This is a genomic window from Pseudomonas sp. 2, assembly GCF_056627435.1.
The window spans coordinates 57672-112332 of sequence record NZ_JBWXNG010000023.1; the positions used below are offsets into that span (position 1 = coordinate 57672).

General features: G+C 61.4%; 57 protein-coding genes (2 of these 57 only partly in view). 28 read left to right on the forward strand and 29 right to left on the reverse strand.

The genetic code is table 11. The annotated features are described in order from the left end of the window. The 6 genes from AC1MEK_RS27660 to AC1MEK_RS27685 all read right to left on the reverse strand — a co-directional run. A protein-coding gene (locus tag AC1MEK_RS27660; RefSeq protein ID WP_480399431.1) for a non-ribosomal peptide synthetase crosses the window boundary here: on the reverse strand, positions 1-208 show its 5' portion. It extends 1844 nt beyond the left edge of the window; 208 of the gene's 2052 nt are visible here — the first part of the coding sequence; it begins with the start codon at positions 206-208; its stop codon lies off the left edge, out of view. 43 nt (positions 209-251) lie between these two features. Continuing rightward, on the reverse strand, positions 252-1034 hold the full coding sequence (locus AC1MEK_RS27665; protein ID WP_480399432.1) for an ABC-2 family transporter protein: 783 nt from the start codon (positions 1032-1034) through the stop codon (positions 252-254). After that, the gene (locus tag AC1MEK_RS27670; RefSeq protein WP_480399433.1) at positions 1034-1810 is read right to left on the reverse strand and encodes an ABC transporter permease; all 777 of its coding nucleotides are present in this window, start codon (positions 1808-1810) and stop codon (positions 1034-1036) included. Before AC1MEK_RS27670 ends, AC1MEK_RS27665 begins: the two co-directional genes overlap by 1 nt. Positions 1811-1821: 11 nt before the next feature. After that, a complete protein-coding gene (locus tag AC1MEK_RS27675; protein ID WP_480399434.1) occupies positions 1822-3000 on the reverse strand; it encodes an ABC transporter ATP-binding protein in 1179 nt (392 codons plus the stop codon). Positions 3001-3680: 680 nt separating this feature from the next. Further along, positions 3681-3935 carry a PBECR2 nuclease fold domain-containing protein gene (locus tag AC1MEK_RS27680; protein ID WP_480399435.1) on the reverse strand — a complete coding sequence of 85 codons (255 nt, stop codon included), beginning with the start codon at positions 3933-3935 and terminating at the stop codon, positions 3681-3683. 15 nt (positions 3936-3950) lie between these two features. Next, positions 3951-4214, reverse strand: a complete 264-nt coding sequence (locus tag AC1MEK_RS27685; protein ID WP_480399436.1) for an accessory factor UbiK family protein — start codon at positions 4212-4214, stop codon at positions 3951-3953. A 419-nt stretch (positions 4215-4633) separates the two neighbouring features. On the opposite strand from AC1MEK_RS27685, the gene glnK reads away from it, so the two are divergent. The 4 genes from glnK (at position 4634) to AC1MEK_RS27705 (ending at position 7456) form a co-directional block, all read left to right on the forward strand. Next, positions 4634-4972, forward strand: coding sequence for a P-II family nitrogen regulator (gene glnK / locus AC1MEK_RS27690; protein WP_002555808.1), 339 nt, complete (start codon positions 4634-4636; stop codon positions 4970-4972). Positions 4973-5005: 33 nt separating this feature from the next. Then, positions 5006-6343: an ammonium transporter gene (locus tag AC1MEK_RS27695; RefSeq protein WP_480399437.1), complete on the forward strand. Its 1338-nt coding sequence runs from the start codon at positions 5006-5008 to the stop codon at positions 6341-6343. Positions 6344-6595: 252 nt separating this feature from the next. After that, positions 6596-7027, forward strand: coding sequence for a secondary thiamine-phosphate synthase enzyme YjbQ (locus tag AC1MEK_RS27700; RefSeq protein WP_480399438.1), 432 nt, complete (start codon positions 6596-6598; stop codon positions 7025-7027). Positions 7028-7120: 93 nt separating this feature from the next. Then, on the forward strand, positions 7121-7456 hold the full coding sequence (locus AC1MEK_RS27705) for a transcriptional regulator SutA (RefSeq protein WP_480399439.1): 336 nt from the start codon (positions 7121-7123) through the stop codon (positions 7454-7456). Between the two features lie 326 nt (positions 7457-7782). Here AC1MEK_RS27705 and AC1MEK_RS27710 read toward each other — a convergent pair whose 3' ends face one another. Genes AC1MEK_RS27710 through lptM form a run of 6 tightly spaced genes read right to left on the reverse strand, consistent with a single transcriptional unit; the run spans position 7783 to position 12377 of the window. Next, a complete protein-coding gene (locus tag AC1MEK_RS27710; RefSeq protein WP_480399440.1) occupies positions 7783-8478 on the reverse strand; it encodes an HAD family hydrolase in 696 nt (231 codons plus the stop codon). Next, positions 8468-9373 (reverse strand): tyrosine recombinase XerC, encoded by a 906-nt coding sequence (gene xerC / locus AC1MEK_RS27715; RefSeq protein ID WP_480399441.1) that lies wholly within the window; start codon positions 9371-9373, stop codon positions 8468-8470. The genes AC1MEK_RS27710 and xerC overlap by 11 nt, the downstream gene beginning before the upstream one ends. 2 nt (positions 9374-9375) lie before the next feature. Continuing rightward, a complete protein-coding gene (locus AC1MEK_RS27720) occupies positions 9376-10113 on the reverse strand; it encodes a DUF484 family protein (protein ID WP_480399442.1) in 738 nt (245 codons plus the stop codon). Between the two features lie 13 nt (positions 10114-10126). After that, positions 10127-10957, reverse strand: coding sequence for a diaminopimelate epimerase (gene dapF / locus AC1MEK_RS27725; protein ID WP_480399443.1), 831 nt, complete (start codon positions 10955-10957; stop codon positions 10127-10129). A 4-nt stretch (positions 10958-10961) separates the two neighbouring features. After that, a complete protein-coding gene (gene lysA / locus AC1MEK_RS27730) occupies positions 10962-12209 on the reverse strand; it encodes a diaminopimelate decarboxylase (RefSeq protein WP_480399444.1) in 1248 nt (415 codons plus the stop codon). A gap of 9 nt (positions 12210-12218) precedes the next feature. After that, positions 12219-12377, reverse strand: a complete 159-nt coding sequence (gene lptM, locus AC1MEK_RS27735) for an LPS translocon maturation chaperone LptM (RefSeq protein WP_480399445.1) — start codon at positions 12375-12377, stop codon at positions 12219-12221. 239 nt (positions 12378-12616) lie between these two features. Between lptM and cyaY the strand changes: the two genes are divergently transcribed. Both cyaY and AC1MEK_RS27745 read left to right on the forward strand, forming a co-directional pair. Continuing rightward, entirely contained in the window at positions 12617-12958 is a 342-nt protein-coding gene (cyaY, locus tag AC1MEK_RS27740; protein WP_480399446.1) for an iron donor protein CyaY, read from the forward strand. Positions 12959-12960: 2 nt separating this feature from the next. Then, positions 12961-13182: a DUF1289 domain-containing protein gene (locus tag AC1MEK_RS27745; protein ID WP_480399447.1), complete on the forward strand. Its 222-nt coding sequence runs from the start codon at positions 12961-12963 to the stop codon at positions 13180-13182. Between the two features lie 130 nt (positions 13183-13312). On the opposite strand, the gene AC1MEK_RS27750 is transcribed toward AC1MEK_RS27745, so the two are convergent. The 3 genes from AC1MEK_RS27750 to AC1MEK_RS27760 form a co-directional block, all read right to left on the reverse strand. Next, a complete protein-coding gene (locus tag AC1MEK_RS27750; protein WP_480399448.1) occupies positions 13313-16162 on the reverse strand; it encodes a class I adenylate cyclase in 2850 nt (949 codons plus the stop codon). Positions 16163-16365: 203 nt separating this feature from the next. After that, positions 16366-16614, reverse strand: coding sequence for a TIGR02647 family protein (locus tag AC1MEK_RS27755; RefSeq protein ID WP_480399449.1), 249 nt, complete (start codon positions 16612-16614; stop codon positions 16366-16368). 340 nt (positions 16615-16954) lie between these two features. Then, the gene (locus AC1MEK_RS27760) at positions 16955-17245 is read right to left on the reverse strand and encodes a hypothetical protein (RefSeq protein WP_480399450.1); all 291 of its coding nucleotides are present in this window, start codon (positions 17243-17245) and stop codon (positions 16955-16957) included. Between the two features lie 165 nt (positions 17246-17410). On the opposite strand from AC1MEK_RS27760, the gene AC1MEK_RS27765 reads away from it, so the two are divergent. Beyond that, positions 17411-18070, forward strand: a complete 660-nt coding sequence (locus AC1MEK_RS27765; RefSeq protein WP_480399451.1) for a glutathione S-transferase family protein — start codon at positions 17411-17413, stop codon at positions 18068-18070. 86 nt (positions 18071-18156) lie between these two features. Here the strand turns inward: AC1MEK_RS27765 and argH are convergent, their stop codons facing one another. Continuing rightward, complete coding sequence (gene argH / locus AC1MEK_RS27770) at positions 18157-19551, reverse strand: argininosuccinate lyase (protein WP_480399452.1); 1395 nt, start codon at positions 19549-19551, stop codon at positions 18157-18159. 143 nt (positions 19552-19694) lie between these two features. On the opposite strand from argH, the gene AC1MEK_RS27775 reads away from it, so the two are divergent. From AC1MEK_RS27775 to rsd, 8 genes are all read left to right on the forward strand, one after another. Then, positions 19695-20777 (forward strand): sensor histidine kinase, encoded by a 1083-nt coding sequence (locus AC1MEK_RS27775; protein ID WP_480399453.1) that lies wholly within the window; start codon positions 19695-19697, stop codon positions 20775-20777. Further along, positions 20774-21520: a LytR/AlgR family response regulator transcription factor gene (locus tag AC1MEK_RS27780; RefSeq protein WP_480399454.1), complete on the forward strand. Its 747-nt coding sequence runs from the start codon at positions 20774-20776 to the stop codon at positions 21518-21520. The genes AC1MEK_RS27775 and AC1MEK_RS27780 overlap by 4 nt, the downstream gene beginning before the upstream one ends. Before the next feature lie 254 nt (positions 21521-21774). Further along, on the forward strand, positions 21775-22716 hold the full coding sequence (gene hemC / locus AC1MEK_RS27785) for a hydroxymethylbilane synthase (RefSeq protein ID WP_480399455.1): 942 nt from the start codon (positions 21775-21777) through the stop codon (positions 22714-22716). Then, complete coding sequence (locus AC1MEK_RS27790) at positions 22713-23489, forward strand: uroporphyrinogen-III synthase (protein WP_480399456.1); 777 nt, start codon at positions 22713-22715, stop codon at positions 23487-23489. The genes hemC and AC1MEK_RS27790 overlap by 4 nt, the downstream gene beginning before the upstream one ends. Positions 23490-23540: 51 nt before the next feature. After that, a complete protein-coding gene (locus AC1MEK_RS27795) occupies positions 23541-24680 on the forward strand; it encodes a uroporphyrinogen-III C-methyltransferase (protein ID WP_480399457.1) in 1140 nt (379 codons plus the stop codon). After that, the gene (locus tag AC1MEK_RS27800) at positions 24677-25924 is read left to right on the forward strand and encodes a heme biosynthesis HemY N-terminal domain-containing protein (RefSeq protein WP_480399458.1); all 1248 of its coding nucleotides are present in this window, start codon (positions 24677-24679) and stop codon (positions 25922-25924) included. Before AC1MEK_RS27795 ends, AC1MEK_RS27800 begins: the two co-directional genes overlap by 4 nt. Positions 25925-26173: 249 nt before the next feature. Then, positions 26174-26701 (forward strand): disulfide bond formation protein B, encoded by a 528-nt coding sequence (locus tag AC1MEK_RS27805; protein ID WP_480399459.1) that lies wholly within the window; start codon positions 26174-26176, stop codon positions 26699-26701. A gap of 187 nt (positions 26702-26888) precedes the next feature. Further along, entirely contained in the window at positions 26889-27347 is a 459-nt protein-coding gene (gene rsd / locus AC1MEK_RS27810) for a sigma D regulator (protein WP_480399460.1), read from the forward strand. A 60-nt stretch (positions 27348-27407) separates the two neighbouring features. Here the strand turns inward: rsd and AC1MEK_RS27815 are convergent, their stop codons facing one another. Next, entirely contained in the window at positions 27408-28085 is a 678-nt protein-coding gene (locus AC1MEK_RS27815; protein WP_480399461.1) for an FKBP-type peptidyl-prolyl cis-trans isomerase, read from the reverse strand. A 180-nt stretch (positions 28086-28265) separates the two neighbouring features. Here AC1MEK_RS27815 and AC1MEK_RS27820 point away from each other — a divergent pair, with 180 nt between their 5' ends. After that, complete coding sequence (locus AC1MEK_RS27820) at positions 28266-29381, forward strand: AlgP family protein (protein WP_480399462.1); 1116 nt, start codon at positions 28266-28268, stop codon at positions 29379-29381. Here the strand turns inward: AC1MEK_RS27820 and AC1MEK_RS27825 are convergent. Continuing rightward, positions 29378-29845, reverse strand: a complete 468-nt coding sequence (locus AC1MEK_RS27825) for a TIGR02444 family protein (protein ID WP_480399494.1) — start codon at positions 29843-29845, stop codon at positions 29378-29380. The genes AC1MEK_RS27820 and AC1MEK_RS27825 overlap by 4 nt on opposite strands. A 46-nt stretch (positions 29846-29891) precedes the next feature. On the opposite strand from AC1MEK_RS27825, the gene AC1MEK_RS27830 reads away from it, so the two are divergent. The 3 genes from AC1MEK_RS27830 (at position 29892) to AC1MEK_RS27840 (ending at position 33158) form a co-directional block, all read left to right on the forward strand. Continuing rightward, a complete protein-coding gene (locus AC1MEK_RS27830) occupies positions 29892-31802 on the forward strand; it encodes an ATP-binding cassette domain-containing protein (RefSeq protein WP_480399463.1) in 1911 nt (636 codons plus the stop codon). A gap of 16 nt (positions 31803-31818) precedes the next feature. Beyond that, positions 31819-32421, forward strand: a complete 603-nt coding sequence (locus AC1MEK_RS27835; RefSeq protein WP_480399464.1) for a mechanosensitive ion channel domain-containing protein — start codon at positions 31819-31821, stop codon at positions 32419-32421. 110 nt (positions 32422-32531) lie between these two features. Continuing rightward, a complete protein-coding gene (locus AC1MEK_RS27840) occupies positions 32532-33158 on the forward strand; it encodes a LysE family transporter (protein ID WP_480399465.1) in 627 nt (208 codons plus the stop codon). 128 nt (positions 33159-33286) lie between these two features. On the opposite strand, the gene AC1MEK_RS27845 is transcribed toward AC1MEK_RS27840, so the two are convergent. The 4 genes from AC1MEK_RS27845 to AC1MEK_RS27860 are packed head-to-tail and all read right to left on the reverse strand — an operon-like array spanning position 33287 to position 36448. Then, positions 33287-34030, reverse strand: coding sequence for a penicillin-binding protein activator LpoB (locus tag AC1MEK_RS27845; protein WP_480399466.1), 744 nt, complete (start codon positions 34028-34030; stop codon positions 33287-33289). Positions 34031-34033: 3 nt separating this feature from the next. Beyond that, positions 34034-34624: a penicillin-binding protein activator LpoB gene (gene lpoB / locus AC1MEK_RS27850; RefSeq protein ID WP_480399467.1), complete on the reverse strand. Its 591-nt coding sequence runs from the start codon at positions 34622-34624 to the stop codon at positions 34034-34036. Positions 34625-34660: 36 nt separating this feature from the next. Beyond that, entirely contained in the window at positions 34661-35032 is a 372-nt protein-coding gene (locus AC1MEK_RS27855; protein WP_480399468.1) for a YcfL family putative periplasmic lipoprotein, read from the reverse strand. Between the two features lie 12 nt (positions 35033-35044). Then, the gene (locus AC1MEK_RS27860; protein ID WP_480399469.1) at positions 35045-36448 is read right to left on the reverse strand and encodes a COG3014 family protein; all 1404 of its coding nucleotides are present in this window, start codon (positions 36446-36448) and stop codon (positions 35045-35047) included. Between the two features lie 374 nt (positions 36449-36822). Here AC1MEK_RS27860 and AC1MEK_RS27865 point away from each other — a divergent pair, with 374 nt between their 5' ends. Beyond that, positions 36823-38697, forward strand: a complete 1875-nt coding sequence (locus AC1MEK_RS27865; RefSeq protein WP_480399495.1) for an FTR1 family protein — start codon at positions 36823-36825, stop codon at positions 38695-38697. A gap of 118 nt (positions 38698-38815) precedes the next feature. After that, positions 38816-39277 (forward strand): YaiI/YqxD family protein, encoded by a 462-nt coding sequence (locus tag AC1MEK_RS27870; protein WP_480399470.1) that lies wholly within the window; start codon positions 38816-38818, stop codon positions 39275-39277. Positions 39278-39421: 144 nt separating this feature from the next. Here the strand turns inward: AC1MEK_RS27870 and elbB are convergent, their stop codons facing one another. After that, positions 39422-40090, reverse strand: coding sequence for an isoprenoid biosynthesis glyoxalase ElbB (elbB, locus tag AC1MEK_RS27875; RefSeq protein ID WP_480399471.1), 669 nt, complete (start codon positions 40088-40090; stop codon positions 39422-39424). Between the two features lie 151 nt (positions 40091-40241). On the opposite strand from elbB, the gene AC1MEK_RS27880 reads away from it, so the two are divergent. Beyond that, entirely contained in the window at positions 40242-41480 is a 1239-nt protein-coding gene (locus AC1MEK_RS27880; RefSeq protein ID WP_480399472.1) for a sterol desaturase family protein, read from the forward strand. Here AC1MEK_RS27880 and AC1MEK_RS27885 read toward each other — a convergent pair. Next, positions 41458-42072, reverse strand: a complete 615-nt coding sequence (locus AC1MEK_RS27885) for a DedA family protein (RefSeq protein WP_480399473.1) — start codon at positions 42070-42072, stop codon at positions 41458-41460. The two genes, AC1MEK_RS27880 and AC1MEK_RS27885, sit on opposite strands and share 23 nt — an antisense overlap. A 339-nt stretch (positions 42073-42411) precedes the next feature. On the opposite strand from AC1MEK_RS27885, the gene ppk1 reads away from it, so the two are divergent. Further along, positions 42412-44634 carry a polyphosphate kinase 1 gene (gene ppk1 / locus AC1MEK_RS27890; protein WP_480399474.1) on the forward strand — a complete coding sequence of 741 codons (2223 nt, stop codon included), beginning with the start codon at positions 42412-42414 and terminating at the stop codon, positions 44632-44634. Here ppk1 and ppx read toward each other — a convergent pair. The 5 genes from ppx to AC1MEK_RS27915 all read right to left on the reverse strand — a co-directional run bounded on the left by ppx (position 44621) and on the right by AC1MEK_RS27915 (position 49086). Beyond that, the gene (gene ppx / locus AC1MEK_RS27895) at positions 44621-46123 is read right to left on the reverse strand and encodes an exopolyphosphatase (RefSeq protein WP_480399475.1); all 1503 of its coding nucleotides are present in this window, start codon (positions 46121-46123) and stop codon (positions 44621-44623) included. The two genes, ppk1 and ppx, sit on opposite strands and share 14 nt — an antisense overlap. 115 nt (positions 46124-46238) lie before the next feature. Then, the gene (locus tag AC1MEK_RS27900) at positions 46239-46973 is read right to left on the reverse strand and encodes an amino acid ABC transporter ATP-binding protein (protein ID WP_480399476.1); all 735 of its coding nucleotides are present in this window, start codon (positions 46971-46973) and stop codon (positions 46239-46241) included. Further along, on the reverse strand, positions 46960-47610 hold the full coding sequence (locus AC1MEK_RS27905; RefSeq protein ID WP_480399496.1) for an amino acid ABC transporter permease: 651 nt from the start codon (positions 47608-47610) through the stop codon (positions 46960-46962). Before AC1MEK_RS27905 ends, AC1MEK_RS27900 begins: the two co-directional genes overlap by 14 nt. After that, complete coding sequence (locus tag AC1MEK_RS27910) at positions 47607-48272, reverse strand: amino acid ABC transporter permease (RefSeq protein WP_480399477.1); 666 nt, start codon at positions 48270-48272, stop codon at positions 47607-47609. The genes AC1MEK_RS27905 and AC1MEK_RS27910 overlap by 4 nt, the downstream gene beginning before the upstream one ends. Positions 48273-48300: 28 nt before the next feature. Further along, positions 48301-49086 carry a transporter substrate-binding domain-containing protein gene (locus tag AC1MEK_RS27915; protein WP_480399478.1) on the reverse strand — a complete coding sequence of 262 codons (786 nt, stop codon included), beginning with the start codon at positions 49084-49086 and terminating at the stop codon, positions 48301-48303. Positions 49087-49353: 267 nt separating this feature from the next. Between AC1MEK_RS27915 and AC1MEK_RS27920 the strand changes: the two genes are divergently transcribed. From AC1MEK_RS27920 to ubiD, 5 genes are all read left to right on the forward strand, one after another. Then, the gene (locus tag AC1MEK_RS27920; protein ID WP_480399479.1) at positions 49354-50058 is read left to right on the forward strand and encodes a FadR/GntR family transcriptional regulator; all 705 of its coding nucleotides are present in this window, start codon (positions 49354-49356) and stop codon (positions 50056-50058) included. Between the two features lie 356 nt (positions 50059-50414). Beyond that, positions 50415-50744: a thioredoxin TrxA gene (trxA, locus tag AC1MEK_RS27925; RefSeq protein ID WP_480399480.1), complete on the forward strand. Its 330-nt coding sequence runs from the start codon at positions 50415-50417 to the stop codon at positions 50742-50744. 228 nt (positions 50745-50972) lie between these two features. After that, entirely contained in the window at positions 50973-52232 is a 1260-nt protein-coding gene (gene rho, locus AC1MEK_RS27930) for a transcription termination factor Rho (protein ID WP_480399481.1), read from the forward strand. 101 nt (positions 52233-52333) lie between these two features. Further along, positions 52334-54298, forward strand: coding sequence for an acyltransferase family protein (locus AC1MEK_RS27935; RefSeq protein WP_480399482.1), 1965 nt, complete (start codon positions 52334-52336; stop codon positions 54296-54298). Between the two features lie 73 nt (positions 54299-54371). Further along, positions 54372-54661, forward strand: partial view of a 4-hydroxy-3-polyprenylbenzoate decarboxylase gene (ubiD, locus tag AC1MEK_RS27940; RefSeq protein WP_480399483.1) — the 5' portion only. 1177 nt of this gene lie beyond the right edge of the window; 290 of the gene's 1467 nt are visible here — the first part of the coding sequence; the start codon lies at positions 54372-54374; its stop codon lies off the right edge, out of view.

Sequence of the window (54661 nt, forward strand, 5' to 3'; positions counted from 1 at the left end):
TCATCGAAACCAAAAATCCTAGCCCGCGTTCAAGGCCGATGGCGACAACGTTGCCGGGTTTGACCGATGCCGCGCTCAGCCTGCGGGCGAAGCCGTCGGATATCTCGTCAAGATCTTGATAGCTCAGGGCATTACAACCATCCGAAGCTGCAACGGCGCAAGGCGCGCGACGAACTTGGTCGGCGAACAAATCTAGAAAATTGTTCATATCATCCATACCTTATTGTCTAAAAGTTTGGTGCTTCCGAGTGTCAGCCGCCGTTTCGAAGGTATTTCTTGATTCCCCAATGCCAAAGCAATCGAGACAACAGCAAGAAGGCCAGAGTCGCCATTACAGCGCCCGCCAAAGACTGCCCCGTCGTCAACCCCATCGCTGATTGCGCGGGAACTTCCATTATGAAAAAGACAGGAACTACGGTCATGATCACGATCTGGATCGACTCGGGATATGCACCAGACGGGAATCGCCCAGTTGTCAGAAACATGAATAACAGGTGAGAAAGACTGCCGGTCTTCTTGGTCCAGAATGTCAAGCTCGCAATGCTGAACCAGATTGAGTAAACCAGTGTACAGGCCAAGACTATGAAGACTAAGAAAGCACCGAACGTCTGCAACGTCAGTCGGCCTTGCGCATAACTGCCACCCAGCATCAGTCCCAGTCCAAGCAAGACCCCGAAAATGTGCCATAGGCGAAACTGTCCAAAGGCCAGGATTATTTGAATATCAACTGGTTTGGACAAGTAAGTGTCAATGGCCTTACTGATAATGAGCTTGGAGGCCGCCTCGCAGTTGGGTAATACGACCATTTGTACAAAGGAGCGAATAAGAATAAATGTGCCATACAATACTATCGATTGCTGTTTGTTCCAGCCACCGATCGTCTCGACATTTCCGAAAAAAACCTCGATCACCACGTATACGGATATTCCCAGTAGTGCCGTATTCAGCAAACTGACAAAGACAGGGGTGCGATCTTTAATGTTTGCCTGCAATCTTGCTGTCAGAAGCGTTTTGACTGCGCTTAGTGTGTTCATTATCCGAACACCGAATAGCGTTTGATACCTCTGGCCCAGATGAAATGAGCTAGCAAACAAAGGACAACAATCAGCATGACTTGAAACAACAAGCCGTTCACCAGTTGTTCGCGTGTTAGTTCTCCCATGATGATCCGTATTGGGAAATTAACAATGTAAGGAAATGGGGACCATTCAAGTACCGACTGCATCCAGTTCGGATAAAGCGTCAAGGGTGCGAGGATTCCGCCGAATAATGTGAGCATGTAGGTTAGCACTAGGTCAAAGGCACTTGCCTGGTCAGACCAAAACGCCGCAAGGCCACCAATAAAATACAATAAGTAGTTAATGGTAAAGCCCAGTATTACTCCGAGCAGTGCGGGCAGTAGATGGCTTGGGTGAAAGTACTTACTCGCGTCGGAAAAAAGGAATACTCCAGCCACTAGAAAAAGTATCGGCATGGCTCTAACCATCGCCGAAGCCATTTCCCCCATGAAGTAATAGAGGGTAATATTGAACGGCTTCAGGAGAAAGCTGGCGATATTCCCCGAATGGATGTCGCTCTCTACTTCTTCAGTAGCTGTGCTGGAGACGATTTCGCCAACCAGAAACACCAAGGTAAAGTAAGCGGCAAACCTGGCAGGAGTGAACCCTTCCAGTGCGGCATTCTTTGCAATGCCCATCCAGATGACCATCATGAACAACGGCACCAAAGAGGCGAGAACCAATACAAACAACTCCGCACGATGCGCAGCCTTGCGACGAATCGCTGTGCGCGCAATGCCTGAAGCTTTCATGGCAAACCGGCTCACTCGACACACTCCCCGGGGGCACCCTTGACTTCTTGTCCGGCTTCGTCGTGAGAGGTCGTGAACAGCTTTAATAGAGCCTCTTCGATCGGTGGATCTCCGATGGAAATATCAATGACTGGCTGCTCGGCCAGAATCTGCGTACAGATGCCAACCACCTTGGCAGCCGGCACCAGTAACTCATGTACAAAATCTCCTGCAGAGCGCACCAAGCCGTACCGGCCAAGTGCAGAAGCCATAACACTTTCAGACAACTCCACCGTGATGATGCGATGATCCGACATACGTTTACGCAAAGACTCGAGGGTGTCATCGAAGGAGATCTTTCCATTGGAAACAACAATAACTCGCTTGCATAAGTATTCAATATCCTGCATGTAGTGGGACGTTAGCAAAACACTTACATTTCGTTCGCGGCTATAGTCTCGGATAAATGAGCGAACTGTTTTTTGCACCCCAACATCGAGTCCGATAGTCGGCTCGTCGAGAAACAAAATTTTGGGGTCATGAAGTAACGATGCGACAAGCTCACACTTCATTTTTTCGCCGAGCGACAAGGTTCTTACCGGCGCTTTAGCCAGCTTCGACACCTGAAGCAACTCATCCAGATGGCCATAAGTCTGTTTGAACTGTTCGTCGGGGATTTCGAATATCTTTTGATTCATTCGAAACGTCTCCATCGCTGGCAAATCCCAGATCAGCTGTTGACGTTGGCCCATGATGAGCGATATGGATTTAAGAAACTCTTTGGTGCGCTGCTGTGGTTTGTATCCGAGAACAGAGACTTTTCCATTAGTCGGATAAAGCAAGCCTGACAGTATCTTCAACGTAGTGCTTTTGCCTGCGCCATTAGGGCCGAGAAATCCTACGACCTCACCCTGTTTGACGGTAAATGAAATATCGTCAACAGCCGTTTTTTCCGAAATTTTAGGAGATATTAGGCTTTTCAGCCAGCCGAGCTGCCCATTCGATTGTTCTTTTATTTGATAGGTTTTAGATAGATTTTTTACATTTATACAGTCCATTGCGTGCACGGCCTCTGATAAGTGAATTATCCGTTGCGCATGTTGTGTCGGGTTCGAATTTATTATTGTGATGGTGGTTTTGATCGTCAAGAAAAAATATGGCGTGATGATCCTGAATACTAAATGCATTACCAAAATATTTGCGACTGGCATTGATGTCTTTTTAGAGGTGTGCCCCTTGATAACGTGGTTTTGAAAGCTGGATTCATTTCCTGAAGTTCAAGGCTGAAGTTGGCGTATTGCCTAGGGACGCTCTGCTTGAGGCGAGAGCCTCTACAACTGAATACATTACCTAAAGTTCACGACTCATATTTTTGTCATGTCTTGAGGAAAACTCCCTGGCGCGACAGGCTAAAAAAACTGAATCCATTACCTATAGTTCACCGCTGATTTTAAGGCTGTACCCCGGGGACGATTCCTCTCTCGCCGTCTTTGCAGCAAATCGGCGGGCGTCAGGCTTGGCAAATTTTGGCTAGGGGGCGACGTTAAAGGGCGGGACTTCGACGCCGACTTGCACTCGGCTTAAGAAAATAGCGTACGACGTGAACTGACTTTGTACCGCACCGCTTCCTGCTACATGCTCAAGGGCGGTCAAGGTGGAGGGGTAGCAGTGATTCTAGGGCCTTGCGCGGGCGATGGTGCCGATTGGCGGCGGGGGTGTACGTCGACTCCCACTTTGCTAGAGAATAGCAGCAGAGCGCGAAATCAGTGGCCTTGCAGGGCAATGACTGACGTAGGTACCCCAGCGATGCTGCAAGATCGGTGGTGGTGAGACCTCTCATCCCATTTCCTGAGGATGCCAATATCAGGATTCAGACAATGAAAGGGCAGCCTCACAGCTGCCCTTTTTCTTTGCTCTCGATTTCATAACGCTGGTAGAGCAATTCTCCCTGACGATGGCGGTTCATCGTCTTTGAGCGGCCATGCATGAAATTCCACAAAATGTGATCGCCCTGGATGTCCACGATCACCAGCATGTCGTTCCTGGCTTCATATGCATCGATGAACGCCAGACGGTGGCCGCCATTGGTGTAAGCGACTTTCCATACCTCCAGTGGGCCATCCAGGGTGTCTATCGCGTGGCGCATATAGCGCTCGCCTTCTTACTCCTTCGCCGCCCCCACTACCTGCGCCTCAAGCTCCGCCATCTTCGCCTCCAGCGCCTCTAGCCGTGCGCGGGTGCGGGCCAGGACGACCATCTGGCTGTCGAATTCTTCGCGGCTGACCAGGTCAAGCTTGCTGAAACCGCTCTGCATCAGGGCCTTGAACTGGGCTTCGAATTCGTTGCGCGGCAGTGGCGTCTCGCCGTTGAACAGTTTCGAGGCGTGGCCGCTCAGGGCGTCGAGGAAGGCTTTGGGCGCGAGCATGGTGGTTTTCCGTCAATCAGAGGGGCGCCAGTGTAGCACGCAGCGCCTGTGGTGCCTGGCTTGTGCCGTGCTGCACGGTTTTCGCGCATGGGGCCGTGCAGGCGCGCACTGTTGTTGTGCGCAAGGATTGGATGATGGCCATCTGAAACTCATCGACGTCCATCGAAGGCCGGTAATTCCTGGCTTTGCGCGATGTGGCAAGGTTTCTGCTTAGTGGCATATGACCCATGCACTGATGCAGTCGCTGTGACGAATGCAGTGCGGCAAGCGGAGCAGGGAAGTGTTTCGTCAGAAGCGGTTTTCTGGAGAGGGTCGGGTCTGTTTGGGGCCTTCGACGCGTTACAAAGCCAGACACTGCGCTTAGACTTGAGACGGGTTTGTTTTCCTGGGGCAAGTCCACCAATTCGGGAGAGAGTTTCATGAAGCTAGTCACTGCCATCATCAAGCCGTTCAAGTTGGACGACGTCCGCGAGTCGCTGTCCGAAATCGGCGTGCAGGGCATCACCGTTACTGAAGTCAAAGGCTTCGGTCGTCAGAAAGGCCACACCGAGCTGTACCGCGGTGCGGAATACGTAGTCGACTTCCTTCCCAAGGTGAAGATCGATGTTGCGATCGACGACAAGGATCTGGACCGCGTTATCGAAGCGATAACCAAGGCGGCCAACACCGGCAAGATCGGTGACGGCAAGATCTTCGTGGTCAATCTGGAACAGGCTATTCGCATCCGTACCGGCGAAACCGATACCGACGCAATCTAAGCCGCCAAACCCAACGCCCCAGGAGAAAACACAATGACTCTGCGTAAATTCGCAGGGCTAGGAGCCCTGTTGTCCCTCGTAACCCCTGGCCTGGCCATGGCGGCAGACGAAGTGGCAGCCCCAGTCCTCAACTCAGGCGACACTGCCTGGATGCTGACCTCGACCGCGCTGGTGCTGTTCATGACCATCCCGGGTCTGGCCCTGTTCTACGGCGGCATGGTTCGCTCCAAAAACGTTCTGTCGGTCATGATGCAGTGCTTTGCGATCACTGGCCTGATCAGCATCCTGTGGATGGTCTACGGCTACAGCCTGGCGTTCGATACCACCGGTATGGAAGCCAACGTTCTGAACTTCAACTCCTTCGTCGGCGGTCTGTCGAAGGCGTTCCTTTCGGGTATCACCCCGTCGAGCATTACCGGTGCCGCGGCGCTGTTCCCTGAAGCGGTGTTCGTCACCTTCCAGATGACGTTCGCCATCATCACTCCGGCCCTGATCGTCGGTGCCTTCGCAGAACGCATGAAGTTCTCTGCGATGCTGATCTTCATGGCCATCTGGTTCACCCTGGTCTATGCGCCAATCGCTCACATGGTCTGGAGCGGCGTGGGCGGCCTGATGTGGGACTGGGGCGTACTGGACTTCGCTGGCGGTACCGTCGTGCACATCAACGCCGGTGTGGCCGGTCTGGTGGCGTGCCTGGTGCTGGGCAAGCGCAAGGGCTTCCCGACCACCCCGATGGCCCCGCACAACCTGGGTTACACCCTGGTCGGCGCGGCGATGCTGTGGGTAGGCTGGTTTGGCTTCAACGCCGGTTCCGCTGCAGCGGCCAACGGCACCGCAGGCATGGCGATGCTGGTTACTCAGATCGCCACCGCTGCTGCGGCGCTGGGCTGGATGTTCGCCGAGTGGCTGACCCACGGTAAGCCAAGCGCACTGGGCATCGCATCGGGTGTGGTTGCCGGTCTGGTTGCCATCACCCCGGCTGCCGGCACTGTGGGCCCGATGGGCGCCCTGGTGATCGGCCTGGCGGCTGGCGTAGTCTGCTTCTTCTGCGCCACCAGCCTGAAACGCAAACTGGGCTACGACGACTCCCTGGATGCCTTCGGCGTTCACGGTATCGGCGGTATCCTCGGCGCGATCCTGACTGGCGTCTTCGCAGCCCCTTCGCTGGGCGGCTTCGGCACCGTCACCGACATCGCCGCACAAGTCTGGATTCAGTGCAAAGGCGTGGGCTTCACCATTATCTACACCGCGATCGTGACGTTCGTCATCCTCAAGGTGCTGGATGTGGTCATGGGCCTGCGTGTCACCGAGGAAGAAGAGTCGGTGGGCCTGGACCTTGCGCAGCACAACGAGCGTGGCTACAACTTGTAAGCGCCGCTTGCGTTGAAAAATGCCCGGGTGACCGGGCATTTTTTTGTCTGGCATTTGTCGATAGGCATTACCGGATATCAGCGGCGGGCGTGTCGGGTGCGATCGGCTTGAACTTGCCGGAGCAGAGCCTCTCTCAAGCGTGTCGAGGCTTGACGTGAACACGGGGTTTCGGCTTACAGAAAACGTCACTCATTACGCGCTTTGCTTTTTCATTCAGCGCGTTAGAATGCGCGCCGAAGGGCGGAGAACTGTATGTGGCAACAGACCGGAATCACCCTGCGGGCAAGGCCGCGCGGATTTCATCTGGTAACCGATGAAATCGTCGCTCAGCTGCCCTGGCTGCGAGATTGTCGAGTCGGGCTGTTGCATTTGTGGCTGCAGCATACCTCGGCGTCGTTGACCATCAACGAGAACGCCGACCCGGCAGTGCGGCGCGACTTCGAGCGTTTCTTCAACCGGCTGGTCCCACAAGGACAACAGGGGTTTGAACATGACGACGAAGGTCCTGACGACCTGCCCGCGCACTTCAAGGCCAGTTTGCTAGGCTGCCAGCTGACCCTTCCGGTATCGGATGGACGGTTGGCGCTGGGGACCTGGCAAGGTGTTTATTTAGGCGAGCATCGAGATGTCGGCGGTGCGCGCAAAGTCCTCGCCACCCTTCAGGGTGAGGGGCGAGACCGCTGATAGTCAGCGGTAGTTGAATTTTTTCTGGCTGTCTTAGAAATTAAGCGCAGCTAGGCTATAACTAATCTGCTTTCGCAAGTCATGAGGTAGAACATGAGCGACGATGACAACGACGATCTGATTGAAGACGGTCTGGACGATGAAGAGGACGGTGAGGAGCTTGCGGCTTCCGGTCCCGATGACGATGGCTCGGACGTAGCCGACGACAGCCCTGAGGCCTCTGCGACCCCGACCAAGGGCAAGGCCAAGGCTGCGGTCTCGGTCGACGAGCTGCCCAGCGTCGAAGCCAAGAACAAAGAGCGCGATGCGCTGGCTCGGGCGATGGAAGAATTCCTGTCCCGTGGCGGAAAGATTCAGGAAGTGGAGGCCAACGTGGTCGCCGATCCGCCCAAGAAGCCTGACAACAAGTACGGTAGCCGCCCTATCTGAGGGTGTCTGATACCTGCTGGAAAAAAGCCCGCTGTCGCTGCGGGCTTTTTTTGGCCTGGGGTTTGGCTTTATTAATGTTTGACTTGGAATGCTTACTCTGATGCCCTGCGGGCCTTTTCGCGAGCAAGCTCGCTCCCACATTTGTTGAAACGCGCCGTGGTCTGATAGGCCCCATCGCCTGCTTTTAGGCCCGCCCTGATATCGCGTCGGACGCACAAGGCGGACAAAGGCGACCTCTGGAATGCGGCACGTTGCAACAAATGTGGGAGCGAGCTTGCTCGCGAATAGGCCTGAAAGGCATCAAAGTAAGCGTCGCCTGTCAGGCACTACCCCCACCGCGCCAACACTTCAGGCAACTGCGTCAAATTCCCAATCTCGGCATCAGGTCTTCTGTCCGCTTCCCAAACCTTGCCGCCCGGGTTGTACCAGATCGCCCGCATTCCGGCCTGTTGGGCGCCGGCGATGTCGTCGCCGGGGTGGTCGCCGATGTGCACGGCCTCATGGGCCTGGGCCTTGCCGCGTTTGAGGGCTTCGACGAACGGCGCAGGGTCGGGTTTGCCGATGCCGATGTCTTCGGCGCACAGGGCAAAAGCGAAAAAGTCTGCTAGGCCGAGGCGGCGCACGTCCGCGTTGCCGTTGGTCACCACGCCCAAGGTGTAGGACTTGGTCAGGATCTCCAGCGTCGGCACCACTTCCGGGAAGATATCCAGCTGATGCCGCCCGTGCAGAAACACTTCGAAACTGCGATCCGCCAGGCCCTGCGCCTCGGCCTGTGGATAACCGGCATCTTCCAGCGCATGAAACAGCACGCGACGACGCAGTGCACTGATTCGGTGCTTGAGGCTCGGGTCGGCCTCGACCAGCCGTGAGCGAATTTCGTACAGGTGCTCCACCGGCACCGGGCCCAGTTTCGGGGCGTGTTCGCCCAGCCAGTCACGGAGCATGGCTTCTGCGCTGACGATGGCCGGTGCGGTTTCCCACAGGGTGTCGTCCAGGTCGAAGGTGATCAGCTTAATGCTCATGGTCTGAAGAGTCCTTGCGTTTGGCCCGTGGGTGGGCGCTGTCGTACACCGTTGCCAGGTGTTGAAAATCCAGATGGGTATAGATCTGCGTGGTGGTGATGTCGGCGTGGCCGAGCAGCTCCTGCACGGCGCGCAGGTCTTGCGACGATTCGAGCAAGTGACTGGCGAACGAGTGACGCAGCATGTGCGGATGCAGGTTCTGCCCCAACTCTCGCTCACCGGCGGCCTTGACCCGCAACTGGATCGAGCGTGGCCCCAGGCGTCGGCCCTGCTGGCTGACGAACACCGCATCGTCCTGCGGGTTGGCCAGGGCGCGCTGCTTGAGCCATTCCTCCAGCGCCTCGCGGGCCTTTTTGCCCACGGGCAGCACGCGCATTTTACTGCCCTTGCCGAGCACCTGGACCAGCCCGTCGGCCAGGTCGAGGTTTTCGCAATTCAATCCCGTGAGTTCGGACAGCCGCAGGCCAGAGGAATAGAACAGTTCGAGAATCGCCTGATCGCGGCGGGCAATGAAGTCGTCTTCGACGCCGCCTTCCAGCAGCTGCAGTGCGCGGTCGGTGTCTAGTGTGCGCGGCAGCCGCCGCTCGCCTTTGGGCGGTGACAGGCCATTGGCCGGGTCGTGATCGCACAGGCCCTCGCGATTGAGGTAGTGATAAAAGCCGCGCACCGCCGACAAAAGTCGGGCGATGCTGCGCGATGACTGGCCTTGAGAGTGCAGGCGCGCCACCAGCCCGCGCATGGACTGGGCGTCCAGCGCGGTCCAGCTGTTGATCTGCTGTTTTTCGCAGTAGCCCAGCACCGTGCTCAAGTCACGGCGATAGGCCTGCAGGGTGTGGCTCGACACTTGGCGCTCACTGCGCAGGTGCGTGCAGTAAGCGTCCAGCTGCCGCTCCATGGCTAGCGCACCGAACGCAGGGCGTTGGTGAAGCGCGGCAGCAGGCGGCTCAGCACGTCGGCGATGTAGCTCAGGAACAGCGTGCCGACCGAGCTCTTGTAGTGCTGTGGATCGCGGCTGCCGATGGCCAGCACGCCATGCGCGCCTTGATGGCTCAGGGAGACGATGGCCGTGGAGCCCACTTCCTTGCTCTGGTCGGCGCCGAACAGAAACTCCAGTTCGTGCTCACGCAAGGCGCCGCAGACCGTCTTACCGCCAGACATCAGCCCGCCAATGGCTTTCTGCGCTTCGGCGGCGCTGACCCAGCGGCCGACGGTCATGGGGTTATCGCTGAACAGAATCAGGCTGACGAAGGGCACCTGGAAGTCCTGACGCAGACTGTCTTCCACCGCAATCACGATCTCTTCCAGGCTGGTGGCGTCCATCAGGGCGAGAATCAGGCGGCGGGTTTTCTCGAACAGGCGATCGTTGTCACGGGCCACGTCCATCAGCTGCGACAGGCGATGGCGCATCTCGATATTGCGCTCGCGCAGCAGCTTGAGCTGGCGTTCCACCAGCGAGACGCTGTCGCCGCGCTGGTGGGGGATGCGCATGCTGGTGAGCAGCTCATCGTGATCGGCGAAGAAGTCCGGATGTTGCGCAAGCCATGCCGCGACAGCCTCGGCTTCAAGGGCGGGCGCTGCGATATCGGCAGGCGATTCGCTGGGCAGGTCGGTTGAAGTCTGAGGCTGGTCGGTCATTGCATGCTCTCACTCATAGACGTACTTGGCCTTCATAGACCCTGACAGCCGGGCCGGTCATCAACACGGGATGCCCTGGGCCAGCCCATTCGATGGACAGGCGCCCGCCAGGCAGATCGATCAGCAGCGGCGAGTCCATCCAGCCCTGGCTGATGGCTGCGACCGCTGCCGCGCAGGCGCCGGTGCCGCAGGCCTGGGTTTCCCCGGCGCCACGTTCCCAGACGCGCAACTGCGCGCGCTGGCGATCGACCACGTGCAGAAAGCCGACGTTGACCCGCGCCGGAAAGCGCGGATGGTGCTCGATCTTCGGCCCCAGTGCATGCACCGGCGCATTGTTGATGTCGAACACGCGCAGCACCGCGTGGGGGTTGCCCATGGATACCGCCGCCAATTCGACGCTTTCGCCTTCGACATCCAGCGTGTAGCTGGTGGCCTGCTGCGGCGCAACGAACGGAATGTCCGCCGGCACCAGGCGCGGCGCACCCATGTCGACGCTGATCTGGCCGTCGCTGCGGATGTCCAGCTCGATGATGCCGCTCTTGGTTTCGACGCGGATCTGCTTCTTGGCGGTCAGGCGCTTGTCCAGCACGAAGCGGGCAAAGCAGCGCGCGCCGTTGCCGCACTGCTCGACCTCGGAACCATCGGAGTTGAAGATCCGGTAGCGAAAGTCCACGTCCGGGTTGCTCGGCGCTTCGACCAGCAGCAGCTGATCGAAACCGATACCGGTGTGCCGATCGCCCCATTGCTTGGCGTGCTTGGGCAGGATATGCGCGTGCTGGCTCACGAGGTCCAGCACCATGAAGTCGTTGCCCAGGCCATGCATCTTGGTAAAACGCAGCAGCATGGGCTTACTCCGGCAGCAGGCTTTCGCCGGCAAACAGCTCAGTCAGGGTTTCGCGGCGACGGATCTCGAACGCCTGATCGCCATCGACCAGCACCTCGGCGGCACGCCCGCGGGTGTTGTAGTTCGAGCTCATGACGAAACCGTAGGCACCGGCCGAATGCACGGCCAGCAGATCGCCTTCGGCCAGCGCCAGTTCGCGATCCTTGGCCAGGAAGTCGCCGGTTTCGCAGATCGGGCCGACGATGTCGTAGGTGCGCGCCTCGCCGTCACGCGGCTTGACCGCCGTGACATTCATCCACGCCTGATACAGCGCCGGACGAATCAGGTCGTTCATGGCCGCGTCGACGATGGCGAAGTCTTTGTGCTCGGTGTGCTTGAGGTACTCGACCTGGGTCACCAGCACGCCAGCGTTGGCGACGATGAAACGGCCCGGTTCGAACATCAGGCCCAGGTCACGACCGGCCAGGCGCTCGCGCACGGCTTTGATGTAGTCGCCCGCCAGCGGCGGCTCTTCGTCGCGATAACGCACGCCCAGACCGCCACCCAGATCCAGGTGACGCAGCTGGATGCCGCAATCGCTCAGGCGGTCGACCAGGTCCAGCAGGCGATCCAGCGCATCGACGAAAGGTGCCAGCGTGGTCAGCTGCGAGCCGATGTGGCAATCGACGCCGATCACTTCCAGGTTCGGCAACTGAGCGGCGCGGATGTAGACGTCCTCGGCCTGCTCGATGGAAATGCCGAACTTGTTTTCTTTCAGGCCCGTGGAAATGTACGGGTGGGTGCCAGCGTCGACGTCCGGGTTAACACGCAGGGAGACCGGAGCGCGAACGCCCATCTCGGCGGCCACGACCTGCAGGCGCTCCAGCTCGTCGGTGGACTCGACGTTAAAGCAATGGACGCCGACTTCAAGGGCGCGGCGCATGTCGTCGCGGGTCTTTCCGACACCGGAGAACACGATTTTGTCGCCCTGACCGCCAGCAGCCAACACGCGCTCCAGTTCACCACGGGAAACGATATCGAAACCGGCGCCCAGACGCGCCAGCACATTGAGCACGCCCAGGTTGGAGTTGGCTTTTACGGCGAAGCACACCAGGTGCGGCATGCCGCTCAGGGCATCGGCGTAGGCGCGATACTGCGCCTCGATATGAGCGCGAGAGTAGACGTAGGTCGGCGTACCGAAACGCTCGGCGATGGCGGACAATGCCACGCCTTCCGCGAACAGCTCACCGTCGCGGTAGTTGAAGGCTTCCATGGCTGATTCCTAGTAGGTCGAATGCTTGTGCGAGTTAGGCTTGTCCTGGCTGCCAGGCGCGTTGGATTTTTCACCATCGGGCAAGTACAGGGGACCTTTCTGACCGCAGGCAGAGACCAGGCACGCGACAGCAAGCAGCGCGGCCAGTGAGGAAATCAGGCGCTTCATGGCGAAATCCTTTGTATAAGCATTAATTGCGCCCGAGTATACCCACCACCCGACAGATTGCCTATGCGCCAGGGTTCCCGTCCGGCGGGGCTTTGACGCAACCGCTCGGCGGCTGGGTGGCGAAAGTGGGTTTTTCTGGCGCGGCAGGCTGCCTGCGGGCGGGTATGCTTTGCAATTGGCTGGCAGCGACCGTATCTTGCGTCGCTGCGCCATCCGTAGACACTTTCGAGGTTCCTGCAATGAGTTTGACCGAAGCCCGCTTTCACGACCTGGTCGATGCGACCCAAGAGAAGCTCGAAGACATCTTCGACGAGAGCGACCTGGATCTGGACCTCGAGAGTTCGGCCGGGGTGCTGACCGTGAAATTCGAAAACGGCACTCAATTCATCTTCAGCCGCCAGGAGCCGCTGCGCCAACTGTGGCTGGCCGCTGTCGCCGGTGGTTTCCACTTCGACTACGACAGCGAAGAAAAGCGCTGGGTCTGCGACAAGACCGAAGAGCTGCTGGGCGAGATGCTCGGCCGTCTGGCGCAGAAGCAGGCGGGCGTGGAGATCGACTTCGACGCCATCGACGGCAACTGACCGTGACCACCAGCGCCGCTGCCGTTCGCCCACCCAAGCCGTTGTTCAGTAACGTCAGCCCGGCCGTGCCGTCGCCGTGTATCAGTGTGTGCCGGCTGGACGAGCAGAAGGTCTGTACCGGGTGTCATCGCCACGTCGAAGACATCCGCGAGTGGCGCGCCGCCACCGACGAGCGCAGGCGCGAGATTGTGCGTCAGGCTGAACAGCGTAGGACACTCCGCTGATCTGATGGTGTATTGGCCCTGTGGGAGTGAGCTTGCTCACGAAGGGGCCGGTACATCCATCTTCATGGGTACACCTGTCGCTTTCGTGAGCAAGCTCACTCCCACAGCGGCCAGTCCACATGATCGAGTTTCAAGCCAGCGCCATCGCCTCATTCAGCGACTTCTCAAGCTCGGCCTTGTAGCGCAGGAACAGAATCGTCTCCCCACGCGTATCGGCCAGAATCCCCGACAGGTCCAGATCCGTGATGTAGCAGCGGTAGCGCTGGGGTTCGCTGCGCCGTTCAAGAATCTGCCGCGCAACGACGCTGAACAGCTGTTCGCCGAATTCCAGCTCCGAAAACTCCATGCCGTCGCAGTACAGCGTGACGTTGACCTCTCCCGGTGAAGCCTCTTCGACAATGGCCTGCACGTCGTAGAACGGCTTGTCGGTCTGAGTCACCGGCGCCAGGCGCTGTTCGATGCGCCGCGCGCGGCCGTTGCCGTCCGGGGTTACGCGGTAATACAGGGTTTCCAGTACCTGCGGGTCCATCGGGTTGTCCAGCGGCAACAGCGCTCCGCGTCGGTACATCAGTGACTGCAGGAAACGCTGGATCGGCATCAACAGGCTGGGCTCGTCGTGATACGGCAGGCGCTGATGCCACAGTGCGTTGTGCTCGTCGAGCACGTACAGATCGGCGAAGGGTTCGCTGATGCGGTAGAACACCTGAATGCATTCGGGCTGCCCGAACGGGATGATCAGCGACAGGTCGCTGTCGTCCAGCGCCTGCGGGTCCAGGTGGATCGGGCTGTAGCCGGGCAGCTCTTCGCCCAGGTAGTCGTACAGCGCGGGCAGGCTGTCGAGCGGCACGTGATTGACCTGCCCGGGCAGCATTTCCAGTACGTGGTACTGCTGCTCGATCTGGATCAGGTAACGATGATTCAGGCCTCGGGCCAGCAGCAATTGCGCGGTGTTGATCAGCTCTTCAACGCGCTGGGCGATGGCGGTGGCGCGGTTGTGGCAGAAGCAGCGCACGCGAATCACCGGCTTGGGCTGCGAGTCGGGCAGGTGATTGAGCAGCTCGGTCAGGCAGTCGAGCAGCGCGTGCGGGCCATCGAAGCGGCTGACCAGCACCTCGTTCCAGCTGTTGAGGGTGATCTGATCGAAGGTCAGCACCAGATTCTCCCGAACGCCCGCGTAACTCAGCGAGTCGGTGCGTTCGGTGGTCATCAGGATATTCAGGTCCTTGTGGTGCTTGAGCGGGTCGACGCCCACGTTCACCAGCAGGAGGATCTCGGTCGGCACGGTGGGCTTGAGCAAGGCCTCTTCGCTGACCATTCCCAGCGGCATCGGCAGGCTCTGTTGCAGGGCGCCCTGCAGGTTGAACAACTCGAATTCGGTCAGATCGCTGGTGCCCGGGTGCAGCGCCAGGCGCGTGCTGCTGTCGATCACGTTGTTGCGATGGCACCAGGCGAGCAGCTCAAGAAGCTCGCGGCTGCGCTTGATCGGCGCGAAGTTTTCCCACTCGTGCGCGCCGAGGTTGCCGTTGTACAGCCCCCACTGATATTTGCCGGGCTCGCGCTTGTTGGGCGACTGCACCAGCGTCAGGGTGTCTTCGGCGAGGTCCGGGGCGATGCCGGGATTGACGAACTCGACCTTGCCCGCCTTGCGCTCGAAGGCCGCATAGAGCCTGCGCCCGAGCACATTGAGGTCGCGTTTGTTGATCGAACTGATGGCGTTCTGGGTTCGAGCGAACTGGGTCAGGAAGCGATAGCTGTAGTTCAGCTCACTGACCAGCGCCCGGCGTTCGCTGGACACCTGGCGCACTTTCCACTGGCTGCGGCTGTCGAGCAGCGCCAGCTGGCGTTCGTCCCACTTCCATTCCTTGGCCAGCTTGTCCAGCAACTGGCGCTGCCAGCTGGTGGTGCGGTGCCGCGACAGGCCGGTGAGCTTCTTGTTGACCTTCAGGTAGAGGCTGCGCCGCACCAGTTCCAAGCGCTCATGCTCGCCACGTGACAGCAAGTATTCCTCGATCCGGCGGTACACCATCATGTACGGATCGAGTTCGTCCAGGTCGGTGCGGTTGGCGAACACCTGTTGCTTGAGGCGCATGCTCAGGCACTGCACGTTGGGGTGTTCGCTGGCGTAGACCTCGGTCAGCAGCAGTTTGAGCACCGACTTGTAGGGCGATTCGATGCCCTTGAACAGCTGCCAGAGCCCGGCGCCGATGAATTCGCCGGGCGGGATGTGCGACATGTTCCCAAGGTCGATCACCTCGTCCGCCCGAATGAAGCGCTTGGACAGCAGCGTGTGGGTGTACTCGGCGTAGCGGGATTCCTCATACACCGGCACTAGCCACCACATCGGTGTGCGCCCTGCCAGCCAGATGGCGGTGCGATAAAACTCGTCCAGCAGCAGGTAGTGTTGGGTGGTGCCGCAATCTTCGCCGCTGAGTTGCGCGTCGCGCTCGCCCAGCACGAACCGCTCCGGGTCGATCAGAAAGAAATGCACTTCGGCGCCCATGGTCGCTGCCCAGGTTTCCAGCGCCTGGCATTTCTTGCGCAGCTCCAGCACTTCCTCGGTTGACAGCGTGGTGTCGTGGCAGATCCACACGTCCATGTCGCTGTGGTCGGCCTGGGCGAGGGTGCCCAGGCTGCCCATCAGGAAAATCCCGTGGATCGGCTCCGGCGCACTGCCGCGTTTGGCCCGGTAGGAAAACGAACGGGTCAGGCGTTGGGCTTCGGCCAGCGCCTGGGCGTCGGGTTCGTAGTGGGAAACCCCCGCAGGCGTGGCGCCGGATACATAGCCGGGCAGCAGCGGGTGGTTGACGTGAAAGAACAGCGGCAACAGCGCCAATACCGACTGCTGGCGCGTGGAAAGACCTTCATTGGCACGGGCCATCCGCCCTTCGTTGAGGGTCAGGAAGCGGTTGCGCAACTGGCTGAGAACCTTGCGGTCGATGCCCTCATCCAGGTCGGGGCGAATTTCGAAACTACGCGTCATCGCGACTCAAAGCCGGCGAGCGGCACTGCTGGGGTGGCGAACTGGGCGGCAGGAAGAAGCTTCGGTGGCGAGCAACGGTCGTTGACGCGACGGCTTGTCTTTTTTCTGGCGTCAGAATTTTATCGGCGCAGCATCTTATAAATGAAGGGTTCGCGAAACCTTTATTTCACGGGTGCGGATAAAGGCTTCGCGAGCGAGCGACCTCAGGCCGCTTCCTGGTTGGTAGACAGGATGATCAGCAGCGATTGCGCGTGTTCGGCGGCGTCCAGGCCCAGGCTGGTGAGGTAGCCACCGTCGACCTGAGTGGTCAGGCCTTTTTCAAAGAGTCGTTTGGCGGCAGCGATCGCTGCGGGGGCGGCCACATGGTGGACTTTCAGGCCCTCCTGGGTATTGCGCAGATTGAACAGAGACAGGATTTCCAGTTCGGCAACCAATTCAGGGGTGAACGACATAGAGGCTCCAGACTTTTCTAATGGGCAGACGTGACGGCCCCGTAATCGAAGCGGCAGCGGGGCATCTGGAGTGTAGTAAGCGTGCGGGGGTTTTGCAGAAAGTATGTGGCCGGTCGTCAGGTGGGCGTATCCACCAGCACAAGCCTGCGAGCTTCGTACCTGTGGGAGCCGGCTTGCTGGCGAATGCGGGGTGTCATCCAGCGCAGATATGAATGACACGCCCCGAACCGTAGCAGCACGGCTTGCCGGCGGGAGCGCCCTCAAGATCGCCCCGCCGGCAAGCCGTGCTGCTACGGGGGGATCATCATCAGAACGTGATGGGCATCAGGACCTACGCCGATTACTCGTCGTCCAGCGCCACACCCGGTGGCAGCTCTGGCAGGGCGCGCAGGGCCTGTTCGTACCACTCGGTGTTGAACGGGCGATCTTCTTCAAGAATGCGGTCAATCTCGAAGGCCAACACGTGAGCCATCATGTTGAGAATGTCGTCGCGCTCGTAACCGACCAGCGTCAACTTGTTGTAGGTGGCCTTGGCCGCAGGCGGGTTGTCGCTTTCGATCTGATTTTCGATGGCCTGGATCAGGGTCGATTCAGCGAACGCTTCGTCATCGTTGTCGATTTTGTCGCTCATGGCGAACTCCTCAGGAAAGGCTCGCAGTTTAACTGCAATTTCTCACCACGGTTTGATCATGATCAAGGCGCGGCGGGACAACGGCTGATAGCTTCGCCACTGCGTCTGACTGTTCTGGTACAGGCGCCCCCTATCAATGTACGTGGCCAGGGAGGCCCGTTTTCTATGTACAAGCTCTACGGATTCGCTGCCAGCAACTACTTCAACATGGTCAGGCTGGCGTTGCTGGAAAAGCAGCTGCCGTTCGAAGTCGTGCCGCTTCATGGGTGTCAGAACCCGCAAACGCTGGCCATCAGTGCACGTGGCAAGGTCCCGGTCTTGCAGACGCAGAGAGGGTTCATCAGCGAAACCGACGTTATCCTGCGCTACCTCGAAGACACCCATTCGCAACATCCGCTCTTGCCTGAGGATCCGTTCGAGCGTGCGCAAGTCTGGACGACGGTCAAGGAAATCGAGCTCTACATCGAGTTGCCCGCGCGGCTGTGCTATGTCGAGGTCCTGTTCGGCGGGCGTGCGACGCCCGAGGCGTTGAAAGCCAAGGCTCGTAGGGATCTGATCAAAGGATTTGCGGCATTGGCGCGGCGTGCGCAAATGGCGCCCTATCTGACGGGGGCGACGCTCACGCTGGCGGATATCTATTTCATGTACAGCGTGGATCTGGCGCAGCAGGTGGGTGAACGACTGTTCGACCTGGACTTGTTGGGCGTTATCGAGGGGGGAGGGGAATTGCTGGCGCGGCTCAGCGAGCGGCCGAATGCGCGGATCGTCGCTGCGGAGCGGGAGGCCGACTTGCCCAGATTTCTGAAGCGGGTGCAGGCAGTCTAAGCAGTCGTAGCAGCACGGCTTGCTGGGGGGGCGATCTTCAAGGGCGCTCCCGCCGGCAAGCCGTGCTGCTACGAATCGTCGGTGGTTTAACGCGTAGCGAGCAACTGCTTGCCGCGGGCCACTGCCGCCTTTACCTGAGCCGGCGCGGTGCCGCCGATGTGGTTGCGGGCGTTGACCGAACCTTCCAGGGTCAGGACCGCAAACACGTCCTGTTCGATCTGGTCGCTGAACTGGCGCAGTTCATCGAGCGACATTTCGGCCAGGTCCTTGCCGGTCTGCACGCCGTATTTCACGGCATGGCCGACAATTTCGTGGCAGTCACGGAAGGGCAGGCCACGGCGTACCAAGTAGTCGGCCAGGTCGGTAGCAGTCGAGAAGCCGCGCAGGGCCGCTTCACGCATGATGTCGTGCTTGGGCTTGATCGCCGGGATCATGTCGGCGAAGGCGCGCAGCGAATCGCGCAGGGTGTCGGCGGCGTCGAACAGCGGCTCCTTGTCTTCCTGATTGTCCTTGTTGTAGGCCAGTGGCTGGCCCTTCATCAAGGTCAGCAGGCCCATGAGGGCGCCGAACACGCGGCCGCTCTTGCCACGTACCAGCTCGGGCACGTCAGGGTTTTTCTTTTGCGGCATGATCGAGCTGCCGGTGCAGAAACGGTCCGGCAGATCGATGAACTGGAACTGCGCGCTGGTCCACAGCACCAGCTCTTCGGAGAAGCGCGACAGGTGCATCATGGCCACGCTGGCCGCAGCGCAGAATTCGATGGCGAAGTCGCGATCCGAGACGCTGTCCAGCGAGTTGCCGCCCACCGCTTCGAAGCCCAGCAGCTGGCAGGTCAATTCGCGGTCGATCGGGTAGGTGGTACCAGCCAGTGCGGCGCTGCCCAGTGGCATGCGGTTGGTGCGCTTGCGGCAATCGACCAGGCGCTCGTGGTCGCGGCTGAGCATTTCGAACCAGGCCAGCATGTGGTGGCCGAACGTGACAGGCTGCGCGGTCTGCAGGTGGGTGAAGCCGGGCATGATGGTTTCGGCTTCGCGCTCGGCCAGGCCCAGCAGGCCGTCTTGCAGGCGAGTGATTTCGGCCAGGATCAGGTCGATCTCGTCACGCAGCCACAGGCGGATGTCGGTGGCGACCTGGTCGTTGCGGCTGCGGCCGGTGTGCAGTTTCTTGCCGGTGATGCCGATGCGGTCGGTCAGACGCGCTTCGATGTTCATGTGCACGTCTTCCAGGTCCACGCGCCAGTCGAACGTACCGGCCTCGATCTCGCCCTGAATGGTCTTCAGGCCGTCGATGATGGCGTCGCGCTCGGCGTCGGTCAGTACCCCGACCTTGGCCAGCATCGTGGCGTGGGCGACCGAGCCCATGATGTCGTGGCGGTAGAGGCGCTGGTCGAAAGTGACGGAGGCGGTGAAGCGTGCGACGAAGGCGTCGACGGGTTCACTGAAGCGGCCGCCCCAGGACTGGTTGGTCTTGTCGGTGCTCATGGATTCGCTCGCTGCTGTGCTGGTTACTGTGCTGATTGAGAATTCGCGGCGCCCTTTCAAAAGGCGCGGCAGATGATAACAGCATTGCTGTTTTTTATGCCGCGCAGCTTGCCCGCAGGGGCGCGAGGGTCGAGACTGGGCCCATGCAAATCGAGCGCAACAATCCGGGCCAGAGCGCTGCGGCCGGAAAAGAATTCTTCCTTCCGGAACTGTGCCTACCCGGGGCGCTGCTGGTGCTGGTCGTGTTGGCCGAACTGCTGGTGCTGGTCCTAGTGCTGGTCGAACCGATGCATCCGGGGTTCGACTGGGTGCGACTGGCGCTGATCTCGCTGTTCGTGCAGTGGATCGTGCTGCTGTCGGCGGCCTTGCTGTGCGGGTTGCGGCCGTGGCTGGCGCGCCTGCGGCCCGGTATCGCGGGCGCGCTGGGCTGTCTTTTGGTGGTGGCGGTGACCGTGGCATGCACGGCGGTCACTGACTATTGTCAGTTGGAGGGTGCGGACACGGCCGGCGGCGACATCGAGCGCTATCTGCGTTATTCGTTGATAGCGCTGATCATGTCGGCGCTGATGTTGCGCTACTTTTATTTACAGAGTCAGTGGCGCAAACAGCAGCAGGCAGAGCTGCGGGCCCGGATCGAATCGTTGCAGGCGCGCATCCGCCCGCACTTTCTGTTCAACACGCTTAACAGCATCGCCAGCCTGGTCACCAGCGACCCGGCCAAGGCCGAACAGGCGGTGCTGGATCTGTCGGACCTGTTTCGCGCCAGCCTGGGCAAGCCCGGCGGGCTGACCACATGGCGAGAAGAGCTGGAGTTGGCCAAACGATATCTGTCGATTGAGCAATATCGCCTCGGCGAGCGTCTACAGTTGGACTGGGACGTCAGTGCAATTCCCGACGATGTGCCGATTCCCCAGCTAACCTTGCAGCCATTACTAGAGAACGCGTTGATCTACGGTATCGCGCCCCGCGTCGAAGGCGGGGTGGTCAGGGTCGAGGCGAACTACGAACGGGGAGTATTCATATTGCGTGTCAGTAATCCCTATGAAGAAGCCGCCCAGAGGCAGGCTTCGAGCGGCACTCAGCAGGCCTTGGCAAATATCGGCGCCCGAATCACGGCACTTTTTGGCCCTCTCGCGAGTCTGAGCGTGGAACGCCGTGACGGTCGTCACTTCACCTGTCTACGCTATCCTTGTGCGAGACTCACGCAGGAAGCCAGAGCAATATGAATGTCCTGATCGTTGATGACGAACCCCTAGCCCGCGATCGCCTGAGCCGTCTGGTTGGCGACCTGGAGGGCTATCGGGTCCTTGAACCCAGCGCCACCAATGGCGAAGAAGCCCTGACGCTGATCGACAGCCTGAAACCCGATGTGGTGTTGCTCGACATCCGCATGCCGGGTCTGGACGGCCTGCAGGTCGCTGCCAAACTGTGCGAACGCGACACCCCGCCTGCGGTGGTGTTCTGCACTGCCCACGACGAGTTTGCCCTGGAGGCTTTCCAGGTCAGCGCCGTTGGGTATCTGGTCAAACCGGTGCGTCCTGAAAACCTGCTCGAAGCCCTGAAAAAGGCCGAGCGCCCCAACCGTGTGCAACTGGCGGCGATGACTCGCCCGGCAGCCGAAAGCGGAAGCGGCCCGCGCAGCCACATCAGTGCGCGCACCCGCAAAGGCATCGAGCTGATCCCGCTGGATCACGTGATCTATTTCATCGCCGACCACAAGTACGTGACCCTGCGCCACGAAGACGGCGAGGTGCTGCTCGACGAGCCGCTCAAGGCGCTGGAAGACGAGTTCGGTGACCGTTTCGTGCGCATCCACCGCAACGCGCTGGTGGCCCGTGACCGCATCGAGCGCCTGCAGCGAACGCCGCTGGGGCACTTCCAGTTGTTCCTCAAGGGGCTCAATGGCGATGCGCTGATCGTCAGCCGCCGGCATGTGGCGGGCGTGCGCAAGATGATGCAACAACTGTAGAAACGACCCTTCATTGTGGGAGCGAGCTTGCTCGCGAATGGTATGTGTCAGCCACAGTATTGTTGACTGACACACCGCATTCGCGAGCAAGTTCGCTCCCACAAGTTGGCGCATGGTTCGAAGGCGGCGACACGCCGCCACATGGCGTGGGCGGGTTGATCGGGATCATGATGCGTGTCGATACAAGACAGCCGTTCGGCCCCATGGGGCCGAACTGGTATCATCGCCCGCATTCACTCAGTACGGATTGATCCATGTCCCTTCGCGAAATCCGCATCGCCACCCGCAAAAGCGCCCTGGCACTCTGGCAGGCCGAGTACGTCAAGGCTCGTCTGGAACAGGCCCATCCCGGCCTTGCCGTGACCCTGGTCCCCATGGTCAGCCGTGGCGATAAGCTGCTGGATTCCCCTCTCTCGAAAATCGGCGGCAAGGGCCTGTTCGTCAAGGAGCTGGAAACCGCGCTGCTGGAGAACGAAGCGGACATCGCCGTGCACTCGATGAAAGACGTGCCGATGGATTTCCCCGCAGGCCTGGGCCTGTTCTGCATCTGCGAGCGGGAAGATCCGCGCGATGCCTTCGTCTCCAACACCTTCGCCAGCATCGATGAACTGCCCGCCGGCAGTATCGTCGGCACCTCCAGCCTGCGTCGTCAGGCGCAGTTGCTGGCGCGGCGTCCCGATCTGAAAATCCATTTCCTGCGTGGCAACGTCAATACTCGCCTGGCCAAGCTGGATGCGGGCGAGTACGACGCGATCATCCTCGCCGCCGCCGGCCTGATCCGCCTGGGGTTCGAAGACCGCATCACCTCGGCGATCAGCATCGACCACAGCCTGCCAGCGGGCGGCCAGGGCGCGGTGGGGATCGAATGCCGCACCGCCGACACCGAACTTCACGCCTTGCTGGCGCCGCTGCACCACGCCGACACGGCTGTGCGCGTGACCGCCGAGCGTGCACTGAACAAGCATTTGAACGGCGGCTGCCAGGTGCCGATCGCCTGCTATGCGGTGCTGGAGAATGACCAGCTGTGGCTGCGCGGGCTGGTGGGCGACCCTGCCGGTAGCCTGCTGCTGCGCGCCGAGGCACGAGCGCCTCAGGCCGATGCGCAGGCGTTGGGCGTGAAGGTCGCCGAAGCGCTGCTCGATCAGGGCGCCGCGCAGATTCTCAAGGCGGTGTACGGCGAGGCGGGCGAGGAGTGAAGGGCTGGCGCTTGCTGCTGACGCGTCCTGCCGATGAGTCCGAGGCGCTAGCCCGGACCCTGGCGGATGAAGGCGTTTTCAGCACCAGTCTGCCGCTTCTGGACATCGAGCCATTGCCGGTTTCGGAAGAAAATCGCTCGATCATCTACAACCTGGCAACGTATTGCGCAGTGATCGTGGTCAGCAAGCCCGCCGCCCGGCTGGGGCTGGAAATGGTCGACGAGGTCTGGCCACAACCGCCGATGCAGGACTGGTTCGCCGTGGGCGCCGGCACCGCGCAGATTCTCGACGACTACGGGCTGCGCGTGTTCTACCCCGAGCAGGGCGATGACAGCGAAGCGCTGGTCGCTCTGCCGCAACTGCAACAGGCTATTGCTGGCTACGATCCCAAGGTGCTGATCATGCGCGGGGAAGAGGGCCGCGAATGGCTGGCCGAGCGCCTGCGCGAGCAGGGAGTTGCTGTGGATTATCTGCCGCTGTACCGTCGTGTGCTGCCGCAGTACCCGGCTTTCGTCCTGCCACAGCGGGTCGAGGCGGAACGCCTGAACGGGCTGGTGGTCAGCAGTGGACAGGGTTTTCAACATCTGCGCGAACTGGCGGGCGATGCCTGGCCGACGCTTGCGCGGTTGCCTTTATTCGTACCGAGTCCTCGGGTCGCGGAACTTGCGCGCGATGCCGGGGCTCAGCACGTAGTGGACTGTCGTGGCGCGAATGCCGCGGCCTTGCTGGCAGCGTTGCGGGCACAACCCGAACCTGCCTCTCAGGCGCAATGATCGACGACGGCTCGTACGACGCGATGGCGCCCAAATGCACAGGATGGATACGTGAGCGAAACAGTCTTGCCCAAAGATGACGCCGAACCGGTACTGGCCAACTCCGCGCCACTGCCTGATCCGGCGCAAAAAGAACCTTCCCCTCGTCGTTCCGGTACGGGACTGGCCGTTCTGGCGCTGTTGCTGGGCGCAGCCGGCGTTGCGGTCGGCGGCTGGAGCGTCTGGCAACTGCGGGCGATCCAGGCTGGCCATCAGCAGCAGTCCGGCCAGTTGCAGGACATCAGCGCCCAGACTCAGAGCCTCAAGCAGAGCGAGCAACAGTTGGCGGCGCGTCTGGCGCAATTGCCGCCTGCGGCCGAGCTTGAGGATCGCCGTCGCCTGGTGACCCAACTGCAAGGTGACCAGCAGCGCCTGAGCCAGCGTCTGGAAACCGTGCTCGGTGCCAGCCGCAAGGACTGGCGTCTGGCCGAGGCCGAGCATCTGTTGCGTCTGGCGAGCCTGCGGCTGTCTGCGCTGCAAGACATTAACAGCGCCCAGGCGCTGGTCCAGGGCGCCGACGAAATTCTGCGCGAGCAGGACGACCCGGGTGCCTATGCCGCCCGCGAGCAATTGGCCAAGAGCTTGGCGGCGCTGCGCAGCGTCGATCAGCCGGACCGCACCGGGCTGTTCCTGCAACTGGCCGCGCTGCGCGATCAGGCCGTTCAGCTCAACGCGCTGGCGCCGGAATACAAGGACAAGGGCGAGTCGTTGCTGGGTCTGACCGATGGCAGCGAAGACAGCTATTGGGCCACGTGGTGGGACAAGATTTCCCAGTACATCCGCATCGATTTCAACGCCGACAAAAACATCCGTCCGTTGCTGGCAGGCGAAGGCCTGACCCAGGTGCGCCTGGCCTTGAGCCTGGCGCTGGAGCAGGCACAGTGGGCCGCACTCAACGGCGAAGCGCCCGTTTATAGCAAGGCCGTGGCCGAGGCCCGCAGCGTGCTGGACGCCAACTTCAACAAGGACAACCCGCAAAGCAAGGTGCTGGGCGAGCGTCTGGACGAGCTGGCCAAACAGCCGGTTTCGGTCGTGACGCCGGACCTGGCCCAGAGCCTGGGCGCCGTGCAGGCCTACCTCGAACAGCGTCACACGCCAGTGGGCGGTGCGCTGGAGCAGCCTGACGCAACGCCGTCAGGGAGCCGCCCATGAAGCGCGCCTATGTGATCGTCTTCGTCCTGATCGTCGCGGCGGCGTTGGTGGGGCTGGCCATCTCCCGGCATGCCGGCTACGTGCTGATCGCCTACGACACCTTCCGCTACGAGTCCAGCCTCTGGGCGGCGCTGGCGTTGCTGGTCGCCATCGGGCTGGTTGTCTGGATCGTGCGAGGCTTGGTGACACTGCTGACGACTTCGGGCGGTGTGGTCAACCCATGGTCCCGTCGCAATCGCAGCCGTCGCACCCAGATCGCCATCGAGCAAGGGCAGATGGACCTGGCCGAAGGCCGCTGGGCCAGTGCGCAAAAGCACCTGCACCGCGCCGCCGAAGCCGAGCCGCAGCCGCTGCAGTACTACCTGGGCGCTGCGCGCGCGGCCAACGAGCAGGGCCGCTACGAGGACAGCGACAACCTGCTGGAGCGCGCGCTGGAGCGTCAGCCCCACGCGGAACTGGCTGTCGCGCTTAGCCACGCTCAACTGCAGATCGATCGCGGTGACAGCGACGGCGCGCTCTCGACCCTGCAGGCCATGCAGGAGCGTCATCCGCACAATCCGCAGGTGCTGCGTCAACTGCAGCGCCTGTATCGCCAGCGCGGCGAGTGGTCCGAGCTGATCCGCCTGATGCCCGAGTTGCGCAAGGACAAGGTCCTGCCGGCGCAGGAGCTGGCCGAGCTGGAAAAACGCGCCTGGGGCGAGAATCTGTCGCTGGCGGCTTATCGCGGCGCGGAAGGCGAAGCCGGTGCGGCGGGTCTGCCAGCGCTGGAGAAGGCCTGGCAACAGCTCACCTCGGCTCAGCGTCAGGAGCCTACATTGATTCTGGCCTACGCCGAGCAGCTGCGTCGCCACGGCGCCGATGCCCAGGCAGAAGACGTGCTGCGCAACGCCATGAAGCGCGAATACAACAGCCATCTGGCCCGGCTTTACGGCCTGGTGCGCGGTAGCGATCCGGCGAAGCAACTGCAAACCGCAGAAGGCTGGCTCAAGGGCCATTCCGACGACCCGGGCCTGTTGCTCACCCTGGGCCGGCTGTGCCTGCAGGGCAGCCTGTGGGGCAAGGCGCGGGACTATCTGGAAGCCAGCCTGAAGTTGCAACGCAACCCCGAAGCCTGCGCCGAGCTTGCTAGGCTGCTGGGGCAACTGGGTGAAACCGATCGCAGCAACCAATTGTTTCAAGAGGGACTGGGGCTACTCGATGAGCGTTTACTGGCTCGTCCGCTGCCTGCTTTGGCGCGGGCCTGACCTACGCCCGTCGTACTGTACACAAGGCCCGCATGCGGGCCTTTTTGCTGCCTTTCTGAATCTTCGTGTAGGACGTTTCTTTTATTGTTATAGGCATCGTCATCAGTGCGTGAGAATGCGGTTCAAATTCCTATATTTGAAATCAGGAAATCCCTACGCAAAGAAGGAAATATCCTCCTCAGGCTGCCTTGAAAGCAGGTCTGTCTTTCCTCTACCGTAGCCGCCTTCGTCTTTTGTTACGGATTTTCCATGCATCTGGCCCGCACGCGCTCCCTGTTCTTTCTGGCATTTTTTGCCTGCGCATCCGGCGTGGTCGCGGCGCTCTATCTCGAACGTGTCGCAGCGGGAGCGCCTTGCCCGCTGTGCTTCGTTCAGCGTGCGCTGTTGCTGGCCTGTTCAGGCATCTGTCTGGTGGCTGCACTGCACAAGCCGGGTCGGTCTGGCTGGCGGGTGTATTCCGGCGTTCTGCTTGGCGTGGCGCTGGCCGGCGCTGCGGTCGCTGCCCGGCAAGTCTGGTTGCAAGACTCGCCTCCCGAGGATCTGGCCTCCTGTGTGGCGAACCTGCAACACCTGCTCGACACCCAGCCTTATCTGAAGGTCGTCTATCTGATTCTCATCGGTGCCGCCGGGTGTGCTGAAATCACCTGGTCACTTTTCGGCATCACTGTTCCGGAGTGGAGCCTGCTGGCGTTTTCCGGGATCAGCTTGTTTGCCCTCTACTACCTTTTCATCGAATTTCGCAGCTTTGCGTCAATGAATGTGGGCGCGCCGGATTAAACGCTTGTATGAACTTTATCGCCTGCGTACCTTGAAGGCATGGTCCAGCGGGCATAATCTGGGCCGCACGCGTCATCGGAACAAGGCTGCAATCGACGTTTTTCAAAGCAGGTTTTCACTGGCATCTGCCCGGATCGCAAACCCTTTTTTTTGCGCCGGTGTGCCCCTGAAGGGAAGAGAGAACATCATGCTGGAAAGTTGTCAGAATGCTCAGGAGCGCTGGGGCGGGGTTCACAAGCTGATCGATCGCTGGCTGCAGGAGCGTAACGATCTGATTCAGGCGTACGACAATCTCGGCGCGGACCCTGAGTCATTGTCCAAAACGAAAAAACCGCTGCAGGATTTCTGCGCATTGCTGGTCGATTACGTGTCGGCCGGGCATTTCGAAATCTACGAACAACTCAACGGCGAGGCCAAGGCGTTCAACGACACCCGTGGTCTGGAACTGGCCGATACCCTCTATCCGCGCATCGAAGTCATCACCCAGAAGCTGCTGGCGTTCAACGACCTCTGCGATCAGGGCAAATGCGTCGCTGAAAAATTCAAGGAGCTGGGCGGTCTGCTCCACGAGCGTTTCGAGCTCGAAGACTGCCTCATCGAAGTGCTGCATACGGCGCACAGCGAATCGACGGCGGCTCAGGCCTGAGTCGATGGCTCAACAAAAAGGGTGCTATCCAGCACCCTTTTTTATTGCCTGTCAGTTTGCTTATTTCGAGACGCCCAGCAGCTCGATTTCAAACACCAGCGGGGTGAACGGGTCGATCAGATCGCCTGCGCCTTCTGCGCCATACGCCTGAGCGGACGGAATCACCAGGCGCCATTTCGCTCCCACCGGCATGTCGGCAAGCGCCGTGGTCCAGCCGGCGATCACGCTGTCCAGGCGGAACCACTGCGGCTGCTGGCTCTGATCGAAGATCGTGCCGTCCGGCAGGCGCCCGACGTACTTCACCTGGACGCGGCCATTGATGTCGGGCTTGGGGCCCGAGCCCGGCGTCAGCTCGGTCATCAGAATGCCGTCGGCGAGCTGGCGCACACCCGGCTTGGCTTTTTCGCTGTCCATGAAGCGGCGTTCTTCTTTCATCGCCGCTTCGGTCTGCGGCTCGGACTGGCCGGAATTTTCGGCCTGCGTGAGCGCGGCATCATGGTCGCTGAGAATCTGCTCCATGCGCTCCTGTTTGATCGCCAGCGGCTTGTTCTGATAAGCCTGCTGCAGGCCTTCGATCAGCGCGGGCAGTTGCAGGTCCGGCGCCTCCTGACGCAGACGCTCACCCAGGCTCGCCCCCAGGCTGTAGGCCAGATCATGGGCATTGTCGGCGGGTGGGGCATCGGTCGCGTGAGCAAGGGGTACCAAGAGGAACAACGACATTAACAGGTAGCGCGACATGAATGCTCTCCGGCCTGGGGAGTGGCGATTATGCCAGCGCCGCGAGCCGAATGTGATGGGCAGATGTGCTGTTTTTAGCATCTGTGCAACAAGCCGGAAATTGTAGTGTCAAGATGCCCTAGCGGCGTTGCGGGCAGAGGTCTAGTATGAGCCGCATTCAAATCAGTCAGGAGGAACGTCATGTCGGCCACCAAGAAGCCAGTAAACACTCCGTTGCATTTGCTCCAACAACTCTCGAGCAGCTTGCTCGAACATCTGGAAAATGCCTGTTCCACAGCCTTGGCTGATGCCGAGAAGTTGCTCGCCAAGCTGGAAAAACAACGCGGCAAGGCGCAGGAAAAACTGCATAAGTCGCGCACCAAACTGCAAGACGCTGCCGCTGCCGGCAAAGCCAAGGCTCAAGCCAAGGCCAAAGACGCCGTTTCCGAACTCGAAGCGCTGCTCGATGCGCTGAAAGATCGTCAGACCGAAACCCGCACCTACATCCAGAACCTCAAGCGCGACGCTCAGGAAAGCCTGAAGCTGGCGCAGGGCGTGGGTCGTGTGAAGGAAGCCGTCGGCAAGGCGCTGAGCGACCGCGCTGCCAAGGCGCCGACCAAAGTGGCGGCAAAACCTGCAGCCAAGCCCGCTGCGAAAACCGCTGCCAAGCCTGCGGCCAAAGCACCTGCCAAGGCGGCAGCTGCAGCCAAGGCACCTGCCAAAACCACCGCAGCGAAAGCGCCGGTCAAGGCGGCTGCAAAACCTGCGGCCAAGGCTCCGGTAAAAGCAGCGGCCAAGCCTGCGGCTAAAACTGCAGCTGCAAAACCTGCCGCTGCCAAGGCGCCAGTCGCTGCCAAGCCAGCAGCCAAAGCTGCGAGCAAGCCAGCCGCCAAGCCTGCTGCAAAAGCACCAGTAGCTGCGAAAGCGCCTGCCAGAACTGCAGCGGCGAAACCAGCCGCCAAACCTGCGACCGCTGCAGCGAAACCTGCTGCTAAGCCCGCGGCAAAACCTGCTGCCAAACCAGCGGCCAAAGCCCCCGCTGCCAAGCCTGCCACTGCTGCGAAGCCTGCGGCCAAACCGGTTGCTGCCAAGCCTGCTGCCGCCAAGCCAGCTGCTGCAAAACCTGCCGCCAAGCCGACCGCGAAACCCGCAGCCGCCAAGCCAGCCGCAAAACCTGCGACAGCCACCACAGCCGCCAAGCCTGCGACACCTGCTCCGGCAGCGTCGACGCCGGCCGCCGCGCCTTCCGCTCCAGTGACCACTGCTACTCCAGCAGCCACGCAAGCGACCGGCTCGACGCCAAGCAGCGCTTCCTAAGTGATGTCCTCCCCGGCGTGCTGCACGACCTGCAGTGCGTCGGGGGCAAGGTTCGCGGCGTCCCCCGCGAGCGCTTCCAGCCAGGCGCCAGTTCTTTGCGCGCCTCGCTCAGGCCAGTCCTGAATCAGCCGTTGCAACCTCACCAGCAGTTCTCGCTCGGCATCGAGCTCCAGCACCTTCACCCGTTCGCGCAGCGCGCTCAGCTCCTCATCGCTGAGGGCGGCGGTTTTCCATTGCGTGCGCAACGCCCGCAGAGGGCCGACCACCTGATCGTGCCAGGGCTGCGCCAATTGTCTGATTTCCTCCGCACGGCCTGCGTCGAAAGGGATCCGGTTCTGGTCCAGCCAGACACCGCACAACAGAGCGCAGACATTGCCGCCGTGGGTTTGCAGGGCCAGACACGCCTGTTCCACGCCGGGGCGCGAGTAAAAATCCAGGGTGAAACTCCAGAGGTCCACATGCATAGTCATCTACCTGTTCTGGACGAAGCTGGTAGACTCCGCCGCCATTATGATCCGACTTCAAAGCCTCACCTTACAGCGTGGTCCGCAACGTCTGCTAGAAGACGCCGAGCTGACCCTGCACGCCGGCCAGAAAGCCGGCCTGATCGGCGCCAACGGCGCTGGTAAATCCAGCCTGTTCGCCTTGCTGCGCGGCGAATTGTCCCCGGACAACGGCGACTGCTCGCTGCCCGCCGATTGGCGCATTGCCCACATGCGCCAGGAGGTCGATACCCTCGAACGCCTGGCGGTGGACTACGTGCTGGACGGTGATATCCGTCTGCGTCAGGTACAGCGTGATCTGGCCGCTGCCGAAGCTGCTCACGACGGCGCGGCTCAAGCGCGGTTGCACGCGGAGCTCGACAGCGCCGATGGGTACACCGCCGACGCCCGCGCCCGCAAACTGCTGGCCGGTCTTGGCTTTACCAATGATCAGATGGAGCGGCAGGTCGGAAGTTTCTCCGGCGGCTGGCGGATGCGTCTGAACCTGGCGCAGGCCCTGATGTGCCCATCGGACCTGCTGCTGCTCGACGAGCCGACCAACCACCTGGACCTCGACGCCATTCTCTGGCTCGAAGACTGGCTCAAGGGTTATCCCGGCACGTTGCTGCTGATTTCCCACGACCGGGATTTCCTCGATTCGGTGGTCGATCACATCGCCCACGTCGAGCAGAAGAAGATCACCCTGTACCGCGGCGGCTACAGCGCCTTCGAGCGGGCTCGCGCCGAGCGCCTGGCTCAGCAGCAGCAAGCCTACGAGAAGCAGCAGGCCCAGCGCGCGCACATGGAAAAGTACATCGCCCGCTTCAAGGCGCAGGCGACCAAGGCCCGTCAGGCCCAGAGCCGGATCAAGGCGCTGGAACGCATGGAAGAGTTGTCGGCCGCCCACGTGGATTCGCCGTTCAACTTCACTTTCCGTGAGTCGGAAAAGATTTCCAGCCCGCTGCTGGACCTGTCCGATGCCCAATTGGGCTATGGCGACAAGACCATTCTGCAGAAGGTCAAACTTCAACTGACGCCGGGTGCGCGCATCGGCCTGCTGGGCCCGAACGGTGCCGGTAAGTCCACGTTGATCAAGAACCTGGCCGGTGAGCTGGAGCCGCTGAGCGGGCGTCTTTATCGCGGCGAGAACACCACGGTCGGCTACTTCGCCCAGCATCAGCTCGACTCGCTGGACGCCAAGGCCAACCCGTTGCTGCACCTGCAACGCATTGCGCCGAACGAGCGTGAACAGACCCTGCGCGACTTCCTCGGCGGTTTCGACTTCCGCGGTGCGCGCCTGGACGAGCCAGTGGTGAATTTCTCCGGTGGCGAAAAAGCGCGCCTGGCCCTGGCCCTGATTGCCTGGGACAAGCCCAACCTGTTGCTGCTCGACGAACCGACCAACCACCTGGACTTGGAAATGCGCCTGGCGCTGACCATGGCCCTGCAAGAGTTCAGCGGCGCGGTGCTGGTGGTTTCCCACGACCGGCACCTGCTCAAGAGCACCACTGACAACTTCCTGCTGGTGGCCGATGGCGTGGTCGAGGAGTTCGACGGCGACCTGGACGACTACACCCGCTGGCTGGCCGATTACCGTCAGCGCAACGCGCCGGTGAGCAGCACGCCGGTCAACGTCGACAAGACCGACAAGAAGGCGCAGCGCCAACAGGCCGCCGCCCTGCGTCAGCAACTGGCGCCGCACAAGCGTGAGGCCGAGAAGCTGGAGAAGGAACTCAACACCCTGCACGAGAAGATGGCCAAGGTCGAAACTTCGCTGGGCGACAGTGAAATCTACGAAGCCGTGAACAAGGACAAATTGCGCGACCTGCTGGCCGAACAGGCCAGACTCAAGGCGCGTGAGTCCGAAGTGGAAGAGGCGTGGATGGAGGCGCTGGAGCTGCTGGAGTCGATGCAGGCCGAATTGGAAGCACTGTCTTGATGGAGGCCTGGGCCTGATGGAGTCGTTGGCCTTGCTGGTTCCGGCGTACTGGATCGAACCGATTCTGGTGGCGCTGCAGATTCTGCTGATCCTGCTGATCGGCTACACCTTGCAGCGCTTCGTCGCGCGTTTTCTGACCCGCATCGCCGAACGTTATCCGCTGCTGCCGCCGGAGCTGCTGGTGATGGTGCGCGGCGGCCTGCGCTGGCTGATCATGGGCACCGCGCTGGTGGCGGTGCTGGGGCGTCTTGGCGTTTCGGCGTCGGTGCTGTGGGCGGCGTTGTCGGGGTTCGTGGCGGTGGCCGCGGTGGCGTTCTTCGCCATGTGGAGCGTGCTGTCGAACCTTCTGTGTGCCGTGTTCATCTTCACCATGGGGCCGTTTCGCATCGGCGATGTGGTGGAGTTGGTGGACACCACCGACAAACCCGGCATCAAGGGCCGGGTCACGGCCATCAACCTGATGTTCACCACCCTGGTGGAGCCGGCCGAGCTGGGCGGTACGCTGGTGCAGGTGCCCAATAGCCAGTTCTTCCAGAAGTCGATCCGCCGCTGGCGTGGTAACGATGGCACGCCGATCATTTCGGGCGAGAAGCGCGCCGCCGAGCAGAGTCAGGGCTGACTCACCTGCACAGCTATCTGCCAAGTCGCCGCAACAGTTAGAAATAATTGGTTTTCAAGCCGCAGACACCTTAGGTTAGGGCAACGTTTCATTCTTGCCTGAGGTGCGCAATGTCGCTCGAAACATGGCTGGCGTTCTTCGCCGCCTGCTGGGTCATCAGTCTCTCTCCGGGCGCGGGCGCCATCGCCTCGATGTCCAGCGGTCTGCAATACGGCTTCTGGCGCGGTTACTGGAACGCGCTGGGCCTGCAACTGGCGCTCATCGTGCAGATCGCGATCATCGCCGCCGGCCTTGGCGCGGTGCTCGCGGCCTCGGCGCTGGCGTTCACCCTGATCAAGTGGTTCGGTGTGGCGTACCTGGTGTACCTGGGCATCAAGCAATGGCGCGCACTGCCTACCGATCTTTCCGACAACGCTGCCATTCGCCCGATCGGCAAGCCGCTGGCGCTGGTGGCGCGGGGCTTTCTGGTGAACATCAGCAACCCCAAGGCGCTGGTGTTCATGCTGGCGATCCTGCCGCAGTTCATCGACACCCATCTGCCGCTGCTGCCGCAATACCTGACCATCACCGTGACCATGGTGGCGGTGGACCTGACCGTCATGGCCGGTTACACGGGGCTGGCTTCCAAGGTGCTGCGCGCGCTCAAGACGCCCAAGCAGCAACGCCGGATGAACCGCACGTTCGCAGGGTTGTTTGTCAGTGCGGCGGCGTTTCTGGCCACGTTGCATCGCGCATGAGTAGCCAGTAGATAAATTTGTGGGAGTGAGCTTGCTCACGAATGCGGAGTTCAACCGCTGCAGATCTTGCGGCTGTACTTCCATTCGTGAGCAAGCTCACTCCCACAAGATTCGCGTTGACGTAAAACTCAACGCAAAATCTTCGACGCCTCGTCACGCGGCAGGTTATTGCGCGGTGCAGGCTCGCCCTGGGAATACTCCACTTCGCCACGCAGTTGCTCACGCAACTGACGCGCCACATCCACGCCAATCGACTTCGACACTTCCCGCACCACCAGGCCGCGGTTGGGCGAGACGCGCACGTCGTTGCCGTTCACCAGCTTGGTGGCCTGGCCTTCGCCCATCGCCGTAAAGGCCGAGGTGATCTCGAAGGTGCGGGTGTTGATCAGGCTGAAGTCGCCCACCAGCGTCAGGCTCAGCACCGCTGAGTGAGCGTTGGTGTTGGCGATCTCGCCGACGTCCTGATGGAAGTCGATGTCCGAGACCGTGCCGAACAGCACGTAGTCGGCGCCCTTGAAGTTGCCGTTCTTGATGCGCTTGATGACGTCATACACGTCTTCCTTCGCACCTGCCGTGTACGGCGTGCCCTGCACCAGCTGGAACAGGCCGGATTTGAGAATCTCGCCCTTGATGTCGCCGCTGAATTTGCGCAGCTCGCCCTGCTCGATGTAGGTGTTGCGCGCCTCGTACTCGTTGTAGCTGGCCGAGCCGCTGGCGCTGTAACGGTTGGCCTGGAAGCTGGTCTGGGCCGAGACGGTGTGGATGTACTCCTCCACCTGCTGCTCGAAGGCCATGTCCGTGACCGCGACTTTCGGGGCGGCCTGGGCGCCGACGGCGCACACGAGGCTCAGAATGCCGATCCATGCACGCATCGCTTAGCGCTCCGTGGTCTTGCGGATTTCTTTCTCGTCCATCCATTCAGCGATGCCGCTTTCAACGTCGATCAGTTGCAGGCTGAATTTGTAGAAGACGTCCTTGTAGTCGCTGCTGCGCTTGACGATCGAGCTGATCGAGCCTTCCAGGCGGTACTTGGCGGCGACCATGTTGCCGGTCTTGCTGACGGTGGATTTCTTGTACAGGCCGCTCTGGTTCTGCAGCTTGAGCTGGTCGACCTGGCTTTGCATGTCGGTGTTGTCGCTGGCAAAGCGCGCAGTGCCGGACTTCATCAGCTGGGTCTTGATGGTGGTGGTGATCTCGCGAGTGTCGATGTACTCGCTGGTCTTGTTCTTCACGTCATAGACCTGCACCACCGGACGGCCCTGCAGGGTGCCGGACTGCGCCAGCGAGCGGGTCATGCTCTCGGCGATCATTTGCAGGTCGGTGGAGCCGAATTCGTTGGTGACGGTCTCGACAGCCTTGGTGTCGCCGTAGCTGATGTTCTTGCTGCCCAGGGTCGGCGAGTTGTTGGCGCAGCCGGTGGCCAGCAGGGCGACGGCGGCGAGAAGCGTGAGGCGGATGGAACGCATGTTCAGGATCTCTTCGTTAGAGCGAATCTTGCTCGATCAAGGGGTTTTGACTTCAAGGCGGAAGTCAGTGGCCTTCGGCACCGGGGCGATGGCGGGCACAAAGCTGCTCTGCGAGCCGTACAGCGCCAGGGTTTTCCAGGTCTCGGGTTCGGCAACCGGGAAGCCGTCGTTGCCCAGCCAGGCGAAGCGGTAATACATCGTCTTGTTGTAACGGCTGGTGTTGCGCACCGAGACGTTGACGGTCAGAAAGCCGTTTTCCCGCGCGACGCGCATCGGGCCGATCTCGATGTTCTTCAAATCGCCCATGGCCACCACCTTGCTGGCGGCCGTGCCGGGAGCAGGGGGCGGCGGGGTGGCACAACCGGCGAGCAGCGCGAACGCCATCACGCCCAGAAACTTGCAACGCATGACTATCTCCGATCAGGGTTTGTTGGCAGCCACGGCCTGGGGCAGGCTTGACGGGATGACGTGAGCGGCCAGGCCGTCGGTGTACACCTGATTGCCGATGGCGCGCAGGGTGACGACTTGATAAGGGCGGTCGATCTTGACCTGTACGTGAGTGCCGCCCAGCGAGGAGGGCAGAACCACCTGGTGCTCGCCTTGCTTCAGACGCATGCGCGCCACCAGCGTGTTGTCCGGCAGGGTGCGCCAGGTACGGGTGTCCGCGCCTTCGACCACCGCCGAAGCGATGCCCACCGCCAGGCCTGCCAGCGGGTTGGCCTCGTTGAGTTTCTTCTGGGTCACGCCACGGGTGATGGCCCGCACGCTGGTGCGCACGATGATGCCGGGCATGTCGTCACGCAGGGCGCGGCGCGACATCGCCGAGGTGCTGTTGAGCGAGGTCAGGTTGACCTGTTGCCCGTCCAGGCCGATCTGGTTGAAGAACGGCGTGGAGTTGTCCGGTTTGATCACCGGGAACGACAGCGGGGTGATCACGATGTTGTTGCTGATCGGCAGCGGCAGCGGGATACGCACCGAATCGCGGGCCGGGGCGAAACCGGTCTGCACCACGATCAGCACTTCGCTGCCGTCGGTGGCGGAGTTCTTGCTGCCGGCGGCGTCCAGATTGAGCAGCGCCTGATCCAGCAGTGGAGTGTTCGGGCGCAGCTCTGCGGCCTGACGATAGCCCGGCGCAGCCAGGTCTTTCTCGCCCAGCGCTTCGTAGACGAAACCGGCCAGATAATGGCTGAACGCGCTCTGATAGCTGTTCTTCAGGCTGACGACTTCAGGCGCATCCAGGGACTCCACCGGATAGCCCTTGAGGTCCTTGTACTGCGTGCTCACGCCCTGAGTCTTGGCTTCGTCTTCGCTCTTGAGGTACTGCTTGTCGCGCAGTTCGGCGATGACGGCTTCGCGCTCGTGGGTTTTCTTGATTTCGGTGCGCGCGCCTTCGAAGTCGTTCTTCGCCAGCAGGTTCAGCGCCATCTGGGTGGTCAGCATGACCTTTTCGTAGTCGTAGCCTTCGTAGCGGCGCACCTTGTCGTTCACCAGGTAGCTGCCGAACTGGGCCAGGTACTTGCCGCTGTCGAGTTTGACCGAGTCTTCCCAGGCGATCACCGTCTGGTCGGCTCGGGTCCAGGCCGCCTGGCTGCCGGCCAGGTCGCCCTTGGAACGCAGCAGTTCGCCTTTCTCGAAGTAATAGAGCAGGTCTTTGTCTTCGCCGGTGTTGTTCTTTTCCAGCAGGGTCAGCGCGCCGTCGACGTTGCCGCTGGTGAGTTGCTGGTTGGTCTGCTGCAGCTCTGAATCGTAGTTGCGAAACGCGGCACAGCCGGTCAGTTGCACGGCGGTAATCAGCGCGAGTGCAGTCAAGGCGCGGGAAGACATCAAGATCAATCCTTGAAAAAGCCGCCTGGCTTGATTGAGCCAGTGAAGGCGGGTCCATTGGAGGGGCAAGAGGCCCGGTGTAGAGGCATGGCGGATGATGGCCGCCTGCCATGGTGGGCCGGGATTATAAGGATGACTCGGGCCAAGACAATGGCTTTTTGATGGCTTACGCCAGTTTCGGACCGTTCTGACAGACAGTTCACACATCTTCTTGTCAGACCCGAATCTCTCGCCGGGCACTGATTCGCGGCATTTTCAGCCGGAAAATCAGGCCATTTGCGCGGTGAAGCTTGAGTGCGCGGCGGTAGACATGAACAATAACAACCCTTCGCATTTCTATTTGAGATTCACTCATGTTTTCCCTTTCACGCGTGATGACCTGCCTGGCGATGGCGCTGCTGACCCTGTTCAGCGCCGCTTCCCGGGCCGACTCCGTCGATGGCGCCGCCCAGGCCCTGCATCTGTTCAACTACGTCAGCGCCGATTACCCGGCCACGGTGGCGGACGGCAAGGTCGTCGATGAAGCCGAATACCATGAACAGATCGAGTTTCTCGGCGCCGTGCAGGACCTGATCGCAGGCCTGCCCGCTCGCGCCGAGCAGGCTGAACTGGCGCAAGGCGCCAAGGCGCTGCTCGAAGCGGTCGAGCAGAAGCAGGACGGGGCGCAGGTGGCGCGTCAGGCGCGGCAACTGGGCGCGAAACTGGCCGTGGCCTATGAGGTGAGTCAGGCGCCGATCATCACGCCGGACGCCGCGCGGGGAGCGCCGCTGTTCGCCCAGTATTGCTCGGTGTGCCATGGCGCCACGGGTGCCGGCGATGGCCCGGCCTCTGTCGGTATGGAGCCGGCACCCGCCAACATGCGTGATGCGGCGCGCTTTGACCGCCTGAGCCTGTACGACGTCTACAGCACGCTGGGGCTGGGCATCGAAGGCACCGACATGCCGTCGTTCGCCGATCAGCTCGATGACCGTCAGCGCTGGGATGTGGCGACCTACATCGCCAGCTTCACCGCCGACGCCAAGGCCGAGCCGGTCAAGACGTTCAACCTCGCCGACCTGGCCCGCCAGACCCCGGCCGAGGTGCTGGCTGCAGAAGGCCCGCAAGCGGCGGCCGCCTTCCGTGCCCAGCGTGCGCAGCCGCCGCAGGTTCAGCGTGGGCCGGCGCAACTGCTCGACTACACCAGCGCGACGCTGGACAAGAGCCTGGCCGCGTACCGTTCCGGCGATCGCGAACAGGCCTACGATCTGTCTGTGGCGGCGTATCTGGAAGGCTTCGAGCTGGTGGAAAGCTCGCTGGACAACGTCGACGCCAACGTGCGCAAGGACACCGAGAAGGCGCTGATGGCCTATCGGCAGTCGCTGCAGGACGGCTTGCCGGTCGAGCAGGCGGCGCAGCGGCTGGACACGGCCAAGAGCAAGCTCAAGGAATCGGCGCAGTTGCTGGGCAGCGACGGCCTAAGCACGTCGCTGAGTTTCATTTCCGGCCTATTGATTCTGCTGCGTGAAGGGCTGGAAGCGATTCTGGTGCTGGCGGCGATTCTGGCGTTTTTGCGCAACACCGGCCAGCAGTCGGCGGTGCGCAGCGTCAACGTCGGCTGGGGCCTGGCGTTGCTGGCCGGGCTGGGTACCTGGGCGCTGGCGGCGTACGTGATCGATGTCAGTGGCTCGCAGCGCGAATTGCTCGAGGGCGCGACGGCGCTGTTCGCGGCGGTGATGGTGCTGTGGCTGGGCGTGTGGATGCACGACCGTCGTCATGCAGCGGCCTGGCAGGATTACATCAAGAGCAGCCTGGTCGGTGGCGGCGGTCGCTTCGGCTTTGCGGTGCTGGCGTTCTTCTCGGTGTATCGCGAGCTGTTCGAGGTGATTCTGTTCTACGAAACCCTGTGGCTGCAGGCAGGTCCCGCCGGGCACAACGCGGTGCTGGCCGGTGGTGCGACGGCGCTGGTGCTGCTGGTGGGCCTGGCGTGGGTGATTCTGCGCGGTTCGGCCAAGCTGCCGCTGGCGCTGTTCTTCAGCATCAACGCTGCGCTCTTGTGCGCGCTGTCGGTGGTGTTCGCCGGGCACGGCGTCAAGGCGTTGCAGGAAGCGGGCATCTTCGGCACGCGTCCGGTACCGTTCTTCGAGTTCGACTGGCTGGGGATCCACGCCGATGCGTACTCGTTGTCGGCCCAGGCCGTGGCGCTGGTGGCGATTGCGGTGCTGTATGGGCGTAGTCGTCTGGCCGAGAAGCGCCGGGTAGAAGCCGCTTAAAACCTGTGGGAGTGAGCTTGCTCGCGAATGCTGTCGATCAGACGACATCTCTGTCGCAGATACACCGCATTCGCGAGCAAGCTCACTCCTACAACAAGCGAATTGTGGAGTACATGAAATGCGCGTGTGGATCGACGCCGATGCCTGCCCCAGGGCAGCGCGGGATCAGGTCGTCAAGTTCGCCCTCAAGCGTCAGTTCGAGGTGGTGCTGGTGGCCGGGCAGGCCGTGCCCAAGCCTGCGTTCGCGCTGGTCAAGCTGATCGTGGTGCCCAGCGGCATGGACGCGGCGGATGATTATCTGGTCGAGAACGCCGTGCCCGGTGAGCTGGTGATCTGCAGCGACGTGCCGCTGGCCGACCGGCTGGTGAAAAAGGGCGTGGCTGCGCTGGACCCGCGTGGCAAGGAGTTCGACGAGAAGAACATGGGCGAACGCCTGGCCGTGCGCAACCTGTTCACCGACCTGCGCGAGCAGGGGCAAGCCGGTGGCGGGCAGGGCGCCTATGGCGATCGCGAGAAACAGGCGTTCGCCAACTCGCTGGACCGGATTCTGACCCGGCTGGCCCGAGAGTATCCCGGCTGACTAACGACACAAAACCTGTGGGAGCCGGCTTGCTGGCGAATGCGGTGTGTCAGTCACCGTTGGGGTGTCTGAAAGAATGCATTCGCCAGCAAGCCGGCTCCCACGCCCTTCGGGCAGACGCCGATCGCGAGCGCGCCGCGGCTGTCAGGCATCCTGCTCTTGCACCAACTCCAACACCCGATCCACCAGCTTGTTGATCCCCGACGCCACTTCGCTGATGGACGTGGCCACCATGTAGGCCGGGGTGCTGACCAGCTTGCGGTCCTTGTCCTCGACGATGTCGCTCACTTCGCATTCCTGGTGCTTGCCGCCCATTTTGCAGATTTTGGCCGCGGTGTCGGCGTCGTTGCCGATGGTGCAAGTCACGCCCGGGCCGTAGATCTTGGCCGCCAGCGCCGGGGACACGCAGATCAGGCCGATGGGTTTGCCAGCTTCGGCGAAGGCTTCGGCCATGGCCAGCACTTCTGCCTGGACCTTGCAGCCTGCGCCCTCTGTGGCGAAGTTGGAGAGGTTTTTCGCCGCGCCGAAGCCGCCGGGTATGATCAGTGCATCGAACTGGCTGATGTCGGCTTCGCGAATGTCTTCGATGGCGCCGCGGGCGATGCGCGCGGATTCGACCAGCACGTTGCGGGTTTCGCCGGTCTCTTTGCCGGTCAGGTGATCGATCACATGGTGCTGGGCGATGTTGGGCGCGAAGCATTTCACCTCGGCGCCGCGCTGGTCCAGGCGCAGCAGGGTGAGCACGCTTTCTTGAATTTCCGCGCCGTCCTGGGCGCCGCAACCGGAGAGAATGACCGCCACTTTCTTGCTCATGCAGGTGCTCCCTTTCATGGGGTTTCCCGGCGTGGGCGACAGCTGCGCCGCGCCAGCGATGTCGTCAAATGTCTACTAATTTGTCATCTGTTGCCATAGGGTTTGTGCCGGGCCGACCTAATCTCGAACGTTTCGTCGCTGGGTGGCGTTCATGGATTTCATTCTGTACGCGGTGCCGTTTTTCTTTGTGCTGATTGCTGTGGAATTGCTGGCCGACCGCTGGCGCAAGGTCAGCAATTATCGGGTCGCCGACGCCATCAACAGCCTCAGCACCGGCGTGTTGTCGACCACCACGGGCTTGCTGACCAAAGGGGTGGGCTTGGTCACCTACGCCTTTGCCTTGAGGCATCTGGCGTTGTGGGAGTTGTCCGCTGACAGCGTCTGGGTCTGGGTGATGGCCTTCGTTCTCTATGACCTCTGCTACTACTGGCTGCACCGCATGGGGCATGAGCGCAACATCCTGTGGGCGGCGCATTCGGTGCATCACCAGAGCGAGGACTACAACCTCTCCACCGCGCTGCGTCAGACCAGCACCGGGTTTCTGCTGAGCTGGATTTTCTACCTGCCGCTGGCGGTGATCGGCGTGCCGCTGGTGGTGTTCGTCGCCGTGGCGTCGCTCAACCTGCTGTACCAGTTCTGGGTGCACACCCGGCACATTCCCAAGCTGGGCGGGTTCGAGTGGTTTTTTGTCACGCCGTCCAATCATCGTGCTCACCATGCGCAGAACCTTGTCTACATGGATCGCAATTACGGCGGGGTGTTCATTGTCTGGGACCGGCTGTTCGGCACCTTTCAGGAGGAGCTGGACAGCGAGCCGCCGATCTTCGGCGTGACCACGCCGCTGCGCAGCTGGAACCCGCTGTGGGCCAACGTGCAGTTCTACGCGCAGTTGCTGCAGGATGCGCGGCGCACGCGCTCGTGGCGCGACAAGCTGCGGATCTGGTTTATGCCCACCGGCTGGCGCCCGGCGGACGTCGCCGCCCGCTATCCGATTCACAAATCTGAATTGAGCCAGTTCCGCAAGTTCGAGGTGCCGCTGAGCCTGGGGCAGCAGGTGTATGTGGGCGCGCAGTTTTCGCTCTACACCTTGCTGGGCAGTTACCTGCTTTCAAACGGCGCAGTGCTGCCCGCGCCTGCGCTGATCGTGGGCTGGGTGTGGGTGGCGTTGGGGCTGTTCGTGTTCGGCGCGGCGCTGGAGAACCGGCCTGCGGCGTTGAAGCTGGAAGGGGTGCGGCTGGTGGCGAATCTGCCGCTGATGGCGCTGGCGCCGGTGGTGGGCCTGTGGCCGTTCAGCGCGCTGGGGTGGGTGGTGTTGCTCGGTTACACGCTGGCGAGCGCAATCCTGCTGTATTGCGCTCGGGGCCGGGTCACTCGTCTGGCCGGTCCTTGACGTCGACCGGGGCCGGCGCCAGTTTGGCTTCGCGGGCGATGCGCGCGTTCTTGATCCGCCGGCGCAGCCACAGCAGCCCGCCGATCACCAGCAGGGCGCCGAGCACCCACAGCTCGTATTTCTTGACGTTGCCCAGCAGCCCTTCGAGCACGGCGCCGAACTTGTAGGCGGCAGCGCCCAGGGCCGCGGCCCAGATCGCCGCACCAATGCCATTGAGCAGCAGGTAGCGCCCCGGCGGATACCCGGACAGGCCAATGGCCACCGGCATCACCGTACGCAGGCCATAGACGAACCGGAAGCTCAGCACCCAGATGTCCGGGTGCTTGCGAATGTGGTCCAGGGCCCGGTCACCGAGCATCTGCCAGCGCGGCTTGCGCGCCAGCAATTTGCGGCCATGCCTGCGCCCCATGAAATACCAGAGCTGATCGCCTGCGTAGCTGCCGAAGAAGGCAACCACCACGACCAGATTGATGTCCATGTACCCACGGAACGCGAGAAATCCGGCGAGGACCAGAATCGTCTCGCCTTCGAAGAAGGTTCCGAGGAAAAGGGCGAAGTAGCCAAATTCTTGTAAAAATTGCTGGAGCATCATGTAGGTGCTGGCGAAATGAACGCGCAGCCTAACTCGCCGACGACGTCTAGGAAAGTGTCGAAATGTGTCTCGGCGTTAAAGTTTCCTACAAAACAAAGGGAATTGTCGTCTAGGAAGCGGTTAAGCGGAGAACATGAGCCAGGGAAATGTACCTGTCATGTAAGAGTCATAAAGCTGGCTTATAACTGTCACGTTTGCCCGCCCGTGGCCTCGGTGACCGGTCTGCGTTACTGTTCGTCACTGATTTCATCGCGGGGTTTAACGCGTGATCGGCTCCTCACCCCTTCAGCCGCCAGCGCAGCCCAATGGTCAAAGGGCAATTGCCTTACAGGATTAGACATGAGCACCGAAGGAACCACAGAAGCCGCAGTTGAACTTGAACCTCAGGCCGTGACGCAGGAAATCACGGCCATGGTCGAACCGACCATCGAGGTGGTGGCGGCCCCCGAGCCGCATGCCCCGGTTACCCCGGCCATCGTGATTCCCAATCTGGACGACAGCAGCCTCTATATCCACCGCGAGCTGTCGCAGTTGCAGTTCAACATCCGCGTGCTGGAGCAGGCACTGGATGAATCCTACCCGCTGCTCGAACGCCTCAAGTTCCTGCTGATCTTCTCCAGCAACCTGGACGAATTCTTCGAAATCCGCGTGGCCGGGCTCAAGAAACAGATCAATTTCGCCCGCGAACAGGCCGGTGCCGATGGCTTGCAGCCGCATCAGGCGCTGGCGCGCATCAGCGAGCTGGTTCACGGCCATGTCGACCGCCAGTACGCCATCCTCAACGACATCCTGCTGCCGGAGCTGGAAAAGCATCAGGTCAGCTTCATCCGTCGTCGCTACTGGACCACCAAGCTCAAGACCTGGGTGCGTCGTTACTTCCGCGACGAGATCGCACCGATCATCACCCCGATCGGTCTGGACCCGACGCACCCGTTCCCACTCTTGGTGAACAAGTCGCTGAACTTCATCGTCGAGCTCGAAGGCATCGACGCCTTCGGCCGCGATTCGGGTCTGGCGATCATTCCTGCGCCACGCCTGCTGCCGCGCATCATCAAGGTGCCGGAAGACGTCGGCGGCCCGGGCGACAACTACGTGTTCCTGTCGTCGATGATCCACGCCCACGCCGATGACCTGTTCCAGGGCATGAAGGTCAAGGGCTGCTACCAGTTCCGCCTGACCCGTAACGCCGACCTTGCGCTGGATTCCGAAGACGTCGAAGACCTTGCCCGTGCCCTGCGTGGCGAGCTGTTCTCCCGTCGTTATGGCGACGCCGTTCGCCTGGAAGTGGCCGACACCTGCCCCAAACACCTGTCCGATTACCTGCTCAAGCAGTTCAACCTGAGCGAGAGCGAGTTGTATCAGGTCAATGGCCCGGTGAACCTGACGCGCCTGTTCAGCATTACCGGCCTGGACAGCCATCCGGAATTGCAACACGCGCCGTTCACCCCGGCGATTCCGAAGCTTCTGCAGAACAGCGAAAACATCTTCAACGTGATCAGCAAGCAGGACATTCTGCTGCTGCACCCGTTCGAATCCTTCACGCCTGTCGTGGACTTGCTGCGTCAGGCCGCGAAAGACCCGCACGTTCTGGCCGTGCGCCAGACCCTGTACCGCAGCGGCGCCAACTCGGAAATCGTCGATGCGCTAGTGGACGCCGCGCGTAACGGCAAGGAAGTGACGGCGGTCATCGAACTGCGTGCGCGCTTCGACGAAGAATCCAACCTGCAACTGGCCAGCCGCCTGCAAGCGGCCGGTGCGGTGGTGATCTACGGTGTGGTCGGCTTCAAGACCCACGCCAAGATGATGCTGATCCTGCGTCGCGAGGCGGGCGAAATCGTGCGTTATGCGCACCTGGGCACCGGTAACTACCACGCGGGCAACGCGCGGCTGTACACCGACTACAGCCTGCTGACTTCCGACGACGCGCTGTGCGAAGACGTCGGCAAACTGTTCAGCCAGCTGATCGGCATGGGCAAGACACTGCGCATGAAGAAGCTGCTGCACGCGCCGTTTACCCTGAAGAAAGGCATGCTCGACATGATCGCCCGCGAGACCCAGTTCGCGGCCGAGGGCAAGCCGGCGCACATCATCGCCAAGTTCAACTCGCTGACCGATCCCAAGATCATCCGCGCGCTGTACAAGGCCAGCCAGACCGGCGTGAAGATCGACCTGATCGTGCGCGGCATGTGCTGCCTGCGTCCAGGCGTTCCGGGGGTTTCCCACAACATTCAGGTGCGCTCGATCATCGGCCGCTTCCTGGAGCACACGCGGGTGTTCTACTTCCTCAATGGCGGCGACGAGCAGATGTTCCTGTCCAGCGCCGACTGGATGGAACGCAACCTCGACAAGCGCGTCGAGACTTGCTTCCCGGTGGAGGGCAAGAAGCTGATTCTGCGGGTGAAGAAGGAAATCGAAGGGTATCTGACTGACAACACCCACGCCTGGATTCTGCAGCCGGACGGGCGCTACGTGCGCAGCACCCCGACCGGCAACCAGAACGCCCGCAATGTGCAGGCGACGTTGCTGGAGAAATTGAGCAACCCGGTCCTCAGCGTACGCTGAGGACGATGCCGACTCGGGTCAGCCACTCCGCTTCCAGTTCGAAGTCGGCCTGAGTCAGCTGGTTGTTTTCCAGCCAGCCATCGGGGAACAGCACGTCGAGCTGGTTGTCGTTGGCGGTCAACACAGGTTGCGGCATCTCTTGGGTGCCGCGAATGTGGTGGAACAGGATCGCGAAGCGCAGCAGCACGCACAGACGAATCAGCTTCACGCCTTCATCGCCGAACTCGGCGAACTTGTCTTTGGGAATGTTGCGGCGATGGCCGCGCACCAGCAGCGCGAGCATTTGCTGATCTTCCCGCGAGAACCCTGCCAGGTCCGAGTGCTCGATCAGATAGGCGCCGTGCTTGTGGTAGTGATAGTGGGCGATGTCCAGGCCCACCTCATGCACTTTGGCCGCCCAGCTCAACAGATCGCGGTACAGCTCGTCTTCCAGCTCCCAGGCAGCCGCCACCTGATCCAGTGCCGACAGCGCCTTGCGCTCGACGCGCTCGGCTTGCTCCAGATCCACGTGATAACGGTCCATCAGCGAGGTCAGGGTGCGCTCGCGCACGTCTTCGTGGTGATGACGGCCCAGCAGGTCATACAGCACACCTTCACGCAGCGCGCCTTCGCAGTGATCCATGCGCTCAAGGTTCAGCGCGTCGAAAATCGCTTCCAGAATCGCCAGGCCCGCCGGGAAGATCGCACGGCGGTCGGGCTTGATGCCGTCGAAATCGATCTTGTCGACCTCGCCCAGCTTCATCAATTTGCGCTTGAGCCAGGCCAGGCCTTCGGCGTTGACCTCGCCGTTGCCGTGACCGCCCGCCTTGAGCGCCAGGCCGATGGCGCGGATGGTGCCGGACGAACCGATCGCTTCATCCCAGGTCAGGCGATGCAGCGCGTGCTCGATGCTCATGATCTCCAGGCGCGCCGCCGTGTAGGCCTGGGCGTAGCGGGCCGGAGTGATCTTGCCGTCCTTGAAGTAGCGCTGGGTGAAGCTCACGCAGCCCATCTGCAGGCTTTCGCGCAGCAGGGGTTCGAAGCGCTGACCGATGATGAACTCGGTACTGCCGCCACCGATGTCCGCCACCAGGCGCTTGCCAGGGGTGTCGGCCAGGGTGTGGGACACGCCCAGGTAAATCAGACGCGCTTCTTCACGGCCGGAAATGACCTCGACCGGGTGGCCGAGGATTTCTTCGGCGCGGTGAATGAATTGATTACGGTTGCGCGCTTCGCGCAGGGCATTGGTGCCGACGATCCGCACGGCGCCCGGCGGCATGCCGTTGATCAATTGGGCGAAGCGCTTGAGGCAATCGAGCCCGCGTTGCATGGATTCTTCGCTGAGCTTGCGCTCGTCGTCGATCCCGGCGGCCAGCTGCACTTTCTCGCCGAGCCGCTCAAGGATGCGGATTTCCCCTTGGTGGGCTTTGGCAACAACCATGTGAAAGCTGTTGGAGCCCAGGTCGATCGCGGCGATCAGCGAGAGGTTTTTTTCGGTGGATGGCGGCATGGTCAAAAAGTCTCGGTCGTTAACCCCGACATCGTGCCACGATCCGCCATTGTCGCCAAACAGGAAGCCATTATCGGTGCAGATTAGTGGCAAGATGACATTTTTGTGACCGTTTTCAGGCGTGTTCCACCGAGCCGATGAAGTTCGCGAGCTCCGGCGTTTTCGGGTTGGCCATCAGCTCCCTGGGGTCGCCGACTTCATGCACCTTGCCCTGGTGCATGAACACCAGCTTGTCGCCGACTTCCCGGGCGAAGCGCATTTCGTGGGTCACCATGATCAGGGTCATGCCGTCCTTGGCCAGCTCGCGCACCACGTTGAGCACTTCGTTGACCAATTCGGGGTCCAGCGCCGAGGTGATCTCGTCGCACAGCAGTACTTTCGGCGACATCGCCAGGGCGCGGGCGATGGCGACGCGCTGCTGCTGGCCGCCCGAGAGGCGATCCGGGAAAGCGTCGAACTTCTCCCCGAGGCCGACGCGTTCGAGCATCTGCTTGGCCAGTTTCGCAGCTTCGGCCTTTGAGGTTTTCTTCACCACCTGCGGGGCGAGCATCACGTTCTCGCCCACGGTCAGGTGCGGGAACAGGTTGAACTGCTGGAACACCATGCCGACTTTCTGCCGCAGGCTGCGCAGGTCGGCGCGGGCGGCGTCCAGGTATTCGCCGTCGACTTCGATCACGCCATCGTTGATCGACTCCAGGCCGTTGAGCGTGCGCAGCAAGGTGCTCTTGCCCGAGCCGCTGCGACCGATGATCGCCACCACCTGGCCTTCCTCGACGCTCAGGTCGATGCCTTTGAGCACGTGGTGGTCGCCGTAGTATTTGTGCAGGGCGGAAATTCTAAGCAGAGGCATGAAGTCTCCTTTCCAGGTAGCGCGCGCTGAGCGACAGCGGGTAGCAAAGCAGGAAGTAGCCTGCGGCGACGAGGCCGTAGACCATGAAAGGCTCGAAGGTGGCGTTGGCGAGCATGCCGCCGGTCTTGGTCAGCTCGGTGAAACCGATGATCGAGGTCACCGCAGTGCCTTTGACCACTTGCACCGAAAAGCCCACGGTCGGTGCAACGGCGATGCGCAGGGCCTGGGGCAGGATCACGTAACGCAGCTGTTCCCACGGCGTGAACGCCAGGCTGGCCGAGGCTTCCCACTGGCCATTGGCAATCGACTCGACGCAACCGCGCCAGATCTCAGCCAGGTACGCGCTGGTGAACAGCGTTAGGGCCAGCGCGGCGGCGACCCAGGGCGAGATGTCCACCCCCAGCAGCGCCACGCCGAAGAACACCAGAAACAGCTGCATCAACAGCGGCGTGCCCTGAAACAGCTCGATATAGCCGCGCGCCAGGGCGCGGAAGAACGGCGTGTCACTGATTCGCAGCATCATGACCAGCAGACCGATCACGCCGCCGCCGATGAACGCCACCAGCGACAGCGCCAGCGTCCATTGCAGGCCGGTGAGCAGGTTGCGCACGATGTCCCAGAAAGTGAAATCCATCAGCGGCTCCTGGCGATGTAACGACGACCGAACCAGGCCAGCAGTTGCCGAATCAGCAGCGCCATGGCCAGGTAGATCAGCGTGGTGACGATGTAGGTCTCGAATGCACGGAAGTTGCGCGACTGGATGAAGTTGGCGGCAAAGCTCAATTCTTCGGTGGCGATCTGCGAACAGACCGCCGAACCCAGCATCACGATGATGATCTGGCTGCTCAGGGCCGGCCAGACCTTGGCCAGCGCCGGCGCCAGCACCACGTAGCGAAAGGTTTCGAAGCGCGTCATCGCCAGCGCCGCCGAGGCTTCAAGCTGCCCGCGCGGGATGGCCTGGATGCCGGCGCGGATGATCTCCGTCGAATAGGCGCCCAGATTGATCACCATCGCCAGCACCGCCGCCTGCCATTCGGAAATCTTCAGCCCCAGTGACGGCAGGCCGAAGAAGATGAAGAACAGCTGCACCAGAAACGGTGTGTTGCGGATCAGCTCGACGTAGACGCCGAACAGCGCCGAGAACGGTTGGATCTTCCAGGCCCGGACAATCGCGCCGACGATGCCGACGCTGACCCCCAGCAAGGTGCCGATGGCGGTCAGCTCCAGGGTGAACAGGGCGCCGCGCAACAACAGGTCGGCGTTGTGCAGCACCGGGATGAAATCGAACTGATAAGCCATGTATTAGCCTCGGATCAGCAGGCGTGAATCAGAGATCGGCCGGCAGTGGCTGCTTTAGCCAGGTCTGCGCGTTCTTTTCCAGCGCGCCGTCTTGCTTCGCCGCTTCGAGAATCTCGTTGACCTTGGCCAGCAGCTCCGGCTGGCCCTTGTTCACGCCGACGTAGACTGGCGAGTCCTTGAGCTTGACCTTCAGCGCCGGGATACGCTTGGGGTTCTTCTCGCTGATCGCCACCATCACCACGTTGCCGCTGGCGATCAGGTCGGTCTGGTTGGCCAGGTAGGCCGCGATGGTCGAGTTGTTGTCTTCGAAGCGCTTGATGGTCGCCTCTTTCGGTGCAACGGCGGTCAGCTCGATGTCTTCGATGGCGCCGCGGGTCACGCTGATGGTCTTGCCCTTGAGGTCATCGACCCCGGCGATGGCTGCGTCAGGCGGGCCGAACACGGCGAGATAGAAGGGCGCGTAGGCGCGGGAGAAGTCGATGACCTTCTCGCGGTCCGGGTTCTTGCCCAGGCTCGAGATCACCAGATCGACCTTGCCGGTGGTCAGGAACGGGATGCGGTTGGTGCTGTTGACCGGGGTCAGCTCCAGCTTGACCTTCAACTGGTCGGCGATCAGTTGCGCGGTGTCGATGTCCAGGCCGCGGGGCTTCATGTCAGGGCCGACCGAGCCGAACGGCGGGAAGTCCTGGGGCACGGCGACTTTCAGGACGCCGCGGGAGGTCACGTCATCCAGACCGTTGGCGTGGGCGGGGGCCTGGCCGAGCATCAGGCTGGCAAACAGGGCGGCGAGCAGGGCGCTGTAACGCTGGGTCATGGGACATCTCCGGATCGAACTGAGGTAAAGGCGAATCAGGGGTGATGGTCATGCGCCAGTGCACAGCCCATGCCAGTCGTTGAAACGTGACCACGGAATGCGGGCTGCAGGGCTGATGTGGTCTAACTGGTCTGAACAGTTGGCAAGTCTCGCGCCCCGCTTTGGCGCGGATGCAGGGCCCGCCGCACCTGGCTTGGGCGTGACTTGCCGAATCGGCGCGATGGCTATAAAAGAGGGTTTTCCCACTGTCGCCGCGTACGAATTGCCATGCATTCCAGCTCTGTTGCAGTACCCGAAGCCGCCTTCCAGGCGATCCGCAAACTGATCGCCGAACAAGGCTACGGCCCCGGCGACAGCCTGCCTTCGCAGCGTGATCTGGCGGTGCGGCTGGGGGTGAGTCGCGCGTCTTTGCGCGAAGCGTTGTCGTCGCTCAGTGCGTTGGGCGTGGTCAGCGTGCAGCCGGGCAAGGGCGTGTTCGTGCAGGCGATTCCTGAACCACAACAGCGCACGCAGGGTTTTTCCTGGCCCCATGCGGCTCACGCATCGCCTGCGGAGACCTTTCAGTTGCGCTATGCGCTCGAAGGTTTCGCCGCAGGCCTTGCGGCTGTGACCTTGACCGCCGACGAGCGCGATGCGCTGGAAGACAACGTCGAGGCCATGCGCCTTGAGCTGAAGGCCGGGGATTTCGAGTGCGCGTCAAAGCTGGATTTCGATTTCCACCGCAGGATTCTGGTCGCCAGCGGCAATCAGGCGATCCTCGACATCATCACCGCCAGCGCCGACATCTTTCTGGAGAGCCAGAAGCTGCCGTTCATTCGCCCGGGAAGGGCGATGGAAACCTGGCAGGAGCACCGCAAGATCCTTCGGGCCCTGGGCCGCAACGCCTCGGGGCCCGCGCAGAAGGCGATGCAGGAACATATAAGAGGCGCGGCGCTGCGCACCGGGATCGTGTTTGTTGCGCCGTCGGGTTGAAGGCCCCTCGCTGCTGGCCGGAGCTCTCGGGGCCTGTTCGCGATCCGCCTCTGGCCGAAGGCCGTAGGAGCCCGGCTTGCCGGCGATCTGGCGCGCAGCGGCAGTAAACCCAGCAGATGTGGTTTGTCTGATACACCCAGGTTGAATGGTTTTGCTGCCGGTTCCCGGCAGATCGCCGGCAAGCCAGGCTCCCACGGCCTTCGGCCAGAAGCACGGTCAAGGGTTGAGCCGTAGTCACTTCAATAAAGCTAGTCATGAATCTCCATAGCAAGAGACAATCGCCAGCGCCTTCCTGTCACGACCCGACACAGTTATGATGGGCCACGTTTTTTTGCCTATGACCTCGGAGAATTCTCATGAGTAGCGACCTTATCAAACACGTCAGCGACGCGAGCTTCGATGCCGATGTCCTGAAGGCTAGCGGCCCTGTGCTGGTGGATTACTGGGCTGAGTGGTGCGGCCCTTGCAAAATGATCGCTCCTGTTCTGGACGATATCGCTGCCTCCTACGAAGGCAAGCTGACCGTCGCCAAGCTGAACATCGACGAAAACCAGGAAACCCCGGCCAAGCACGGCGTGCGCGGTATTCCGACCCTGATGCTGTTCAAGGACGGCGAAGTGGCGGCCACCAAGGTCGGCGCACTGTCCAAGTCCCAGCTGCAAGCGTTCCTCGACGCCAACATCTGATGGCGCTAAAGCCCCGCAAATTGCGGGGCTTTTTTCTGGCGTTGCACTAGACGCTCGGAAAATCAAGTGGTACATTCGGCCCCGCAACGGCTTCTCCGTTGCCCCCTGCTAGCCGTCGCCGACGCTCTCCTTTCGATTTTTACGCGATCCTGTCGCCTTCTCTGCGGCGCGGCCTCATTAAGCCAAAAGCTTAATTTCTCCCTTCATACATGATTACGTCATTCCTATATGAACCTGACTGAACTCAAGCAAAAGCCTATTACCGATCTGCTCGAAATGGCCGAACAGATGGGCATTGAAAATATGGCCCGTTCGCGCAAGCAGGATGTGATTTTCTCCCTGCTGAAGAAGCACGCTAAAAGCGGCGAGGAAATCTCGGGTGATGGCGTGCTGGAGATCCTCCAGGATGGCTTCGGCTTCCTCCGCTCCGCAGACGCTTCCTACCTCGCCGGCCCTGACGACATCTACGTCTCGCCGAGCCAGATCCGCCGCTTCAACCTTCGCACGGGCGACACCATCGTCGGCAAGATTCGCCCACCGAAGGAAGGCGAGCGTTACTTCGCACTGCTCAAGGTCGACACCATCAACTTCGACCGTCCGGAAAACGCGAAGAACAAGATTCTGTTCGAAAACCTGACGCCGCTGTTCCCGAACATTCGTCTGAAGATGGAAGCCGGCAACGGTTCCACCGAAGACCTCACCGGTCGCGTGATCGACCTGTGTGCCCCGATCGGCAAGGGCCAGCGCGGCCTGATCGTCGCACCGCCAAAGGCGGGCAAGACCATCATGCTGCAGAACATCGCAGCCAACATCACCCGTAACAACCCAGAGTGCCATCTGATCGTTCTGCTGATCGACGAGCGCCCTGAAGAAGTGACCGAAATGCAGCGCACTGTGCGCGGCGAAGTGGTCGCCTCCACCTTCGACGAACCGCCAACCCGTCACGTGCAAGTCGCCGAAATGGTGATCGAGAAGGCCAAGCGCCTGGTCGAGCACAAGAAGGACGTGGTCATCCTGCTGGACTCCATCACCCGTCTGGCCCGTGCCTACAACACCGTCATCCCGAGCTCCGGCAAGGTCCTGACCGGTGGTGTCGACGCCCACGCGCTGGAAAAACCGAAGCGTTTCTTCGGTGCTGCCCGTAACATCGAAGAAGGCGGCTCGCTGACCATCATCGCCACCGCGCTGGTTGAAACCGGCTCGAAGATGGACGAAGTGATCTACGAAGAATTCAAGGGCACCGGCAACATGGAGCTGCCTCTGGATCGCAAGATCGCTGAAAAGCGCGTTTTCCCGGCCATCAACATCAACCGTTCCGGTACTCGCCGCGAAGAGTTGCTGACGGCCGACGACGAGCTGCAACGCATGTGGATTCTGCGCAAGCTGCTGCACCCGATGGATGAAGTGGCTGCCATCGAGTTCCTGGTCGACAAGCTGAAAACGACCAAGACCAACGACGAGTTCTTCCTGTCGATGAAGCGCAAGTAAGCCGCCTATTCGGCAGGCGCTGAACGGCTGTAGAAAAATGGTGTCCATCAGGGCACCATTTTTTTGCGTTCAATAATTAGAAAAGCGGGACAAGGAGCGTCATGCATACCTTTGGCAATCGTCGGGACATCGACGGGCTGCGGGCTCTGGCCGTCATTCCAGTGGTGCTTTACCACTTCGGGTTTGGCGCCCTCAGCGGCGGTTTCGTGGGTGTCGATGTGTTTTTCGTCATCTCGGGCTTTCTGATCACCTCGATCATCTTTCGGGAAATCGGCGCCGGGCGCTTCAGCTTTGTCGATTTCTGGGCACGCCGGGCCCGGCGCATCATCCCCGCCCTGAGCGTGATGATGCTGGCGGTGCTGCTGGTCGGCTGGCTGCTGATGCCCGCCAACGACTACTCGCAGCTCGGCCGCGCGGTACGCTACCAGGCGATGTTCATCTCCAACATCCTGTTCATGCGTCAGGATGGCTATTTCAATCCGGCTTCGGATTTCAAACCGCTGCTGCACACCTGGTCGCTCTCGGTCGAAGAGCAGTACTACATTCTCTTTCCGCTGCTGATGGTCTTGCTGACGCGCTTCTTGCGGCATTGGCGCTGGATGCTGTTCGGTCTGTTGCTGGTGTCGTTCGCGGCCAATGTCTGGGTGATCCGCCGCGAGCCCGATGCCGCGTTTTTCCTGCTGCCGATGCGCGCGTGGGAGTTGTTGTGCGGCGCGATGCTGGCGGTGCTTCCTGCCACTGAGCGCAAACTGTCGCCCATGACGTATCAGGGCGTGAGCCTGGCTGGATTTGCAGCGGTGCTGTACGCCATCTTCGGTTTCGATAAATACACTCAGTTCCCCGGCTGGGCCGCGCTGCTGCCGGTGCTGGGCGCCACGGCGATGATCTGGGCCAATGGCCATGCGCCGACGCTGGTGGGGCGCCTGTTGAGCCTGCCGGTGATGGTCGGCGTCGGGCTGATTTCCTATTCGTGGTACCTCTGGCACTGGCCGGTATTCGTCTATGCCAATGCGGTGTCGGTCGACGGCATGCAGGCGCTGGAAGCAGGTGGCTGGGTGCTGCTCACCCTGGTGCTGGCGTGGCTGAGCTGGCGGCTGGTCGAACTGCCGTTTCGTGAAAAGCGCGTTTTTGCCGGGCGCAAACCGGTGCTGTGGTCCGGTCTGGCAGCGCTGTTGGTGATCGGCGCGGCGGGCCAGTGGGTGCGTGACGGCGATGGCATGCCGCAACGGCTGACCGAGCAGGCGCAGCAATACGCCAACGCGCGCAACTGGCAGTTGGGGCAGATGGACTGCCTGTTGCAGCGCAAGAGCGAGGACCTGAGCAAAGTCTGCCGCTTTGGCGACGACGGCCATGCACCGCCGGTGCAGCTGGTGTGGGGCGACAGCCATGCCGCAGCGCTGTTGCCGGCAATCGCCGCCGATGCCGAGCGTTACGGCATTCCGGTGTGGCTGGCGAGCCTGTCCGGTTGCCTGCCGATAGAGGGTCATGAGACCCGACAGCAATGTCAGGACTTCAACCAGGCCACGTTGCAATCGATCCGCGAAAACAGGATTCGTGACGTTGTGCTGGCTGCGCGCTGGAGCCTGTATCTGTACGGCGAGGAAGACGGCGACATGCAGCACGTGCTGTACCGCAACGACAGCCGCCGCATCGCCGAACAGCAGATCGCCAGGGATTTCGCCGCCATGGTCCGCAACGTGCGCGAGACCGGGGCGCGGGTGTGGATCTTCAAGGAAGTGCCGCTGCAACGTCAGGGCACCGTGGCCCGGCTCGCCAGCCTGGCGATGGTTGGGCGCTCGGCCGAGCGGCTGGGCCGGCCGATTGCCGAGCATCAGGCGCGCCAGCAGTTCCTCGACAGGCTGTTCACGCAACTGAGCAAGGACGACCCACAGGTGCATGTGCTCGACCCGGCGCCGCTGATGTGTCCGGGAGGTATCTGCCGTGCCGAGTTTGATGGTTACTCGCAATACATGGACGAAAACCACCTCTCCGATCAAGGCGGTGAGCGCATGAAGCCGCTGCTGGCGCCGATTTTCCTCAGTGAAAACGCGGCCAAAGGCGGATGATCGCGCGCAAGGCTGCTGCTGTCGGCCGCCAGAGCAGGTAGGATGTGCATCTATTTGTTAAGTGGCCGGGTTAATGAAATTCAAGGATCTACGGGATTTCGTGCAGCAGCTTGAGCAGCGCGGAGAATTGAAACGTATTCAGGTACCCATTTCTCCGGTGCTTGAGATGACCGAAGTCTGCGACCGCACCTTGCGCAACAAGGGCCCGGCCTTGCTCTTCGAAAACCCCACCGGCTTCGACATCCCGGTGCTTGGTAACCTGTTCGGCACACCCGAGCGCGTTGCCATGGGCATGGGCGCCGAGTCGACCGACGAGCTGCGCGAGATCGGCAAGCTGTTGGCCTTCCTCAAGGAGCCCGAACC

Excerpts from the sequence above, each read along its gene's own strand:
- AC1MEK_RS27665 (WP_480399432.1), bottom strand. The coding sequence starts at position 1,034 with ATGAACACACTAAGCGCAGTCAAAACGCTTCTGACAGCAAGATTGCAG.
- AC1MEK_RS27670 (WP_480399433.1), bottom strand. The coding sequence starts at position 1,810 with ATGAAAGCTTCAGGCATTGCGCGCACAGCGATTCGTCGCAAGGCTGCG.
- AC1MEK_RS27675 (WP_480399434.1), bottom strand. The coding sequence starts at position 3,000 with ATGCCAGTCGCAAATATTTTGGTAATGCATTTAGTATTCAGGATCATC.
- AC1MEK_RS27680 (WP_480399435.1), bottom strand. The coding sequence starts at position 3,935 with ATGCGCCACGCGATAGACACCCTGGATGGCCCACTGGAGGTATGGAAA.
- AC1MEK_RS27685 (WP_480399436.1), bottom strand. The coding sequence starts at position 4,214 with ATGCTCGCGCCCAAAGCCTTCCTCGACGCCCTGAGCGGCCACGCCTCG.
- glnK (WP_002555808.1), top strand. The coding sequence starts at position 4,634 with ATGAAGCTAGTCACTGCCATCATCAAGCCGTTCAAGTTGGACGACGTC.
- AC1MEK_RS27695 (WP_480399437.1), top strand. The coding sequence starts at position 5,006 with ATGACTCTGCGTAAATTCGCAGGGCTAGGAGCCCTGTTGTCCCTCGTA.
- AC1MEK_RS27700 (WP_480399438.1), top strand. The coding sequence starts at position 6,596 with ATGTGGCAACAGACCGGAATCACCCTGCGGGCAAGGCCGCGCGGATTT.
- AC1MEK_RS27705 (WP_480399439.1), top strand. The coding sequence starts at position 7,121 with ATGAGCGACGATGACAACGACGATCTGATTGAAGACGGTCTGGACGAT.
- AC1MEK_RS27710 (WP_480399440.1), bottom strand. The coding sequence starts at position 8,478 with ATGAGCATTAAGCTGATCACCTTCGACCTGGACGACACCCTGTGGGAA.
- xerC (WP_480399441.1), bottom strand. The coding sequence starts at position 9,373 with ATGGAGCGGCAGCTGGACGCTTACTGCACGCACCTGCGCAGTGAGCGC.
- AC1MEK_RS27720 (WP_480399442.1), bottom strand. The coding sequence starts at position 10,113 with ATGACCGACCAGCCTCAGACTTCAACCGACCTGCCCAGCGAATCGCCT.
- dapF (WP_480399443.1), bottom strand. The coding sequence starts at position 10,957 with ATGCTGCTGCGTTTTACCAAGATGCATGGCCTGGGCAACGACTTCATG.
- lysA (WP_480399444.1), bottom strand. The coding sequence starts at position 12,209 with ATGGAAGCCTTCAACTACCGCGACGGTGAGCTGTTCGCGGAAGGCGTG.
- lptM (WP_480399445.1), bottom strand. The coding sequence starts at position 12,377 with ATGAAGCGCCTGATTTCCTCACTGGCCGCGCTGCTTGCTGTCGCGTGC.
- cyaY (WP_480399446.1), top strand. The coding sequence starts at position 12,617 with ATGAGTTTGACCGAAGCCCGCTTTCACGACCTGGTCGATGCGACCCAA.
- AC1MEK_RS27750 (WP_480399448.1), bottom strand. The coding sequence starts at position 16,162 with ATGACGCGTAGTTTCGAAATTCGCCCCGACCTGGATGAGGGCATCGAC.
- AC1MEK_RS27755 (WP_480399449.1), bottom strand. The coding sequence starts at position 16,614 with ATGTCGTTCACCCCTGAATTGGTTGCCGAACTGGAAATCCTGTCTCTG.
- AC1MEK_RS27760 (WP_480399450.1), bottom strand. The coding sequence starts at position 17,245 with ATGAGCGACAAAATCGACAACGATGACGAAGCGTTCGCTGAATCGACC.
- AC1MEK_RS27765 (WP_480399451.1), top strand. The coding sequence starts at position 17,411 with ATGTACAAGCTCTACGGATTCGCTGCCAGCAACTACTTCAACATGGTC.
- argH (WP_480399452.1), bottom strand. The coding sequence starts at position 19,551 with ATGAGCACCGACAAGACCAACCAGTCCTGGGGCGGCCGCTTCAGTGAA.
- AC1MEK_RS27775 (WP_480399453.1), top strand. The coding sequence starts at position 19,695 with ATGCAAATCGAGCGCAACAATCCGGGCCAGAGCGCTGCGGCCGGAAAA.
- AC1MEK_RS27780 (WP_480399454.1), top strand. The coding sequence starts at position 20,774 with ATGAATGTCCTGATCGTTGATGACGAACCCCTAGCCCGCGATCGCCTG.
- hemC (WP_480399455.1), top strand. The coding sequence starts at position 21,775 with ATGTCCCTTCGCGAAATCCGCATCGCCACCCGCAAAAGCGCCCTGGCA.
- AC1MEK_RS27800 (WP_480399458.1), top strand. The coding sequence starts at position 24,677 with ATGAAGCGCGCCTATGTGATCGTCTTCGTCCTGATCGTCGCGGCGGCG.
- AC1MEK_RS27805 (WP_480399459.1), top strand. The coding sequence starts at position 26,174 with ATGCATCTGGCCCGCACGCGCTCCCTGTTCTTTCTGGCATTTTTTGCC.
- rsd (WP_480399460.1), top strand. The coding sequence starts at position 26,889 with ATGCTGGAAAGTTGTCAGAATGCTCAGGAGCGCTGGGGCGGGGTTCAC.
- AC1MEK_RS27815 (WP_480399461.1), bottom strand. The coding sequence starts at position 28,085 with ATGTCGCGCTACCTGTTAATGTCGTTGTTCCTCTTGGTACCCCTTGCT.
- AC1MEK_RS27820 (WP_480399462.1), top strand. The coding sequence starts at position 28,266 with ATGTCGGCCACCAAGAAGCCAGTAAACACTCCGTTGCATTTGCTCCAA.
- AC1MEK_RS27825 (WP_480399494.1), bottom strand. The coding sequence starts at position 29,845 with ATGCATGTGGACCTCTGGAGTTTCACCCTGGATTTTTACTCGCGCCCC.
- AC1MEK_RS27830 (WP_480399463.1), top strand. The coding sequence starts at position 29,892 with ATGATCCGACTTCAAAGCCTCACCTTACAGCGTGGTCCGCAACGTCTG.
- AC1MEK_RS27835 (WP_480399464.1), top strand. The coding sequence starts at position 31,819 with ATGGAGTCGTTGGCCTTGCTGGTTCCGGCGTACTGGATCGAACCGATT.
- AC1MEK_RS27840 (WP_480399465.1), top strand. The coding sequence starts at position 32,532 with ATGTCGCTCGAAACATGGCTGGCGTTCTTCGCCGCCTGCTGGGTCATC.
- AC1MEK_RS27845 (WP_480399466.1), bottom strand. The coding sequence starts at position 34,030 with ATGCGTGCATGGATCGGCATTCTGAGCCTCGTGTGCGCCGTCGGCGCC.
- lpoB (WP_480399467.1), bottom strand. The coding sequence starts at position 34,624 with ATGCGTTCCATCCGCCTCACGCTTCTCGCCGCCGTCGCCCTGCTGGCC.
- AC1MEK_RS27855 (WP_480399468.1), bottom strand. The coding sequence starts at position 35,032 with ATGCGTTGCAAGTTTCTGGGCGTGATGGCGTTCGCGCTGCTCGCCGGT.
- AC1MEK_RS27860 (WP_480399469.1), bottom strand. The coding sequence starts at position 36,448 with ATGTCTTCCCGCGCCTTGACTGCACTCGCGCTGATTACCGCCGTGCAA.
- AC1MEK_RS27865 (WP_480399495.1), top strand. The coding sequence starts at position 36,823 with ATGACCTGCCTGGCGATGGCGCTGCTGACCCTGTTCAGCGCCGCTTCC.
- AC1MEK_RS27870 (WP_480399470.1), top strand. The coding sequence starts at position 38,816 with ATGCGCGTGTGGATCGACGCCGATGCCTGCCCCAGGGCAGCGCGGGAT.
- elbB (WP_480399471.1), bottom strand. The coding sequence starts at position 40,090 with ATGAGCAAGAAAGTGGCGGTCATTCTCTCCGGTTGCGGCGCCCAGGAC.
- AC1MEK_RS27880 (WP_480399472.1), top strand. The coding sequence starts at position 40,242 with ATGGATTTCATTCTGTACGCGGTGCCGTTTTTCTTTGTGCTGATTGCT.
- AC1MEK_RS27885 (WP_480399473.1), bottom strand. The coding sequence starts at position 42,072 with ATGATGCTCCAGCAATTTTTACAAGAATTTGGCTACTTCGCCCTTTTC.
- ppk1 (WP_480399474.1), top strand. The coding sequence starts at position 42,412 with ATGAGCACCGAAGGAACCACAGAAGCCGCAGTTGAACTTGAACCTCAG.
- ppx (WP_480399475.1), bottom strand. The coding sequence starts at position 46,123 with ATGCCGCCATCCACCGAAAAAAACCTCTCGCTGATCGCCGCGATCGAC.
- AC1MEK_RS27900 (WP_480399476.1), bottom strand. The coding sequence starts at position 46,973 with ATGCCTCTGCTTAGAATTTCCGCCCTGCACAAATACTACGGCGACCAC.
- AC1MEK_RS27910 (WP_480399477.1), bottom strand. The coding sequence starts at position 48,272 with ATGGCTTATCAGTTCGATTTCATCCCGGTGCTGCACAACGCCGACCTG.
- AC1MEK_RS27915 (WP_480399478.1), bottom strand. The coding sequence starts at position 49,086 with ATGACCCAGCGTTACAGCGCCCTGCTCGCCGCCCTGTTTGCCAGCCTG.
- AC1MEK_RS27920 (WP_480399479.1), top strand. The coding sequence starts at position 49,354 with ATGCATTCCAGCTCTGTTGCAGTACCCGAAGCCGCCTTCCAGGCGATC.
- trxA (WP_480399480.1), top strand. The coding sequence starts at position 50,415 with ATGAGTAGCGACCTTATCAAACACGTCAGCGACGCGAGCTTCGATGCC.
- rho (WP_480399481.1), top strand. The coding sequence starts at position 50,973 with ATGAACCTGACTGAACTCAAGCAAAAGCCTATTACCGATCTGCTCGAA.
- AC1MEK_RS27935 (WP_480399482.1), top strand. The coding sequence starts at position 52,334 with ATGCATACCTTTGGCAATCGTCGGGACATCGACGGGCTGCGGGCTCTG.